Source organism: Frateuria sp. Soil773 (assembly GCF_001428405.1).
GTDB lineage: Bacteria > Pseudomonadota > Gammaproteobacteria > Xanthomonadales > Rhodanobacteraceae > LMSL01.
This window is the reverse complement of record NZ_LMSL01000006.1, coordinates 241-45,755: the sequence shown is the minus strand read 5'-3', so window position 1 is coordinate 45,755 and position 45,515 is coordinate 241. Positions and strand designations below refer to the sequence as shown.

Genomic DNA, 45,515 nt, shown 5'->3' with positions numbered 1-45,515 from the left:
GAACTGCTTGCGGCTGATGTCACTGGGATAGCTTTTTCTCATCCTCCCAGTTTCGGGCAACGCACGAAGATTTTGAACAGGCTCTTAGCTCTCCGCCAATTCGCGCACCACCACCGTCGCATACGCGCCCGCCGGCAGCTCGAACGACAGTTCCAGCGCATCGTCGTCCAGCCAGCGCCAGCGCAGTTCCTTCGGCAGCAGGCGCAGCGCGCGGCGTTCCTGGTCCATCCGCGCGGCGGCCAGCCCTTCGGCCAGGTCGGCATGGGCCGCGGCCACCTCGCGTTCGAGCGCGCCGGCATCGCCCGCGCTCGGCGGCTCGCCCTGCCCCCACAGCGGGCCGGACGGGTGGATGTCGCCGCGCCCCAGCCGTTCGGCCAGCGCCTCGCCGAACGGTTCCGGGCCGAACCACGAGCGCGAGCCGGCCAGCGACCAGATCTCGCCGTCCAGCGGGGCGTCCCACGCGCCGCGTTCGACGCGCGCCGCCAGCACGCTGTTGAAGATGTGCGAGCGCGCGGCGGACAGCAGGAACGAACGGGTGTTGCGGTCGACCCGGCGGCCGCCGAACATCGAGCGCGCCTGCGCCACGTTGCCGCCCTCGCGGCCGAAGCGCTGCTCGCCGAAATAGTTGGGCACGCCGCGGGCGGCGATCTGCCGCAGCACCTGTTCGGCCGCCGTACGGTCGCCCTGCACGTCGCGCAGCACCAGCACGAAGCGGTTGCCGCGCAGGGCGCCGCGCTTGAGCTTGCGCTTGTGCCGCGCGGCGGCCAGCACCTTCACCTCCGGGTGCGGGAACGCCGACCAGTCCGGATCGGACTTGCCGGCCAGTTGCACGGAGAAGGTCTGCCGGGTCACCGCGTGGCGGTCCTTGCTGCCGGCGTAGCCGACGCCGACCGGCGACACGTCGGCGAAGCGCGCCAGCTCGCGCGCCACCCAGTCGCTGTTCTGGCCGCGCTTCTCCACCCACAGCAGGGCGTGCTCGCCCTCGCCGTCGGCCTCGTAGCCGAGGATCTCCTCGACGACGAAATCCTCCGGCGCGGCGCGCAGCCGCGCGGTCAGCGGCGGCTCGCCGTAGGCATGGGGAAGCTCGATGGAAGACATGCGCACTCCGCCGGTCGCGCCGGCCACGGACGATAGGACGGGCTACATCAGGAACAGCGTGGCCAGCCCGAGGAAGATGAAGAAACCGCCGCTGTCGGTCATCGCGGTGATCAGCACGCTGGAACCCAGTGCCGGGTCGCGGCCGAACCGGGTCATCAGCACCGGGATGCCGACGCCGCAGAACGCCGCCAGCAGCAGGTTCAGGGTCATCGCAGCGGTCATCACCAGGCCCAGCGAGACGCTGCCGTACAGCAGCCAGGCCACGACGCCGATCACCCCGCCCCACACCAGCCCGTTGAGCAGGGCCACCGCCAGTTCCTTGCGCCACAGCCGCTTGGCGCTCTCGGCGCTGATCTGGTTCAGCGCCAATGCGCGCACGATCATGGTGATGGTCTGGTTGCCGGAGTTGCCGCCGATGCCTGCGACGATCGGCATCAGCGTCGCCAGCGCCACCAGCTTCTGGATCGAGCCCTCGAACAGGCCGATCACGCGCGAGGCGATGAAGGCGGTGACCAGGTTGATCGCCAGCCACGACCAGCGGTTGCGCAGGCTCGCCCACACCGAGGCGAAGATGTCCTCCTCCTCGCGCAGGCCGCCGCGGCTCAGGGCTTCGCTCTCGCTCTCCTCGCGGATCACGTCGACCATCGCGTCGATGGTGATGCGGCCGATCAGGTGGCCGTTGTCGTCCACCACCGGCGCGGTCACCAGGTCGTAGCGCTCGAACGCCTGCGCCACCTCGTAGGCGTCGTCGGCCGGATGGAAGGTGTTGACGTCCGGCGCCATCACCGCGCTGACCATCTTCTCCGGCGAGTTCACCAGCAGCCAGTGCAGCGGCAGCACGCCGGTGAGCAGGTTGTCCTGGTTGATCACGAACAGCTTGTCGGTCTGCGCCGGCAGTTCCTCGAACCGGCGCAGGTAGCGCAGCACGGTTTCCAGGCTGACGTCCTCGCGGATGGTGACCATCTCGAAGTCCATCAGCGCGCCGATCTGGTCGTCCTCCCAGGACAGCGCCGACTGCACCCGCTCGCGCTGCTGCGCGTCGAGGCTGGCCATCAGCTCGGGCAGCACCTCGGTGGGCAGGTCCTCGACCAGGTCGGCCAGTTCGTCCGCGTCCAGCGGCTCGACCGCGGCCATGATCTCGCCCTGGTCCATGTCCGCGATCAGCGACTCGCGCACCGCGTCGGACACTTCCAGCAGGATCTCGCCGTCGCGGTCGGCCTTCACCAGTTGCCAGATCGCCAGGCGATCGTCCGGCGGCAGCGATTCGAGGATGAAGGCGATGTCGGCCGGGTGCAGCTCGTCCAGGTGGCGCTGCAGCTCGGCCTGGTTCTGCCGGTGCACCAGGCCCTCGACCAGGTCCTGGTGCGCGCCGTGCTGGTTGTGCGCCACCTGCTCGACCAGCTTCTGCTTGCGCAGCAGCTCGACGATCGCCTCCAACTGCTCGTGGAGGCGGTGGGTCGAGCTGCGGACCTCGGCCTCGCTCATGCGCGCTCCAGCAGCACGCAGGCCTGCGCCGCGATGCCTTCCCCGCGGCCGCAGAACCCGAGCTTCTCGGTGGTGGTGGCCTTGACGCTGATGCGGCCGACCTCGCACTCCAGGTCGGCAGCGAGGCGCTCGCGGATCGCCTGCACGTGCGGGCCGACCTTGGGCGCCTCGCAGATCACGGTGAGGTCGGCATTGCCCAGCGCGTAGCCTTGCTGCGCCATCAGCATCGCCGCGTGGCGCAGGAACCGCCGGCTGTCCGCGTCGCGCCAGCGCTCGTCCGAGGGCGGGAAGTGCCGGCCGATGTCGCCCAGCGCCAGCGCGCCGAAGATCGCGTCGCACAGCGCATGGATCGCCACGTCGCCGTCCGAGTGCGCGACCACGCCGCGCCGGTGCGGCACGCGCACGCCGCCGAGCATCACGTGGTCGCCCTCGCCGAACGCGTGCACGTCGAAACCCTGGCCGATTCTCATTGCAGCACCTTCATGCACGGGTCCTTGAAAGGAGGAACTCGGCCAGCGCGAAATCCGCCGCGGTGGTCACCTTGAGGTTGTCCTCGGCGCCCTCCACCAGCAGCGGCGCGAAACCGGCCTGTTCCATCGCCATCGCCTCGTCGCTCACCACCGCTCCGCGGCGTGCCGCATCGCGCAGCGCTGCCGCCAGTTGAGCACGACGGAACATCTGCGGCGTGAAGGCGCGCCAGCGCTGCTCGCGCGGCTCGGTCCGCAGGCTGCGCCCGTGCGCGTCCGCCCGCTTGAGCGTGTCGCGCAGCGGCGCGCCGAGCAGGCCGCCGTCGCCACGCCCGGCCTGCTCGACCAGGCGGTCGATGTCGGCCGCGCGCACGCAGGGGCGTGCGGCGTCGTGCACCAGCACGAAGTCGTCGCCGGCCACCGCCGCCGGCAGCGCGTCCAGCCCGGCGAGCACCGAGTCGCAGCGTTCGGCGCCGCCGGTGGCGGTCAGCACCGGCTTGCCGCCGAGCCGGTCCAGGCCAGGCCAGTGGGCGTCGCCCGCACCCAGGATCACCAGCAGGCCGGCGATCCGCGGGTGCGCCGCCAGCCGTTCCAGCGTATGCAGGATCAGCGGCCGGCCCGCCAGCGGCAGGTACTGCTTGGGGACATCGCCGCCGACGCGCGTGCCGCGCCCGGCTGCCGGCACCACGCACCACAGGGCCGGCATGGTCAGTGCCCGCCGGTATCGGTGGCGGCCGGCGGCGCCGCGCTGCTGGCGGCGCCGGGCTTTTCCACCACCTGGTAGAACGTCTCGCCCGGCTTGATCAGCCCCAGCTCGGCGCGCGCGCGCGCTTCCACCGCCTGCTCGCCGTGCTTGAGGTCGTCCACGTCGGCCGCCAGCGCCTGGTTGCGCTGGCGCAGGCGTTCGTTGTCGTCGTTCTGCTTGCTCACCGATGCGCGCAGCGCCCGCACTTCGCCCATGCCGCCGCTGCGGCCCCACAGCTTGAGCTGCAGGCCGATCAGGACGGCGATCAGAATCAGGGCGATCCAGCGCAGCATGGCTGCTCGGCTACCTTGGTTCAGCCCGGCAGGTGGGCCAGGTTCGGGAAGGCGTCGCGGCCGGCGTAGCGCGCGGCGGCGCCCAGCGCCTCCTCGATGCGCAGCAGTTGGTTGTACTTGGCCACGCGGTCGGTGCGGCACAGCGAGCCGGTCTTGATCTGGGTGGCCGTGGTGGCGACCGCGATGTCGGCGATGGTGGTGTCCTCCGTCTCGCCCGAGCGGTGCGAGATGATCGCCGCGTACTTGGCGGCATCCGCCATGGCGATGGCTTCCAGCGTCTCGGACAACGTGCCGATCTGGTTGACCTTGATCAGGATGGCGTTGGCGATGCCCTTGTCGATGCCTTCCTTGAAGATCGCCGGATTGGTGACGAACAGGTCGTCGCCCACCACCTGGACGTTCTTGCCGATGGCGTCGGTGAGCAGCTTCCAGCCGGCCCAGTCGCCCTCGGCCATGCCGTCCTCGATGGTGACGATGGGATACTGCCGGGCCCAGCCAGCCAGCACGTCGACCCACTGCTCGGGGGTGTAGGCCTTACCCTCGCCTGCCAGGTCGTACTTGCCGTCCTTGAAGAATTCCGAGCTGGCCGCGTCGAGGCCGAGCAGGATCTCGCTGCCGACTTTGTAGCCGGCCTTGTGGATGGCTTCGAGGATGGTGTCCAGCGCCTCGACGTTGGAGCGCAGGTCCGGCGCGAAGCCGCCCTCGTCGCCCACGGCGGTGTTGAGGCCCTTGCCCTTCAGCACGCTCTTCAGCGCGTGGAAGATCTCCGCGCCGGCGCGCAGCGCCTCGGCGAAGCTGGGCACGCCCACCGGCAGCACCATGAATTCCTGCACGTCGACGTTGTTGTCGGCGTGGGCGCCGCCGTTGATGATGTTCATCATCGGCACCGGCAGCGCGCCGGGCTTGCCGGTGGTGCCGTTGATCTCGGCCAGGTACTGCCACAGCGCCTGCCTGCGCTGCGCCGCCACCGCATGGGCGGCGGCCATCGACACGCCGAGGATGGCGTTGGCGCCCAGCTTGCCCTTGTTCGGCGTGCCGTCGAGCTGGATCAGCTTCGCGTCCAGGTCGCCCTGGTTGGCCGCGTCGAAGCCCTTGAGCGCGCTGGCGATGGCGCCGTTGACGTTGCCCACCGCGTTCTTCACGCCCTTGCCCAGGTAGCGCGCCTTGTCGCCGTCGCGCAGTTCGACCGCCTCGCGCGTGCCGGTGGAAGCGCCGCTCGGCACGGCCGCGCGGCCAAAGCCGCCGCCGGCCAGGGTCACTTCGGCTTCCAGCGTGGGGTTGCCGCGCGAGTCGAGGATTTCACGGGCGTGGATGCGGGCGATCTCAGTGGTCATGGGAATCCAGTGGGATGAAGTGTCGAAGGAAAATGCAACCGCGCCGCGGCTGGGCGCGGCATCGCTACAGCGTCTGTTCGAGGAAGCCGTGCCGCTTGGTCACGGCGTCCAGCTCCACCAGGGTTTCCAGCAGCGCCTCCATCTTGCCCAGCGGCCACGCGTTGGGGCCGTCGGACAGCGCCTTGCTGGGGTCCGGATGGGTCTCGGCGAACAGGCCGGCCACGCCGGCGGCGACCGCCGCGCGCGCCAGCACCGGCACGAACTCGCGCTGGCCGCCGGAGCTGGCGCCCTGCCCGCCCGGCAACTGCACCGAGTGGGTGGCGTCGAACACCACCGGGCAGCCGGTCTCGCGCATCGCGCTCAGGCTGCGCATGTCCGAGACCAGGTTGTTGTAGCCGAAGCTGGCGCCGCGCTCGCACACCAGGATGTCGTCGTTGCCCACGGCCTTGGCCTTGGCGACCACGTGCTTCATGTCCCACGGCGCGAGGAACTGGCCTTTCTTGATGTTCACCGGCTTGCCGGCGCGCGCCACGGCCTGGATGAAATCGGTCTGCCGGCACAGGAAGGCCGGGGTCTGCAGCACGTCCACCACCGACGCGACTTCGCCGAACGGGGTGTACTCGTGCACGTCGGTGAGCACCGGCACGCCGACCTGGCGCTTCACCTCGCCCAGGATCCGCAGTCCCTCCTCCATGCCCGGGCCGCGGAAGCTGGCACCGGAGGAGCGGTTGGCCTTGTCGAAGCTGGACTTGAAGATGAAGTTCACGCCGAGCCGGGCGGTGACCTCCTTCAGCGTGCCGGCGGTGTCGATCTGCAACTGCTCGGACTCGACCACGCACGGGCCGGCGATCAGGAACAGCGGCCTGTCCAGCCCCACCTCGAAGCCGCAGAGCTTCATGCCGTCGCCTCCTTCGCCAGCGCCTCGCCCTCGCGCACCGCCTTGTACTCGCGCGCGGCGTGAACGAAGCCGATGAACAGCGGATGCCCGTCGCGCGGGGTGGAGGTGAACTCCGGGTGCGCCTGGCAGCCCAGGAACCACGGGTGCTTCTGCGCCGGCAGCTCGACGATCTCCACCAGCAGGTCGTCCATCGACTTGCCGGAGATCACCAGCCCCAGGTCCTCGAAGCTCTGGCGGTAGCGGTTGTTGAACTCGTAGCGGTGGCGGTGGCGCTCGCGCACCACGTCCTGCCCGTACAGCTCGCGCGCCAGCGTGCCGGCCTTGAGCCGGCACTCCTGCGCGCCCAGGCGCATGGTGCCGCCGAGGTCGGAGCGCTCGCTGCGCTGCTCCACCTCGCCGCTGGAGGTGGTCCACTCGGTGATCAGGGCGATCACCGGGTTGGGCGTATTGCGGTCGTTCTCGCTGGAATCGGCGTCGGCGAGACCGGCCACGTGTCGCGCGAAATCCACCACCGCCGCGTGCATGCCGTAGCAGATGCCGAAGTACGGCACGCCGTGCTCGCGCGCGTATTTCGCCGCCAGCACCTTGCCCTCGAAGCCGCGCTTGCCGAAGCCGCCCGGCACCAGCACCGCGTCGACCTTGCCCAGCACCTTGGCGGCGCCCTCGGCTTCGATCTGCTCGGAGTCGATCCAGGCCAGGTTGACCCGCGTCTGCTGCTTGATGCCGCCGTGGCGCAGCGCCTCGCCCAGCGACTTGTAGGCGTCCTTGTGCTCGACGTACTTGCCGACGATGGCGACGGTGACCTCGTCCTTCGGATGCTCCACCGCATCGACCGTGCGCTGCCAGGCGGACAGGTCCGCCGGCTTCGCGTCCAGGCCGAGCCGCTTCACCACGATGTCGTCCAGCCCTTGCTGGTGCAGCCACAGCGGCTGCTTGTAGATCACGTCCACGTCGGCGGCGCTGATCACCGCCTGCTCCGGCACGTTGGTGAACAGCGCGATCTTGCGGCGCTCGCCTTCCGGCAGCGGCTCCTCGCAGCGGCACAGCAGCACGTCGGGCTGGATGCCGATCGAACGCAGTTCCTTCACCGAATGCTGGGTGGGCTTGGTCTTGATCTCGCCGGCGGCCTTGATGAACGGCACCAGGGTCAGGTGCATGAACAGGCACTTCTCCGGGCCGTGCTCGATGCGCAACTGACGGATCGCCTCCAGGAACGGCAGCGACTCGATGTCGCCTACCGTGCCGCCGATCTCCACCAGCGCCACGTCGAAGCCGCGGGTGGCCTCGTGGATGCAGTGCTTGATCTCGTCGGTGATGTGCGGGATCACCTGCACGGTGGCGCCCAGGTAATCGCCGCGTCGCTCCTTGCGGATCACGCTCTCGTAGATCTTGCCGGTGGTGATCGAGTTCTTGCCGGTGAGGCGGGTGTGCACGAAGCGCTCGTAGTGGCCGAGGTCGAGGTCGGTCTCGGCGCCGTCGTCGGTCACGTAGACCTCGCCGTGCTGGAAGGGACTCATGGTGCCCGGATCCACGTTGATGTACGGATCGAGCTTCATCATGGTGACCGAGAGGCCACGCGCTTCCAGGATGGAAGCCAGCGACGCCGCGGCGATGCCCTTGCCAAGCGAGGACACCACACCGCCGGTGACGAAAATCAGGGGGGTCATGAGTTGCAGCCGTGCTGGAAATCGGCATTTTAGCGGCAGTTGGCCCGGGCCGCGAGACACCCCGGGCAAATTCGTCCGATCGATTCATCTGCGACGCCCGCGCACGCGGGAAAACCGCGCATGGCGCCTGCTAGCATGAACGGATGAACAGCCCCGTTTCCGCCCGCCTCGCCGCCCTGCGCCAGGCCATGCAGCAGCATGGCGTCGCCGCCTGCCTCGTCCCCACCGCCGATCCGCACCTGTCCGAGTACCTCCCGGGGCACTGGGCCGCGCGCGAGTGGCTGTCCGGCTTCACCGGCTCGGCCGGCACCCTGCTGGTCACCGCCGACCATGCCGGCGTATGGACCGATTCGCGCTATTTCTCGCAGGCCGAGCGGCAACTGGCCGGCAGCGGCGTCGCCCTGATGAAGCAGCGGGTGGCGCACGCGCCCGAGCACCTGGCCTGGCTGCAGCAGCACCTGCGCGAGGGCGACACGGTGGCGGTGGCCGGCGACAGCCTGGCGGTGGCCACGCAGCGGCAGATCGAACGCCTGCTGGGCGAAGCCGGCGCCACCCTGCGCACCGACCTGGACCTGCCGGCGACGGTGTGGGCCGAACGCCCGGCGCTGCCGAAGGCGGCGGTGTTCGAGCACGCGATCGGCCACGCCTGCACGCCGCGCGCGGAGAAGCTCGCGCGCCTGCGCACCGCGATGCGCAAGCACGGCGCCACCCACCACCTGGTCTCCAGCCTCGACGACGTCGCCTGGCTGACCAACCTGCGCGGCAGCGACGTCGAATGCAACCCGGTCTTCCTGGCCCACCTGCTGGTGCAGGGCGAGGGCCCGGCCACGCTGTTCGTCGACCGCGCCAAGCTGAGCGACGCCCTGGTCGCCGCGCTGGCGGCCGACGGCGTGCGCATCGCCGACTACGCCGCGGTCACCGACGCGCTGGGCGAACTGGGCGACGGCGACGCCCTGCTGCTGGACGCCGGCCGCGTGGTGTGCGCCGTCGCCGCGGCGATCCGGCCGGCGGTGAAGCGGATCGAGGCGGCCAACCCGAGCACCGCCTTCAAGGCGCGCAAAAGCCCGGCCGAGCTGGAGCACGTGCGCGAGGTGATGCGCCGCGACGGCGCCGCGCTGGTGCGCGCGTTCCGCCGGCTGGAGGAGCGCCTGGCCGCCGGCATGACGCAGACCGAGCTGGACGTGGACACCCTGCTGCACGAGGAACGCTCGGCCCAACCGGGCCATGTCGGCGAAAGCTTCGCCACCATCGCCGGTTACGAGGCCAACGGCGCCCTGCCGCACTACCGCGCCACGCCGGAGGCGCACAGCGCGCTGCAGCGGCGCGGGCTGCTGCTGGTCGATTCCGGCGGCCAGTACCTGGGCGGCACCACCGATGTCACCCGCGTGCTGGCGCTGGGCGAGACCACGCCGGAGCAGCGCCGCGACGCCACGCTGGTGATGAAGGGCATGATCGCGCTGTCGCGCGCGCGCTTCCCGAAGGGCGCCAGCGGCCCGCAGCTCGATGCGCTGGCGCGCGCGCCGCTGTGGGCCAGCGGCATGGACTACGGCCACGGCACCGGCCATGGCGTGGGCTACTTCCTCAATGTGCACGAGGGCCCGCAGTCGATCCGCCCGCCCGTCGCCGGCGGCGCCCTGGTGGCGCTGGAGCCGGGCATGATCACCTCGATCGAGCCGGGGCTGTACAAGCCCGCGCGCCACGGCATCCGCCACGAGAACCTGGCCGTGGTGGTCGAGGCCGACCGCACCGAGTTCGGCGAGTTCTACGCCTTCGAGACGCTGACCCTGTGCCCGTTCGACCGGCGCGCGCTGGAGCCGGGCCTGCTCAATCCCGAGGAACGCGCCTGGCTGGACGATTACCACGCCACCGTGCGGGCTGCGCTCGGCCCGTTGCTGGACGGCGCCGATCTGGCCTGGCTGGAGCGCCACTGCGCCCCGCTGGCCGGCTGACCTACCTGCTTCGACATTCCCCGCCGCTGCGCGGGCCGCATGCCGTGCAGCCGGCCGGATCGATGGCAGCCGGCGTCACGGCCGCGCCCGCCATCGATCCAGCATTCCCTGGCTTCCCTCGTCTAGATTCCAGCAGGCAATGACACAGGGGGTGGGCTATGCCTGCCGTCAACGTAAGCTCGTTGACCCATGTCCATCCGTGGGCATGTGGAAAACCGTAAGCTGCCGCGCCGTCCGCCGGACGTCCCTCGACGCCGGTGCGCATCCCGCTTTCGACGCCCATTCTGTCGGCCCGGCCGGCCGAATGGGATCGGACGATTCCTAAAATGGCCGGTTGCCGGCATCCCGGCAATGGGTTCCGTCCTCAGAGCCTGTTCAAAGTCTCCCTGTCGGGCTGGAATCCCCTCACGCTCCGCTCGTCATTCCTGCGAGGCGCTTTTCAACAGCCGAAGGGCCGGTCATCCAGCGACGTTCCCTTCCCCAAAGCCTAAAGGCACTGGATCCCAGCTTGACCGGCCCTGCGGCCGTTGAGAGCCGCTGGGATGACGCTTCGTAGGGGGATGTTTGGAGACTTTCAACAGGCTCTTACTGGTACTGGATGGTGAAGGTGGCCGTGCCGTTGGCGTCGCCCGGCGCAACGGCGCTGCCGGTCTGGTAATAGCGCGCCTTGAACGGCACCCGCAAGGTGTTCGCCCCGACCGGGCTGCTGCCCGCGCTGATGCTGCCGCCGTAGCTAACCGGCCGGCTGTCGCGCGCGTCCAGCACCTGGATGCCCACGCCCTTGGCGGCCTGCGGGCCCTGGGTGATCTGCAGCACGCCGGGGCTGTTGGACGGGTCGGCCGTGGCGTCCAGCCGCACGAAGATGTTGCCCGGGCTCTGCTGGCACTGCAGGCTGATCGTGAAGTCGCGTTCCGCCGCGGTGGTGCCGACGCCGCCGAAGCTGCTCTGCGGCACGCTGCCGAACTTGACGGCGATGTTCTTCGAGCCGGCGTCCACCAGGCACGAAGGCGAGATGATGGTGATGCCCTCGCCGCGTACCCAGGTGGTCAGCAGCGGATGCGAGGGGTCCGACGCGAGGTGGTAGCTCGAATACTGCCCGGCCACCAGGGGGCCGCTGCCGGTGACCGGCGCCGTCTTGATCAGCTCGACGACGAAGGTGCTGGCGTCGAGCGTGTAGGACGTGTTGGCCGAGGCGTTGAAGCGGTCCGGGTAGACCATGGTGGTGGCCGCGTTGGCCGTCTTGCGCGACATCCGGATGCCTACGCCCGGGACGCCGGTGGTGAACACCTTGCTGTAGCCCGGCACCGCCTGCCCCTGCACCACGTCGGCGTATACCGTGGCGCCGCCGTACCAGTCGCACGACATCGCCGTGCCGGGCTGGCTGATGCGGGTGGACCAGGTGACGATCGTGGCGCCCACCGGCAGGTCCGGCGGGATCACCACCCGCCCGAGGTCCATGTTCACGTGGGGGTCCTGCCAGTTCCGGTTCATGCTGCAGGCGGCCCACGCCGAGGGCATGCCCATCAGCAGCAGGACGGCCAGCCAGCATCGGCAGGCCCGGAACACGCGGGACGGATGGGGGTTCATGTTCTGGCTCATCGGCTGGACACCGAGGTGGGGGACGCGCCGGTGGCGGCGGCAGGGCTGCAGGCCGCCTCCAGCGTGTCGTAGAACACCGGCTTGGCGTGCTTGTCGCGCACCGGCAAGCGGTAGTCGATGCGGCATTGCTGGTCGGGCTGCGCGCCCCACTTCACCAGCAGCCGGCCGCTGTCGGCCAGGCCGCGCAGGTACAGCCGGCTGGCCTGGCCCACCACGCCCACGTCGCGCCCCTGCGCATCGAGCACTTCGGCGCCGAACGGCAGCGGCTGGCCCGCGGCGTCGAGCGCGTGGATCAGCGCGGCGCGCCCGCTGCTGGTGCTGAACATCACCTTCACCACGGCGCCGGCGTACGGCGCCACCTGCTGGCTGGTGCTCTGCAGCTCGACGTCGGTGGAGATGCCCTTCGGATCGAGCTGCACCGTGTTGAGGCTGTAGGGCGTGAGGTAGGGGATCAACGCATAGCCGCGGCCGTCGATGCGCACGCCGGAGTAGTTGGTGACCCGCGCGCCCTTCGCGTCCTTCGCCTCGACCAAGGCCATGGTCTCGCCCTGCTGCGGGCTGAAGGTGACGCCGCCGCCGTGCACCACCAGCGCGCCGTTCGCGCCCAGCGACGCCTGGCGGTAGCCGGAGCCCTGCGCGTAGGTGGCGCTCAGCGTCGAGTACGGGCTGCGGTACTGCGCGTTCAGCGCGCCGCTGCTGCCGCTGCGGGTATCGTGGCCGGCGGTGACGCCGTAGTTGAAATTGTCGTCCGCGCCGGCGCTGCCGGTGAGGCCGAGCTGGCTGGTGCTGTAGCCGCGGTTGCTGTGCGCGAACATGCCGCTCAGCGAGGGCGCATGCTCGGCGCGGCCCAGCGGCAGCGAGAAGTTGAGGTAGTACTGCGTCTCGCGCATGCCGAACACGTCGCGCGTCTGCGCCGCCGAAACGGTATAGCTGAGGCTGCCGATGTGGTTGTTGTAGCCGGCCTGGTACTGCGTGTCCGTGCCGCGGCGTCCCCAGTAGTCGCGCACCGAGCCGGTGACGTACAGCGAACCGGCGCTGCCCAGCGTCTGGCTCAGGGTCAGCTCGAAGCGGTTGCGCTGGCGCTGCACCGCCGCGGTGCCGAGGCCCCGGCGCGCCAGGTCGCGCATGAGCAGGGCGTCCTGCAGGCCCAGGTAGCCGGACGTGGAGTAGCGGTAGGCCGCCACCGAGAAATTGGTGTTCGTCTCGGTCAGCAGCTTGCTGTAGCCGATCTTCAGGCTCTGCCCGCTGGAGCTGCCCTGCCCCGGCAGTTGCGCGTGCGCATGGGTCAGGTCGACCGCGAAGGCGCCGTAGGCCGTGTTGAAGGCCCCGCCGACCAGCACGGCGCCGTAGCCCTTGCTCAGCACCGCGCCGGCATAGCCGGTCAGCACGTTGGTGAAGCCGCGCTGGTAGGTGCCCTGCAGCAGCCACGGGTGGCTGTGCAGGTAGGTCTCGCGCACCTGGCCCACGGTCGCGCTGTAGCGGCCGATGCCCGGGCGCAGCAGTTGCGCCACCGAGGAATACGGCACCGAGAAGCTGTGCTGGCGCCCGTCCGCCTCGGTCACCGTCACCGCCAGATCGCCGCCGTACCCGGTGGGGTACAGGTCGTTGATCTCGAAGCCGCCGGGCGCCACCGTGGTCTGGTAGATCAGGTAGCCGTTCTGGCGGATCTCGACGCGCGCGTTGGTGCTCGCCACGCCGCGCACCACCGGCGCGTAGCCGCGCAGCGAATCGGGCAGCATGCGGTCGTCCGACGCCAGTTGCGCGCCGCGGAAGGCCACCGTGTCGAACAGCTCGCCGCTGGTGTTGGCCTCGCCGATCGTCAACTGGCTGCGGATGTCCGCGAAATTGCGCTGGGCGTAGGTGGCGATGCTCTGCCAGCGGCGCCCCTGCCCGCTCTGCCAGGTCACCGACGAGTTGTGGCGGAACTGCCAGTCGCCCAGGTTGAGCCCGGCATTGAGGCCCAGGTAGGCCGAATCCTGCGTGCGGCTGCCCATGCGCGCCGGCGCGGTGATGCGCCTGCCGTCCGGCCCGATGATCCCGCCGTCGGCCGCGAACACGCTGCCCGCCGGGATCGGCTCGCCGCCGCGCCCGATGACGCTGCCGGCGGGAATCGCGCCGCCGGCCGGCACGGCCTTGCCGTCGGGGCCGATCACCGTGTTGTCGACGATCGCCGCCGCGTCGTTGCGCATGCGGAAGCTGTTGAAGGAATAGCCGAGCATGCCGGCCGTCACGCCGCGGTCCCAGTAGCGCGGCGCCACGTAGCCGCGAGCGGTGCGGCGCAGCACGGCCTGCGGCACGCTCAGGTCCAGCCGCAGTTCCGCGCCGTCATAGCTGCTCTGCGCCTGCGGCACCCATCGCTCGATGCGCTGGCAGTCGCCGCGCACGAGCACCGCCGGGTCCAGCTTGCCGGTATCGATGCCGTAGCGTTCCAGTTGCTGCGCGTCGAAGCACGGCCGCGCGCTGCTCTTGGCATCCTCGGCGCGGAACCGTACGTTCTCGTTGCCGACCCAGTTGCCGTTGACGTAGAGATCGACCAGGTAGTCGCCCGGCAGCACCGGGTTGCCGTGCTCGAAACGCGACAGGTCGACGTCCTGCGTGCCGCCGGCCAGGAAGGCGCTGTTGAACGAGGCGTTGGCCGGCTCGATCGTCGCCGGCGCGGCGGCGTCCACGGCGGCCAGCGCGCCGGTCGAAACGCCACCCAGCGCGAAGGCGATCAGCACCGCGAGCGGCCTGTGCGGCAGCCTGCGTCCTCCTTCTTGTCGTTTGTGCAATTTCGTCACGGCTCGTGCGTCCTTACTCGTTGTTGCGGTGGTCCCTGGCCTGGCGACGGCGGCGGCGATGCGGACCGATGCCGGGGCTCAGGGCTCAAGCTTCCCTTTCAGCGCCACGTCGCCGCCGTAGTCGTTGATCGCGGTGAAATCCACCTCGGCGCCGGCGGCCGGCGGCTGGGCCAGACCCGGCAGCGGGAACGCCGCCCTGGCGCCCGGCGCGACCATGCCGCCCTGCGCGGACACGTAGCTGCGGCCCGCCGCGACCACGCCCATGCGGCTGAAGGAAACGTGGTAGGGCGTGGGGTTGCTGCACTCCAGCGACAGGCCGTGCCCGTCCGCCGACGGCACCACGCGCCAGTGCAACTGGCCCGGCGCATCGTTGGCGCGCCCCGGCAGCCCGCCCGGGCGGAAAAACACCTTGATGCGCGAGCGGAACGCCAGTTGCAGATAGTTCTTCGCGCCCTCGCCAGTCGGCGACGGCGGCACTTCCAGCACGTTCAGCCAGAACACCGACTCCTTGTCCTGCGGCAGCGGCTGGCCGGTGTACATCAGGCGCAGGGTCTGCCCCTTGCGCGGCTCGATGCGGGTGATCGGCGGGGTCAGCACGAACGGCGCGTCGCTCTTGTCCGGGGTCACCTTCGGGTTGCCGCCGTCCAGCCATGCCTGCACCAGCGCCGGCGCGTCGCCGTTGTTGGTCAGCTTGATGGTGACCTCGCGCTCGCCGCCCGGATAGACCACGCGGGTACCGTTGATGATTACGTTGGCGAACGCGGACTGGGCCAGCAGCAGCGCGAGCGCCAGGCCCGAGGCGAGCCGGAAGGAGAGTTTCATCGGGGGAAGCCTTCGGATGGGAACGGGGAGCCGTCATCCGTCCGTGCGACCGGCGGCATGCCGCCGGTCGCACGGACGCCAGCGTCAGTTGTAGACGATGGTGTACTGCACGCGGCTGGCGACGTCGCCCTCGGTGGCCGAGCCCTGGTGGGCCACGTACTGGACGTAGTAGTTCAGCGTGGCCGCGCCGTTGGACAGCGCCACCGGCTTCGAATTGGAGCTGTCGGCGCCGCTGGTGGTAGCGCCCACCGAGATCGCGGTGGTGTCGCCGTTCAGCAGGCCCAGCTCCACGTTGGTGGCGGCGTTCGCGCCGCTGTCGACGATCAGCTGGCCGGTGGCCAGATCGACGCTGGCGCCCGGTTCGAAGTAGGTGGCGACGTTGCCGGTGGCCGGCGAGCAATTGCTCAGCGCGATGCTGAACGGGGTACGGCCCGCCCAGTCGCCCGCGTTGGTCAGCGTGCTCTTGGACACGGTCGGCAGGGTGACCGTGAAGTCCTTGCCACCGGTGCCGTTGCCGTTGATGTCGCAGGTCTGGCCGGTGATCTTGCCGTTGAAGGTGATGGTGCCGTCGGCGGCCTTGGCCGACGAGGGGGAAAGCGCGAACACGCCGAGGGAGACGGCCAGCGCGGCGGAAAGGATCGAGGTTTTCACGGAGAGTCCTTGTGTAGAGGCTGGTGGAACCAGGGGGACGCCTCTGCACCGCGCCAACACGAACCGACGCCGGGCACGTGGCAAGCCACGCGCTCGCCGGAGTTCTTCATGGCAGGAGCCCGCGGCTCCCCCTGTCTTTTCCCGACGCACAAATTGTCGAGAGCCCCAAGGTATTGTGATGGCGATCACGAAAACATCGGATTTTTCCTAAAATTCCGCCAACTTGCGCACGGAAACGCGCGCGCGCAAACGCTAGGCCGCGCCCTCGGGAGAAGGCCCGGCCCGGCATCGTCGCCAGGCGGTTTTCAGGCGAGCAGGCCGCTCGCGCGCGCGTACTCGTAGAGCTGGCTGTTGCTGGTGAAGCCGAGCTTGCGCATGGCGTCGTTCTTCTGCTGGCTGATCGTCTTGACGCTGCGGTGCACGTGCTCGGCGATCTGGGTGATCGAGAGCCCGCTCGCGAACAGGCGCACGATCTCCGCCTCGCGCGCCGACAGTTGGCCGGCGAGCGCCTCGGACGCTTCCGCGCCGGAGACGTCCGGCTCCACCAGGCCGGCGCGGTAGCGACCGCTCAGGTAGTCGCGGCCGTTCACCGTGGCCTGGATGGCGAGCAGCAGTTCGGTCATCATGCCGCCCTTGTCCACCACGCCCTTCACGCCGGCGGCGAGCATGCCGCGGATGAGCGTGGGGTTGTGCACCATCGTCAGCACGACGACGGGCAAGGAGGGAAAATCGCGGCGCAGGCGCTGGAGCAGGATCAGGCCGTCGGTGGAGCCTTGCTCGTCGGGCATCGAGAAATCGGTGATCAGCAGGCCGCAGGGCCGCTCGGCCAGCACCTTGAGCAATTCACCGCCGTTGTGCGCTTCCCCGACTATGCGGAAGGCATCGCCCTGGCTGTCCAGCAATGCCTTGATGCCCATCAGAACCACCGGATGGTCGTCGGCTATGACGATGTCCACCATGTATTTCTATCCCTGGTACGCATACAACCTAAGCCGGACGCATGTCGCAGCGCCCGTCGTGCACGTATGGTAGCGGGGGCATGCGCCGCCGGTGTGAAGACAGGTTGACGCATATGCCCATGTTTCCTGAGATGCTGCGGGCATCCGCAGGTTCCCGGTTCGCTTCGTGACTATCGAAATGCCCATCACCCCAGCCCTTGCATGGATCGACGTCGCGCTGGCGCCCACCGCCATCGCGGTGTACTGCCTGGCGGCGCTGCTGGCGGTGTCGGCGGGCCTGGCGCTGGCACTGCTGTGGCGGGTGCACGTCGAGCGCACCCGGCTCGCGCGCGGCCGGCGGCAGTTGGCCCAGCAGCAGGCGTATGCGCAGGCGCTGCTCGACAGCCTGCCCTTTCCGGTGACGGTCAAGGACCGCGACGGCGCCTACCTGATGCTGAACGCGGCCAGCCGACGCGACATCCGCATCGATGCCGACGCCATCGGCAGGACCAGCCTCGCGCTGCCGGATCACGGCCCGTTCGAGATCGAGGGCGCGCAACCGACCCGGCAACGGCTGCACCAGTCCAGCCTGGCGGTGGTCGAGGCCGGACAGGGACGGCAATGCGAGATCGCCTACACCGGCGGCGACGGCAGCCATCGCGCCGGCCTGTGGTGGGACTGCCCGGTGCGCGTGGACGACCGTGGCGTGGTCGGCTCGCTCGGCGTGCTGCTGGACGTCACCCGCTTCCAGCAGCGCGAACAGGCCGCCCGCGCCGCCGAGCAGAGCCTGCTCGAGATCGCCCACCACGTTCCGGTGCTGGTGTTCACCGTGTCGCTGGACGCGGGCGGGCGACGCCGGCTGCTGTTCCTGGCCGGCGACCTGCGCGCGCTGTTCGGCCTCGCGCCGCAGGATCTGGTCGAAGCGGGCGACGCCCTGCGCGACTGGCCCTTCGGTGACCGCATCCATCCCGAGGACAAGTCGCGCGTGCGGCGCCTGCTGATCCGCGCGCGGCGCGACGCGAGCGTCCACACGCTGGACTTCCGCGCCTACGGCGAGGAAGGGCTGCGCTGGCTGCACCTCGTCATGGCGCCGCGCGCGCTGCCCGACGGCAGCGTGCACTGGAGCGGGTACTTCATCGACACCACCGGCATCAACGCGCACAACGAGGCCCTGCGCGCGGCGCGCGACGCCGCCGAGCGCGCCTCCAAGGCCAAGGCCGACTTCCTCGCCACCATGAGCCACGAGATCCGCACGCCGATGAACGGCGTCATCGGCATGCTCGAACTGCTCCGGCACACCCGGCTCGACGCCGAGCAGCAGGAACTGCTGCACGCGGTGGAGGATTCGGCGGGCGTGCTGCTGCAGGTGCTCAACGACGTGCTGGACTTCTCCAAGCTCGAAGCGGGCGACCTGCGCCTGGACGACGCGCCCTTCGACCTGCGCACGCTGGTCGACAACGTGGTCGGCATGATGGCCACGCACATGCACAAGAAGGGGTTGCGCATCCAGGTGGCCGTCGACGCCGCGCTGGCCGGCCAACTGGTCGGCGACAGCGTGCGGATCCGGCAGATCCTGCTGAACCTGCTCAACAACGCCGGCAAGTTCACCGACTCCGGCAGCGTCTCGGTCGGCGTGCGGGTGATCGGCGACGACGGCGGCTCGCAGCGCGTGCGCCTGAGCGTGGCCGATACCGGCATCGGCATCGCCGCCGACAAGCAGGTCAACCTGTTCACCCCGTTCTCGCAGGCGGAATCGTGGACGACCCGGCGCTACGGCGGCTCCGGCCTCGGCCTGGCGATCTGCCGCCACCTGATCCAGCTCATGGACGGCAGCATCAAGCTGACCAGCGAGCCCGGCGCCGGCACCACCGTCACGGTCGAGCTGCGCCTGCCGGTGGAACGCCGCGACGTGGAACGGCCGCCGGGCCTCGCCGGGCGGCACGCGATCGTGCGGCTCGCCGCGCCGGCGGTCGCGGCGGCCCTGGCCGACCACCTGCTCGCGCTCGGCCTTACCGTGGAGCAGGTCCCGCCGGCGCAACCGCTGCGCAGCGGCCTGGCCGCCAACCTGCTGTTCGTCGACCGCGACGACGAAACGAGCCCGCCGCTGGTCGCGGCGCAAGCCATCGCCGTCGATGCCGACGCCGCCGCGCTGGGCGCGCCCCAGGTCGAAGGCGAGCGCATCCAGCTCGGCGCCAATCCGCTGAAGTGGCGGTCGGTGGCGCGCGCCTGCGAGATGGGTCTGGCGCCGCTATCGCCGCGCCCGCGCAGCTTCCACGGACCGGCCCCCGCTGCCGCCGAACCCGCCCGCGGGCAGGGGCGCGGGCGGATCCTGGTGGCGGAGGACCATCCGGTCAGCCAGACCCTGGTGCGCCGCCAGCTCGAACTGCTCGGCTGGCCCTGCGACGTGGTCGGCGACGGCCACGAAGCGTACGAGGCGCTGCGGCAGGGCCGCTACGCCATGCTGATGACCGACTGCCAGATGCCCCGGATGGACGGCTACGAACTGGCTTCGTCCTGGCGCCGCCACGAAGCGGAGACCGGCAGCTTCACGCGCCTGCCCATCGTCGCGATGACCGCCAGCGCGCTCGACGGCGAAGGCCGGCGCTGCCGCGACGCCGGCATGGACGACTACCTCGACAAGCCGGTGCAACTGCACCAACTGGCGGAGAAGATCGCCGCATGGATGCCGGAGCAGGTCCAGCCGCAGCGGCCGTCCGCCGGCGTCCCGCCCGTCGCCGCCGACCGGCTGTTCGACGACCCGGCCATGCAGGCCCTCAAGGCGGACCTGCTGCGCACGCTGCGCGAAACCGGCCACGCCGACCTGCTCAGGCTCGGCCAGGCGATCGACGACGACGACGCGCAGGCCGCCGCGCAGTGGCTGCATCGCCTGCTCGGCGCCCTGCAACTGTTCTGCGACGACGAACTGCTCGCCGAGGGCCGGCAATGGCTCGAGATCCTGCAGGCCGGCGGCGAGCCGGACGTCCTGCGGCGGCTGCCGCCCTACCTCGACGACCTGCGCCAGTTGCTCGACCGGCTGGACCAGCCGGCGGCTTCGCTGCCGGCCGGCTAGCCCGATTCTTGGCATCGCGGTGCGAGCTGCATCACAATCGCGCCCCAACCAATGGCATCGCAGCGACGGCCCCGGGACCAAGGCCGACCTGCGATCCGTTCGAAGCGCGGGGGGTGCGCACCGCCGCCGCGGCCCTGGCTGCCGCGGGACGACTTGTGAAGGAACTGCCATGCTGCCTCGGATACGGAGCAGGAAAGCCGGGCGCTGGATGGCCGCGGCACTGCTGGCGATCTCCACGGTTCCGGCCGCCCAGGCCACGGACTGGACCTACCGCGTACGCCCGCGCGACAACATCTGGGATCTCTCCAGCCGCTACCTGAAGCCTGGCATGCCCTGGCAGAAGCTGCAGGAGTACAACAAGGTCGCCGACCCCTACCACCTGCCGCCGGGCATGCGCCTGCAGATCCCGGTCGCATGGCTGCGCGTGCAGCCGGCCAAGGCCAAGGTGGTGGCGGTGATCGGCAGCGCGCATGCGCAACTGCCCGGTGAGGCGCAGCCGTTGGCGCTGCAGCCGGGCATGCAGCTCGGCTACGGCGCCCGCCTGGTCACCGGCGCGGATACCAGCCTCACCCTCGAATTCGCCGACGGCTCGCGCGTGCTGATGCTGCAGGACAGCGCCATGGAGCTCGACCGCATGAGCGCCTATGGCCGCACCGGCATGGTGGACACCCGCCTGCGCCTGCAGCACGGGCGCGTGTCCAGCACGGTCACCCCGATGACCGGCTCCGCCGCGCACTTCAGTGTGGAGACGCCGGGAACCACCTCCAGCGTGCGCGGCACGCACTTCCGCGTCGCCGCCGACGCCGGCGCGCACCGCTCGCGCACCGAGGTGCTGACCGGGCGCATCGACGTGTCCGGCGCGCGCCGCCACACCCTGGTCGAAAAGGGACGCGGCATCGCGGTCGCCGACGGCGCCCGGCCCGGCCGGGCGCAGCCGCTGCTGCCGCCGCCGGCGCTGCATTGCCCGGCGCGGCCGATCGTCCAGGTGCCGTACCAGCTCGGCTGGCCGGTGCTGGCCGGCGCCTCGCGCTACCGCGTGCAGGTGGCGGCCAGCGAACGCTTCGAGGCCCTGCTGGTGGACCGGCTGAGCGACTCCGCCCACGCCAGCCTGCCCGACCTTCCCGACGGCGAATACGCCGTGCGCGTGCACGGCATCGACGCGCAGCAGCTCGAAGGCCAGGACGCCGTCTGCACCCTGCGCATCAACGGCCATCCGCAGCCGCCGCTCGTCGTCGAGCCGCAGTCCGGCAGCAAGGTGCGCGACACGCGCCCGCGCTTCCGCTGGACCGAAAGCGAGCAGGCCGTGTCCTACGCCTGGCAACTGGCCGCCGACGCGGCGTTCACCCGGGTCCTCGCCGACAAGCCGGCCCTCACCGGCGACCACGTGCGCGCGCCGCAGTCGCTGCCCTACGGCACCTACTACTGGCGCATCGCCAGCCGCGACGGCAACGGCAAGCTGGGGCCGTACAGCGCCGCCCTGCCGTTCGAGCTGGTTCCGCAGCCGCCGAGCCCGGAAGTCGGCAAGCCCAGCAGCACCCGGCGCCAGCTGAGCCTGGGCTGGCAGGCCGGCGAGCCGGGCCAGCGCTACCACGTGCAACTGGACCGCGATCCCGCCTTCGCGCATCCGGCGGTGGACCAGACCGTGGACCAGGCCAGCCTGCAGATTCCCAAGCCCGGTTCCGGCACCTGGTACGTGCGCGTGCAGACCGTCGAACCCGACGGCTATGCCGGCCCGTGGGGGCCGGTGCAGAAAGTCCGGCTGTCCTGCCTGGGCTGCCGCATCGCCGTCGTCGGCGGCGCCGCCGCCCTGCTCTGGCTGCTGCTGTGATCCGCGCATGAGCCGCGGGGGCAGCGGCCGGCGCGATGCGACGGCGGGGCGCTGATGCCCTTCGGCGCCTTCGCCTGGCTGGTCCGCGGCACGGTCTGGATGGCCGGCGTCGGCACGCTCACCCTGCTGCTCGCCAGCGGCGCGACGTGGCGGCTGGATACCGCGCTGTACGACCAGCACCTGCGCTACTGGCCGTACGCGCCGGGCAACGACCTGGTCATCGTGGCGATCGACTCCAAGAGCCTCAACGCCGTGGGCCGCTGGCCCTGGCCGCGCTCGGTGCATGCGCGCCTGGTCGATCGCCTGGCCGCGGCCGGCGTGCGCGCCATCGGCATGGACGTGACCATGCCCGCGGCCGATACCGGGCAGCCGGAGAACGACCATCTGCTGGCGCAGGCCATGCGGCGCGAAGGCAAGGTGGTGATGCCGATGTTCGCCGAGTCCGCCGACCTGGGCGGCCCGATCGAGGAGATGCTGCCCATCCCGGCCCTCGCCGAACAGGCCGCCGCGATCGGCCACGTCGACGTCGCCAAGGACCCGGACGGCCTGGTCCGCGGCGCCTACCTGCGCGCCGGGCTGGGCCGCGCCTACTGGCCCGCGCTGGCGCTGGCGCTGTACGGGCTCGGCCAGCCGGCCGCGCAGGCGCAGCGCCCGCTGCCGGGCATGCGCGATCCGTCGCCCGATGACGCCTCGCCCTACCTGTGGAAGCGCGACAACTACGTGCTGCTGCGCTACGCCGGCACCGCCGGCAGGTTCGGCCGGGTGTCCTACAGCGACGTGCTCGACGGCAGCGCGCCCGCCGCGTTGCTGAAAGGACGCTCGGTGCTGGTCGGAGCCACCGCCGAAGGCATGGGCGACATCATCCAGACCCCCATCTCGGCGATGCCCGGCGTGGAATACCAGGCCAACATCTACGAGTCGCTGCGCCGCGGCCTGCTGGTCACGCCGCTGGGCTTCCTCGGCCAGTTCCTGCTCGGCAGCGGCATGCTGGCCCTGCCCCTGCTGCTCTACGGGCTGCCCGGGTTCCGCCGCGCATGGCGCGCCGCGCTCGCGGCCGTCGTGCTGATCCTGGCGCTGGACCTGTGCCTGCTGCGGATCGGCTACCTGTGGTGGCCGCCGGCCGGCTGCGTGCTGGTCATCGGCGCCGGGCTCGCCGGCTGGCATCTCTTCGTGCGACGCGCCGCCGCGGGTGCCGACGCCGCAGAACAGGCTTGACCCTGCCCGCAGCCCTCGCCATGCTGCATCGTTTAGATTCCGCCGATCTTCCCGCATGAGCAGTCGCTATAACGCCGCCGACATCGAAGTCCTCTCCGGCCTGGATCCGGTCAAGCGCCGCCCCGGCATGTACACCGACACCACCCGCCCGAACCATCTGGCGCAGGAGGTGATCGACAACTCGGTAGACGAGGCGCTGGCCGGCCATGCGAAGTCGATCGAGGTGATTCTGCGCGACGACGGCTCGGTGGAGGTCAGCGACGACGGCCGCGGCATGCCGGTGGACATCCATCCCGAGGAAGGCGTCCCCGGCGTCGAGCTGATCCTCACCCGGCTGCATGCGGGCGGCAAGTTCAGCGGCAAGAACTACAACTTCTCCGGCGGCCTGCACGGCGTCGGCGTGTCGGTAGTGAACGCGCTGTCGCAGCGGGTGGAAGTGACGATCCGCCGCGACGGCAGCGAATACCGCATGGCCTTCGAGCACGGCGACCGCGTCAGCGAGCTGGACGTGATCGGCTCGGTGCCGAAGAAGAAGACCGGCACCACCGTGCGCTTCTGGGCCGACCCGAAGTACTTCGACTCGCCGAAGATCTCGCTGCCCAAGCTGAAGCACCTGCTGCGGGCCAAGGCCGTGCTGTGCGCCGGCCTCAGCGTGAAGCTCACCGACGAGGCCAGCGGCGAAGTGGTCGAGTGGTACTACGAGGACGGCCTGCGCGACTACCTGCGCGGCGAGCTGGACGGCGCCGAGGCGCTGCCCAACGACCTGTTCGTGCACCACATGGCGCGCGACGTCGAGGGCCTGGAGGTGGCGCTGACCTGGCTGCCGGAAGGCGAGCTGGTGCAGGAAAGCTACGTCAACCTGATTCCCACCGCGCAGGGCGGCACCCACGTCAACGGCCTGCGCACCGGCCTGACCACCGCGATCCGCGAGTTCTGCGACATCCGCAACCTGCTGCCGCGCGGCGTGAAGCTGGCGCCGGAAGACGTATGGGAGCGCCTCGCCTTCGTGCTCAGCGCCAAACTGCAGGACCCGCAGTTCGCCGGCCAGACCAAGGAGCGGCTGTCCTCGCGCCAGGCCGCCGGCATGGTCGAGAACGTGATCCACGATGCCTTCAGCCTGTGGCTGAACCAGCACGTGGACCTCGGCGAGAAGATCGCCCAGCTCGCCATCGAGCGTGCCAGCGCGCGCCTGAAGGCGGCCAAGCAGGTGGTGCGCAAGAAGATCACCCAGGGCCCCGCCCTGCCCGGCAAGCTGGCCGACTGCACCGCCACCGACCTCACCCGCACCGAGCTGTTCCTGGTCGAGGGCGACTCGGCTGGCGGCAGCGCCAAGCAGGCGCGCGACAAGGAGTTCCAGGCGATCCTTCCGCTGCGCGGCAAGATCCTCAACACCTGGGAGGTGGAGTCCACCTCGGTGCTGGCCTCCGAGGAAGTGCACAACCTCGCCGTGGCGATCGGCTGCGACCCGGGCAAAGACGACCTCACCGGCCTGCGCTACGGCAAGGTCATCATCCTCGCCGACGCCGACTCCGACGGCCTGCACATCGCCACCCTGCTGTCGGCGCTGTTCCTGCGCCACTTCCCCGCGCTGGTGCGCGAGGGCCACGTGTTCGTGGCGATGCCGCCGCTGTTCCGCGTGGACGTGGGCAAGCAGGTGTTCTACTGCCTGGACGAGGGCGAGAAGCAGGCGATGCTCGACCGCATCGAGCGCGAGAAGATGAAGGGCGCCGTCAGCGTCACCCGCTTCAAGGGCCTGGGCGAGATGAACCCGCCGCAGTTGCGCGAATCCACCATCCACCCCGACACGCGCCGGCTGGTGCAGCTCACCGTGGACGACGGCGAAGGCACCGCGAAGCTGATGGACATGCTGCTGGCGAAGAAGCGCGCCGGCGACCGCAAGAGCTGGCTGGAGGAAAAGGGCGACCTCGCCACGCTGGAGGTATAACCATCGGCACGGTCGCCGCGGCCCGGTACACGGGTATCGTGCGGACGGCTTCCGTCGGAGCGCCTCCCCATGATGCGTGCGGCCATCGCGCGATTCGCGTTCGCCCTCGCCTGCTGCCTGGCCGGCGGGCGTGCCCTTGCCCAGGACGTCGTCAAGCTCTGGCCCGGCGTCGCACCCGGCTCGGAGCAATGGACATGGCACGAGCAGGCGTTCCCCGACCAGCAGGTCGATGGCCGCCCCATCGGCACCGTGATCGAGAACGTGGTGACGCCGACGCTCACCGCCTACCTGCCCGGACACGGCCACGCCACCGGCACCGGCGTGGTGATCGCGCCGGGCGGCGCCTGCATCTCGCTGGTGATGGACGGCGAAGGCAGGGACGTGGCGCGCCGGTTGCAGCGCGTGGGCATCGCCGCCTTCGTGCTGAAGTACCGCCTCCTGCACAAGCCAGGGCAAGGCATGCCGAAGGACCTGAGCGAGGACCGCGCCTGCCGCTGGGGCATCGCCGACGCCGTCCAGGCGCTCCGGCTGGTGCGCCGGCATGCCGCGCAATGGCACGTGGCGCCGAACCGGATCGGCCTGCTGGGCTTCTCCGCCGGCGGCATGATCGCCAGCGAAGTGCTGGTGCAGAAGGATGCCGCCCTGCGCCCGGATTTCGCGGCCCTGGTGTATGGCGCGCCGTTCGAGTCCATGCCCCCCGTTCCCGCCGGCCTGCCGCCGGTCTTCATGGCCTGGGCGAAGGACGACGACACGGCCGGCGACGCGATGACGCGCTTCCGGCAGGCCCTGGTCAAGGCCGGCAACAAGCCGCAGGTCCACGTCTACGACGCCGGCGGCCACGGTTTCGCGGCACGCCGGCCGGACACCGGCAGCGCGCACTGGCTGCAGGAGTTCGAAGGATGGCTGCGGTCGCGGAAACTGGCGGGCGCCCCCTGACCCGCGGCGGCCGCCACGACGACGCCGGCGTTTTGCTCGGCGGCGCGCCGGCGCTAAGGTAGGCCGATCTTCCACGGACCGCGCGCATGGCCCTCGCCCCTCCCTTCGACCTGCAACGCTGGATCGACGAGCACCGCCACCTGCTCAAGCCGCCGGTCGGCAACAAATGCATCGTCGACGGCGACTTCATCGTGATGATCGTGGGCGGCCCCAACGCGCGCACCGACTACCACTGGGACGAAGGTCCGGAATTCTTCTACCAGCTCGAGGGCGAGATGGTGCTGAAGGTGCAGGACGACGGCGTGGCGCGCGACCTGCCGATCCGCGCCGGCGAGATGTTCTACCTGCCGCCGCGCGTGCCGCACTCGCCGCAGCGCATGGCCGATTCGATCGGACTGGTGATCGAGCGGCGGCGCCTCGCGCACGAGAAGGACGGCCTGCTGTGGTTCTGCGAACGCTGCAACCACAAGCTGTACGAGGAGTACTTCACGCTCGACAGCATCGAGCGGGATTTCCCGCCGGTGTTCGAGCGCTTCTACCGCTCCCCCGAGGCGCGCACCTGCGCCCGCTGCGGGCACCTGAACCCGGCGCCCGCGAAGTACGCCTGACCGGCGCGCGGCGGACCGTTCCGGCCAGGCCGCCCGCCTAGCCCGGCGACCTCTGCAGCCACAGTCGCGCCATGCGCCGCAGCGACTCGTCCGCCTGCGGATCGTGCGCGAGAACCTCGATCGGCATCCAGGCCAGCGCCAGCGATTCCTCGCTGGGCGCAAACGCCTCGCTGCCGCACGAGCGCACCACGTAGCGCACGTCGTAGTGCCAGTGTTCCGGCTCGCTGCCGCGCGCCGGGATGCGGTGCGCGTCGAGGTCGAAGATCTCGCGTTCCAGCGCGAGGTCGCCAAGGCCCGACTCCTCCTCCGCCTCGCGCAACGCCACCGCGGCGAGATCGGCGTCGCCGTCGGCATGGCCGCCCAGTTGCAGCCAGCGGCCTAGCTTGCGGTGATGGGTGAGCAGCACGCGCGCGCCGTCCGCGCTTACCAGCCAGGCCGAGCCGGTGAAGTGGCCGGGCGCGTGGCTGCGTTCGAACACGGCGGCGTCGGATGAGAGGAATCCGGCAAAGCGCGCGACGGTTCCGGCACGCGCCGGATGGCGCGCCGCATGCCTCTCCAGGGCGACGGAAAGTTCGGAAAAATCGTGGGTCATGACTTGTGGCACGAGAGCGGAAGAACGCCGCTCATTATAGCTGCGGCGCGGCTTGTGCCCCTCCACCTCCTCCGCTATGGTTGGCCGTCCGCCGGCTCGTCGCGTCATGTCTCGCCGCGGTTCCGGACGAGCGCGACGTCTGTTTCCATGGGGAGCCACACATGCTGTTCAAGCGCGTCAAACCGATCGACCAGATCATCGCCACGGCGGAAAAGAAAAGCCTCACGCGACAGCTCGGCGCGTTCCAGCTCACCATGCTCGGCATCGGCGCGATCGTCGGCACCGGCATCTTCGTGCTCACCGCCGAGGCCGGGCAGAAAGCCGGCCCCGGCATGATGGTCGCCTTCGTGATCGCCGCCGCGGTCTGCGCCTTCGCCGCCCTGGCCTACGCCGAGCTTGCCTCGATGGTGCCGGTGGCGGGCTCGGCCTACACCTATACCTATGGCGTGCTGGGCGAAGGCACCGCATGGGTGGTGGGCTGGGCGCTGGTGCTGGAATACACCATCGCCGCCAGCACGGTATGCGTGGGCTGGGCCGGCTACGTCAACGGCCTGCTCACGCACCACGGGCTCGGCCTGCCGCACGCCCTGCAGGTGGGCCCGATGGACGGCGGCAGCTTCAACCTGCTGGCCTGCCTGATCGGCCTGGCCATCACCGGCCTGCTGGTGGTGGGCACCTCCAAGTCGGCCAAGGTCAACACCGTGCTGGTGCTGCTCAAGATCACCGCGCTGATCGCCTTCATCATCGTGGCGCTGCCGGCGGTGAAGGATCCCAACTTCACCCCCTTCACGCCCAACGGCTGGGGCAGCCCGATGGGCGGCGTCGGCGTGCTGGGCGCGGCGGCCTCCATCGTGTTCGCCTACATCGGCTTCGATGCGGTCTCCACCGCCGCCGAGGAAACCAAGAACCCCAACCGCAACATTCCCATCGGCCTGATCGGCTCGCTGAGCGTGTGCACCATCTTCTACCTGCTGGTGAGCTACAGCGCGATCGGCTCGGTCGGCTCGCAGCCGATGCTCGGCCCCGACGGCCTGGCGCTGGAACCGGGCACGCCGGCGTTCGCCGCCGCCTGCCAGGGTTCCGAGGCCCTGGTGTGCAGCAAGGAGGCGCTGGCCCACGTGGTGCGCCTGCTCGGCTACACCAACACCGCCGGCTTCATCGCCTTCGCCGCCAGCATCGCGCTGCCCTCGGTGATCCTCACCATGACCTACGGCCAGACGCGCATCTTCTTCACCATGGCGCGCGACGGCCTGCTGCCCGCCAAGCTGGCCAAGATCCATCCGCGCTTCCACACCCCGCACATCATCACCCTCATCACCGGCACGTTCGTGGCGCTGTTCGGCGCGCTGTTCCCGGTGGGCATCCTGGCCGACATCACCAACTCGGGCACGCTGTTCGCGTTCATGATGGTGGCGGTGGGCGTGCTGATCCTGCGCGCCAAGCAGCCGCAGCGTCCCCGCCCGTTCCGCACCCCGCTGCCCTGGCTGGTGTGCCCGCTCGCCGTGCTCGGCTGCCTGCTGCTGTTCGTCAACCTGTCCGAGAAGGCCATCGTCACCTTCTTCGCATGGGGCGTGATCGGCCTGGTGGTGTACTTCCTGTACGGCTACCGCAAGAGCCACCTGGCTCGCGGCGTCGAGTCGGACTGATCCGCGCGATCGCGCGCACTGACCGCCACATCCCCCGGCACGACACCGTCGTGCCGGTCTCATGTACGGAAGCCACATGCTCAAGCAGCTCCTCGCCCGCAAGACCGATTTCACCGATGCCGAGGATACCCACGGCCCCGCCCTGCAACGCACGCTCGGCCCCTGGGGGCTGACCGCGCTCGGCATCGGCGCGGTGATCGGCGGCGGCATCTTCGTGATCACCGGCCAGGCCGCCGCCGAGCACGCCGGCCCGGCGATCATCCTGGCCTTCGTGATCGCTGCGGTCTGCTGCAGCTTCACCGCGCTGTGCTACGCCGAGTTCGCCACGCTGATCCCGATGTCGGGCAGTTCCTATTCCTACGCGTACGCCACCCTCGGCGAGCTGGTGGCCTGGTTCATCGGCTGGAACATGGTGCTCGAATACGGCGTCTCCGCCTCCGCGGTCGCGGTCAGCTGGACCGGCTACTTCGTCAGCCTGCTCGACCATGTCGGCATCCACCTGCCCGCCGCGCTGACCAATGCGCCGCTCGCCTACCAGGGCGGCCACCTGGTCGCCACCGGCGCCCTGTTCAACCTGCCGGCCGTGGCGATCGTGCTGGCGCTCACCTGGCTGTGCTACGTCGGCATCCGGGAATCCAGCGGCGCCAACCTCGCCATGGTGATCCTCAAGGTCGGCCTGATCGTGATCGTGATCGTCGCCGGCTGGCGCTACGTGAACCCGGACTACTGGCAGCCGTTCATCCCGGCCAACGAGGCGCCGGAGAAATACGGCTGGTCCGGCATCATGCGCGCCGCCACGCTGGTGTTCTTCGCCTACATCGGCTTCGAGGCCACCTCCACCGCCGCGCAGGAGGCCAGGAACCCGCAGCGCGACCTGCCGATCGCCACGCTGGCCTCGCTCGCGATCTGCACCGTGCTGTACATCGGCATCGCCGCCGTGATCACCGGCCTGCTGCCCTTCGACCAGCTCGGCACCGCCGAGCCGGTGGTGACGGCGGTCAAGGCGCACGCCTCGCTCGGCTGGCTGCGCTGGGTAGTGGAGATCGGTGCGCTGATCGGGCTGTCCTCGGTGATCCTGGTGATGGTCATCGCGCAGCCGCGCATCTTCATGATCATGGGCCGCGACGGCCTGCTGCCGCCGGTGTTCGCCAAGATCCACCCGCGCTACCGCACGCCGCACATCAACACCGTGATCACCGGCCTGGGCATCGCGGCGCTGGCGGCGGTGTTCCCGCTCGACGTGCTCGGCGACCTGGTCTCGATGGGCACCCTGATCGCCTTCGTCGCCGTCTGCGCCGGCGTGCTGATCCTGCGCCGCACGCGCCCCGAGCTGCCGCGCACGTTCCGCGTGCCGTGGGCGCCGGTGACCTGCACGCTCGGCGTGTTCAGTTGCCTGGTCCTGCTGTACTGGGAAAACTGGTACCAGTGGCTGATGCTCGGTATCTGGACCGTGCTCGGCATGGCGATCTATTTCGGCTACGGGCGGCGGCACAGCCAGTTGCGGCGGCAGTTGGAAACGGAGTCGCGCTGATTTCCGGCAAGCATAAGTTCGCCGAAATGCCATGAACGTCGGCGATCCCGTAAAATCCGGATGGCAAGAAAACAGCCTCCCAAATCTCCAGGGAGATTGAGATTTTCATCTCAAGTCATTGTTTTAAAAGACTTTAACGAGAATTTTTCGAGAAAATCTGGACCTGCCACCGCCCAATCGCGCCGGGCGGGAGTATCATCCCCAGTCCGCGGGTTGATCACTTGGCAGTGGGCCCCGGATCGCCGCCCGGCGCGTCACGCAACAGGTCAGCTCCTCAGCATGGCGCGCCGGGCAGCACTTTCTTCGGCCACCAGGGCGCTCGCCCGGCCATCGACGAGCAAGCGCCATCGGGCGACGGACACGAAAACGAAAAGGCCGGCATGACGCCGGCCTTTTTGCGTTGCGGCAGCGTGCGCTGCGCGGTCAGGCTTTCTTCGGGGCGTGCGATACGCACCAGCCCTTCGCATTGACCGACTTGCCCGGGAACAACTGGCACGGACCGTAGCCGGTGGGGCCGCCCGTGTAGAACTGGCAGTTGGCGCAGTCGTCGCCCGCCTTGTGCTTCGCGTCGGTGGTCTTGCTGGCGTCCTCGACATAGCCCAGCGCCTTGGCGGTCGGATCCGTCTCCGTCACGTGCGGCAGGTCGGCCGCGCGCGCGAAACGCGGCAGCCCGCCCACGACCGCGGCGGCGGCGGCCGTACCCGCGGCCATCTTGAGGAAGCGGCGACGCGACTCGATATTCTTTTCTTGCGACATTGGTATACCTCCGTCTTGGATGATCCGCCGCCAGCGGCGGCGAGCCCGTGCCCGATAGTACGCCCGATCGCCCGTGCAGACCTGATTTGCAAGTGGTTCGCATTCATCGGAATGCGCGGTGCGCGGCATGTTATAGTCACCCATCGTTTGGACGTCCAAATCCCATGAACCAGACCTTCCCCGCTCCGCTCGATCCGGAGAACTTCGCGCGTTGCGCGGACGCCATCGCCGATGCCGCGCGCGAGCTCGCCGCGGCGGGCTGGACGCCGGCGACCAGCAGCAACTTCTCGATGCGCCTGGACGCCGGCCACGCCGCCATCACCGTCTCCGGCCGCGACAAGGGCAAGCTGGGCCGCGACGACATCATGGTGGTGGACATGCAGGGGCAGGCCGTCGGCACCGGGGCCCGTCCCAGCGCCGAGACCGCGCTGCACACCCAGGTCTACCGCCGCTGGCCGGACGTCGGCGTGGTGCTGCACACCCATTCGCGCACGCAAAGCGTCGCCTCGCGGCTGTTCGCCGGCGCGGGTGCCGTCCGCCTGGAAGGCTGGGAGCTGCAGAAGGCGATCACCGGCTACAGCACCCACGAGAGCGTGCTGGAGATACCGGTGTTCCCCAACACGCAGCACATGCCCGACCTGGTCGCCCGGGTGGACGCCTGGCTCGACGCCGGCAAGCCGCTGCATGCCTACCTGATCGACGGCCACGGCATCTATACCTGGGGCCGCGACATGGCCGAGACCCGCCGCCACCTGGAGGCGCTGGAATTCCTGCTCGCCTGCGAACTCGACCTGAGGAGGCTGACCGCATGAGCCGCTTGCGCATCTTCGACGACCGGCAGCCGGAACAGCCGCTGGCCGTGCACACCACGCTGGAGGAGATCGCCCGTGAGCTGGGCCGCATCGGCGTGCGCTTCGAGCAGTGGCAGGCCACCCAGCCGATCGCGCCCGGCGCCGGCCAGGACGAGGTGATCGCGGCCTATCGCCGGGACATCGACCGCCTGATGCGCGAGGAAGGCTACCAGGCCGTGGACGTGATCAGCCTCGCGCCGGACCATCCCGACCGCGCCGCGCTGCGCCAGAAGTTCTTGAGCGAGCACACCCACAGCGAGGACGAGGTGCGCTTCTTCGTCGCCGGCAGCGGCCAGTTCACCCTGCACGTCGGCGGCAAGGTCTACGACGTGCTGTGCGAGCAGGGCGACCTGATCGGCGTGCCGGACGGCACGCCCCACTGGTTCGACATGAGCGAGGCGCCCTACTTCGTGGCCATCCGCCTGTTCACCAACAAGGATGGCTGGGTGGCGAACTTCACCGGCACGGACATCGCCCAGCGCTTTCCGCGGATGACGCCGCAGGCGCCGGCGGCCGGCCGCGCCTGACGCCGCCCTGCGTACCGCGGTCGATCGGCCGCGGTGCGCACGCTACACTGGCCGACCTTCTTCGCACGGCTGCCGCCATGATCGAAATCCGCGCCATCGTCACCGACATCGAAGGCACCACCAGCTCGATCAGCTTCGTCAAGGACGTGCTGTTTCCTTATGCGCGCAAGCGCCTGCCGGGCTTCGTCGAGACCCACGTCGACCGCCCCGAGGTGCAGCACTGGCTGCACGAGGCGGCGAAGGAAGCCGGGCTGGTCGAGGCCAGCCGGCAGGAAGTGATCGAGATGCTGCTGCGCTGGATCGACGAGGACCGCAAGTCGACCGCGCTGAAGGCGCTGCAGGGCATGATCTGGAAGGAAGGCTACGAGGCCGGCGACTACCGGGCCCATGTCTATCCCGAAGTGGCGGCCCGGCTGCACCAGTGGCGCGCCGACGGCATCCACCTGTACGTGTATTCGTCCGGCTCGGTGCAGGCGCAGAAGCTGTTCTTCCGATACAGCGAGGCGGGCGACCTGACGCCTCTCTTCGCCGGCTACTTCGACACCGAGATCGGCCCCAAGCGCGAGGCCGCGTCCTACCGGCGGATCGTCGAGGCGGTCGGCGAGCGGCCGGAACACATGCTGTTCCTCTCCGACATCGTCGAGGAGCTGGATGCCGCGAGCGCCGCCGGAATGCAGACCGGCTGGCTGGTGCGGCCGCCGCAAGCGCTGCCGGCACGGCCGGCGCATACGGCCTACGCCGACTTCGACGCCATCGCTCCCTGATCCCCGCCACCCGCGCATGCGCACCGCACTGACCACCCTGCTCGCGTTCGTCGCCGGCGTGGCGCTGGCCGTTCTCCTGCTGCGCGCGCCCGTGCCGCAGCAGGGCGGGCACGGCCCTGTCGCCCCGCCTGCGCCGCCGGCCGCATCGACCGCCGCCGCACCGGCGCCCGTACCCGGGGACGACACCGCATCCGACGACTGGCCGCCGCAGGCCCCCACGCCGGAACAGGTGATCTACGCGCAGCCGCAGAAACTGCACGAGGCCCTGGCCGGCCTTGGGCCGCGCGTTCCCGGCCGCCCCAACCTCTACCTGCTCGCCTTCGCCGCCGACGGCAGCGAGGACGTGTTCCGCAACGAGGCCGAATACGCGGCCACCCTGTTCACCCACCGCTTCGGCCCCGGCGCGCACGCGCTGGTGCTGGAAAACAGCCCGGACGCGCTGTCCACCCGGCCGCTGGCCAGTTGGAGCAACCTCGAGGCGGCCCTGGACGGCCTGGCCCGCGTCATGCAGCCGGAACAGGACATCCTGCTGCTCTACGTCACCACCCACGGCAGCGAGGACCACACGCTGCTGGTCGACATGGACCCGCTGCCGCTGGACCAGATCGGTGCCCAGGACCTGGGGGCGATCCTGGCCAAGCGCCCGTTCAAGTGGAAGGTGGCGGTGATCAACGCCTGCTATTCCGGCGGCTTCGTGCCGCCGCTGCGCGGGCCGGGCACCCTGGTGCTCACCGCCGCGCGCAGCGACCGCAGCTCGTTCGGCTGCGGCAGCGATTCGGACGCCACCTACTTCGGTCGTGCCTGGCTGGTCGATGCGCTGAACCGCACGCCCGATTTCATCGAAGCGTTCAAGCTGGCCTCGCGCGAGATCGGCAACTGGGAACAGCGCGACAAGCTGACGCCGTCGGAACCCCAGATCGACGTCGGCAAGGGCATCGCCGCGCAGCTCGCGCGCTGGCGCGAAGGTCTCGCCATCGGCGCGCCCGTGCCGTTCAAGCCGCCACGCGATAGCGCACCCTGACACCTTCCGCGGCGAGCCCCGCTCGATCGCCTGGCACGACCATTCGGCGCAAGCGGGGCGGACCTGCCCGACCATCCGTTCGACTTGCTTGCCGTGCTCTCTCGACCTGAGCCGGCGCGCCGTTCAGCGTGCCTGTTCAACGCGCCCGTTCGGCATGGCGCTCGGCCAGTACCGTGGCGACCTGGGCCAAACCGAGCCCGCGCGCATGCAAGGCCACCGTGAGGTGGAACACGAGGTCGGCGGCCTCGCCGAGCAGGGCCGCGTCGTCCTGTGCCACCGCGGCAAGCGCGGTCTCCACGCCCTCCTCTCCCACCTTCTGCGCGATCCGCCGGATCCCCCCGTCGAACAGGCCGGTGGTGTAGCTGCCCGCGGGCCGCTCGGCATGGCGGCGCGCGACCAGGGCATCCAGTTCGGCCAGGAAGCCCAGCGGCGGGCGGACCGCCGCGCTTTCGCCGAAGCAGCTCGAGGTTCCTTCGTGGCAGGTGGGCCCGTGCGGCGCGGCCTGCACCAGCAGGGTATCGGCGTCGCAATCGATGCGGACGGATTTCAGCTCGAGCACGTGGCCGGAGCTTTCGCCCTTGGTCCACAGGCGTTGCCTGCTGCGGCTGTAGAAAGTGACATGGCCGCTGCGCCGGGTCTCGGCCAGCGCCTCGGCATTCATGTAGCCGAGCATCAGCACCTCGCCGCTCAGCCAGTGCTGCACGATGGCCGGCAGCAATCCGCCGCCCTTGGCCCAGTCGAGGTCGGAAAGATCGGGAGAAGCGTTCGCGCGAGTCATCGGGATACCTGCTATGGGCATGCGCCAAGGCATGCAAAGAGTTCGTTCTTCACGTCATTCAAGCGAAAGCTGGAACCTAGTGCCTTTGAAGCCCCTTCACCGTGCGAAAGGCACTGGATTCCGGCCTGCGCCGGAATGACGGCTCGGCGGACACGTACCGCTGCTATCGACATGCGCCAAGGCATACCAAGGAACCCGTTTTCACTTCGTCATTCCAGCGAAAGCTGGAATCCAGTGTCTTTGAAGCCGTGTCGCCGCGCGAAAGGCGCTGGATTCCGGCCTGCGCCGGAATGACGGCTCGGCGGACACGTACCGCTGCTATCGACATGTGCCAGGGCATACGAGGAATCCGTTTTCACGTCGTCATTCCAGCGAAAGCTGGAATCCAATGTCTTTGAAGCCGTGTCGCCGTGCGAAAGGCGCTGGATTCCGGCCTGCGCCGGAATGACGGCTCGGCGGACACGTACTGCTGCTATCGATATGCGCCCAGGCATGCAAGGAACCCGTGTTTTCCACACCGTCATTCCAGCGAAAGCTGGAATCCAGCGCCTTTGAAGCCGTACCGCCGCGCGAAAGGCGCTGGATTCCGGCCTGCGCCGGAATGACGGCATCTGGGAATGCGTACCGCCATGAGCCGTTCCGGGAAATACGCATTCTCCTGCCCTAGGAAACGCGCACCGCCACGCCCTGATCCCTCAGGTAACGCTTGAGTTCGGGTATCGCGATGGCCCCCGAGTGGAACACGCTGGCGGCCAGCGCGCCGTCCACGTCGGCATCCACGAAGGCGTCGCGGAAATGCGCCGGCGCGCCGGCGCCGCCGGAAGCGACCAGCGGCACGCGGCACAGCGCGCGCGCCACTTCGAGCTGCGCCAGGTCGTAGCCGCGGCGCACGCCGTCGCTGCCCATGCAGTTGAGCACGATCTCGCCGGCGCCGCGCTGCTGCGCCTCCACCAGCCAGTCCAGGGTGCGTCGCGCCAGCGCCTGCGTCTTCGCGGGGTCGCCGGTGTACTGGCGCACCCGCCATTCGCCATCGCCGTCGCGCAGGCTGTCGATGCCCACCACCACGCACTGCACGCCGAAGGCCGCGGCCAGTTCGTCGATCAGCGCCGGTCGCTCCAGCGCCGGCGAATTCACCGAGATCTTGTCCGCGCCCGCATGCAGCACCGCGCGCGCCTCGTCGACCGAGCGGATGCCGCCCGCCACGCAGAACGGGATGTCGATCGCACGCGCCACCCGCTCGACCCAGCCCCGGTCCACGCTGCGCCCCTCGGGGCTGGCGGTGATGTCGTAGAACACCAGCTCGTCGGCGCCCTCGTCGCGGTAGCGCAACGCCAGTTCCACGATCTCGCCCATCACCACGTGGTCGCGGAAGCGCACGCCCTTGACCACCTTGCCGTCGCGCACGTCGAGGCAGGGAATGATGCGACGGCTCAGCATGCCTTCCTCCCTTCGCCCACCATGCGCCTGGCTGCCGATTGGCAAGAGCGCGCAATCCCGCGCTTCGCATGCAGGCGCCCCGCTCTTTCATGCAGGGAGAAAGGCAAGCGCCCCCGATACGTCGCGGTCTTCATGCGGCCAGCGCCTCCGCCACGGTGAAGCGCCCTTCCAGCAGTGCGCGGCCGAGGATCACGCCGCCGGCCCCCGCCCCGCGCGCGGCGCGGATGTCGTCCAGCGAGCGGACGCCGCCGGACGCCTGCACCGCAAGCTGCGGCACGGTTCCGGCGAGATGGCGGTACAGCTCGAGGTTGAAGCCGGCCAGCATGCCGTCGCGATCGATGTCGGTGCAGAGAAGGTGGCGCGCGCCGCGCGCGGCGTACCACGGCGCCAGTTCGTCCAGCGTTCGCGCCTCCAGTTCGGTCCAGCCGGCGCTGGGCAGGGCCCAGCGGCCGTCGATGCGGCGCGTGTCGAGGGCGATCGTCAACCGTTCCGCCCCGTGCGCCGCCAGCCAGTCGGCGACGAGGTCGGGATCGCGGATCGCCACGCTGCCGAGCACGACCCGGCTCACGCCGGCGTCGAACAGGCGCTGCAGATCATCCGCGCCGCGCACGCCGCCACCGGCCTGCACCCTCAGGCCGACGCGGGCAATCGCCTCGATCGCCGCGAGATTGTCGAGGCTGCCGGAGCGCGCGCCGTCGAGGTCGACCAGGTGCAGCCACGCGGCGCCGGCATCGGCATAGCTGGCCGCCAGCACGCGCGGATCGGCGCCGTAGGTGGTCTGCCGCGCATAGTCGCCCTGCGCGAGGCGCACCACGCGGCCGCCGTGCAGGTCGATGGCGGGAATCACGTCGAAGGTCATAGCGCGAGGAAGTTCTTCAGTAGCTTCGCGCCGACGGCGGCGGAGCGCTCGGGGTGGAATTGCATGCCGTGGAAATTGCCGCGCGCGACCACGGCGGAAAACGGCCCGCCGTAATCGGCGGTCGCCAGCGTCCAGTCGCCGGTCGGCACCGCAAAGCTGTGCACGAAATACGCCTGCTCGTCCTCGCCCAGGCCGGCCAGCAGCGGATGCGGCCGTACCGTGGCCAGGCGGTTCCAGCCCATGTGCGGCACACGCAGGCCGGGAGCCTCGGTGAAACGCTGCACCGGCGCGGAAATCAGGCCGAGGCACTCGGTGTCGCCCTCCTCCGAGCGCGTGCACAGGAGCTGCATGCCCAGGCAGACGCCGAGCACCGGCTGGGTCAGCGAGCGCAGCAGGCCGACCAGGCCCATGCCGCGCAGGCGCGCCATGCCGGGGCCGGCCGCACCCACGCCGGGCAGGATCACCTTGTCGGCGGCGCGGATCGTCGCGGCGTCCGACGTCAGCGCGGCATCCACGCCCAGCCGCTGCAGCGCATAGCGCACGGAACCGATGTTGGTGCCGCCCGCATCGACCAGCACGACCGCCATCACAGCGCTCCCTTGGTGCTGGGCAGTTCGCTGCCTTCGCGGCGGATCGCCTGGCGCAAGGCGCGCGCCACCACCTTGAAGCAGGCTTCGACCATGTGGTGCGCGTTCTCGCCGCGCACCGACAAGTGCAGGTTGGCGCCCAGCGTCTCGCACAGCGAGCGGAAGAAGTGCGGCACCAGTTCGGTGGACAGCCCGCCCACCCGCTCGCGCGGAAAGCCGCCCTCGAACACGAAGTACGGGCGGCCGGAAAGATCCAGCCGCGCGTCCGCCGCGCTCTCGTCCATCGGCAGCGAGAAACCGTAGCGGCCGATGCCGCGCTTGTCGCCGAGCGCCTGCTTCAGCGCCTGGCCCAGCGCCAGCGCGCAATCCTCGACGGTGTGGTGCTCGTCGATGTGCAGGTCGCCATCGCAGTTCAGCTCCAGCGCGAAGCCGCCGTGCTTGCCGATCTGCTCCAGCATGTGGTCGAAGAAGCCCAGCCCGGTACGCACCTGCGGCTCGGCGACACGGTCCAGGTTCACGCTGACGCGGATGCGCGTTTCCTTGGTATCGCGGGACACCGTCGCCGTGCGCGGCGCATCCAGCAACTGCTGCGCCAGTTCGGTCCAGCCGAGGCCCTGCGCGCCCACCCGCAGGCCGCGTACGCCGAGGTTGGCGGCGAACGCGAGGTCGCTTTCGCGGTCGCCTACCATGACCGAGGCCGCCCTGCTCCAGCCGTCGTCGGCGAGGTAATGGCGCACCATGCCTACGCCGGGCTTGCGCGTGTCGAGGTTCTCGTGCGGAAAGCTGCGGTCGACCAGCACCTCGCGGAAACGGATGCCCTGCGAGTCGAGGATGCGCAGCAGCAGTTCGTGCGGCCCGCGGAAATGCGGCTCGGGGAAGCGGTCCGTGCCCAGGCCGTCCTGGTTGGTCACCATCACCAGTTCGTAGCCCGCCGCGACGAGGCGCTGCAGCGCGGCGATCACGCCGGGCAGCAGGTCCAGCTTCTCGTAGCTGTCGATCTGCTCGTCGGCCGGCTCCACGATCAGGCAGCCGTCGCGATCGACGAAAAGCAGCTTACGGCTCATGCCTGCCTCCCGCCGGACGCCGCGCGCAGCACCTCCAGCACCCGCGCGTTTTCCTGCGGCGTGCCGAGGGTGATCCGCAGCGCATCGTCCAGGTTCGGGTGGCGCCGCACGTCACGCACCACGATGCCGGCATCGAGCAGCCGCCGGTAGGCGGCGCCGGCATCGTCGAAGCGCACCGCAAGGAAGTTGGCCTGCGACGGCAGCACCGCCCGCACGCCCGGCAGCGCAGCCAGCCGCGAGGCCATCCGCGCGCGCTCGTCGCGGATGCGCCGGACGTGCCCCCACATGTCCGCCCGGCCCTGTGCCGACAACGCCTCCAGGGCCACCGCCACGCATGGCAGCGGCAGCGGATACGGCGGCATGATCCGGCGCAGCAGGGCGACGACTTCGGCATGCGCGAGCAGGCAGCCGATCCGCGCGCCGGCCAGCGCCCAGGCCTTCGACAGCGTGCGCAGCACGGCGACGTGGTCGTAGCGGTCGATCAGGTCCGACACGCTGCCGTCGTCGGCGAACTCCACATAGGCTTCGTCGACCACCAGCAACGCCCGGCCGGCCAGCGCCCCGGCCAGGCGTTCCACCTGCGCGCGCGGCACGCACCGGCCCGCCGGATTGTTCGGCGTGCAGACGAACACCAGTTTCACCTCCGGCGTGAGCGCCGCCAGCACGGCATCCACGTCCAGCCCGAAGTCGCCGGCCAGCGGCACTTCGATCACACCGGCGTGCTGGATGCGCGCGCATACCGCGTACATGCCGAAGGTCGGCGGCTGGATCAGGATCGCGTCCTCGCCGGCCCGGCAGAAGGCGCGCACCAAGAGGTCGATCGCCTCGTCGCTGCCGCGGCCGACCAGCAACTGCTCGCGCCGCACGCCATAGAGCGTTGCCAGCGCATCGACCAGCGCCGCCGGCTGCGGCTCGGGATAGCGGTTGCAGCCCAGCGCGTCGCCGGCCGGCGGCCACGCCGATTCGTTCGCGTTGAGCAGGACCTGCCCGCCGCTGGCTTCCATCCGCGCGGACGAATACGGCTGCATGGCGCGGATTTCCGCGCGCGCAAGTTCGAGCACGCTCATGGCCGCGCCTCCAGGGCTGCCAGGCGCAACGTCACCGCGCGGCGATGGGCTTCCAATCGTTCCGCGGCGGCGAGCGTCGCGGTGCACGGGCCGATCGCGCGCAGGCCGGCGGCGCTCAGCTCCTGCACGGTGATCTGCTTCTGGAAACTGGCCACCGACACGCCGCTGTAGCTGCGCGCATAGCCGTAGGTGGGCAGGACGTGGTTGCTGCCGCTGCAGTAGTCGCCCACCGATTCCGGCGTCCACGCGCCCAGGAAGACCGACCCGGCGCTTTCGACGCCGTCGAGCAGGGAGCGCGGCTCGGCCACCTGAAGGATCAGGTGCTCGGGCGCGTAGCGGTTGCTCACCGCGAGCGCCTGCGCCAGCGACTCGACCGCGATCAGCCGGCTCTGCGCCAGCGCCTGCCGCGCGATGGCGGCACGCGGCAGGTCGGCGCACTGCCGCTCGACCTCGCCGGCCACCGCGTCGAGCAGCGCCGCGGACGGACTGAGCAGGATCACCTGCGAATCCGGACCGTGCTCGGCCTGCGACAGCAGGTCGGCGGCGACGAACGCCGGATCGGCGGCGTCATCGGCGATCACCAGCACTTCCGACGGCCCGGCCGGCATGTCGATGGCCGCGCCCTGCGGGTCGGAGGAAACCTGCAGCTTGGCTTCGGTGACCCAGGCATTGCCCGGGCCGAACAGCTTGTCGCAACGGGGCACGCTGGCCGTGCCGTAGGCCATCGCCGCGATCGCCTGGGCGCCGCCGAGCTTGAACACCTTGTGCACGCCGGTGACGCGCGCCGCGTACAGCACGGCCTCGTCGCAACTGCCGTCGGCGCGGGCCGGCGAGCACAGCACGACCTCGCGGCAGCCGGCGACGCGGGCCGGCACGCCGAGCATCAGCGCGGTCGAAGGCAGCGGCGCGCTGCCGGCCGGCACGTACAGCCCGACCCGGTCGATCGGGCGCAGCATCCGCTCCACCCGCACGCCTTCCGCGGTGTCCACGGCCACTTCCTGCGGCGCGCCGGCGCGGTGGAACCGCTCGATCCTCGTGGCCGCCTCGCCGATCGCCGCCTTGAGCGCGGGGTCCAGCGACGCCTCGGCTTGCTCGAACTCCTCAGCCGTCACCTCGATGGCGTCGAGCGCACAGCGGTCGTAGCGCGCACTCAACTCGCGCAACGCCCCGTCGCCTCCATTGCGCACTGCCGCGACGATCCGCTCCACGCCCTCGCGCAGTTCGGCCGCGCGCGATTGCAACGGCCGCGCGAGAGCCTCGCGCCGCGCCGCGTCGTCCAGCCGGTTCCAGTCGAGCCGCTTCATGCCAGCATCTTCTCCACCGGCAGCACGAACATTTCGCGCGCGCCGGCCTTCTTGATTTCCTCGAGCTGGCGCCAGCTCACCTCGCCGGCGCACAGCGCCTGCAGCATCAACTGGTCGGGCTGCCCGGCCACCGCCAGCAAGGTGGGTTGCGGGCCGCCGGGCAACAGCCGGGTCACCGCGTCCAGCGTGTGGCGCGAGGTCTGCAAGAGCAGCAGGCGCGACTCGCGCACCTGGATCACGCCGTCCAGCCGCTTCAGCAACAGCTCGACCATGTCGCCGCGCTCGTCCGCCGGCAGCACGGCCGGCCCCGCGAGCACCGCCTCGCTCTCCAGCAGCACCTCGGCCTCGCGCAACTGGTTCGCCACCAGCGTGCCGCCGCTCTGCACCAGGTCGCAGATCGCGTCGGCCGTGCCCAGCTTCGGCGCGATCTCCACCGATCCGGCCAGGGTCACCACGCCGGCGTCGATGCCGTGCGTACGCAGCCACTCGCCGAGCAGGCCCGGGTACGAGGTGGCGATGCGCTTGCCGGCCAGTTGCCGCGCCTGCTGGTAGTCGAGCTCCTGCGGCACCGCGATGGACAGGCGGCAGCGGCCGAAGCCCAGCGGCCGCCATTCGTTGAGCGGCTCCGCGTCGCGTCCGGCGGTGAGGCTGAACTCGTCGAGCACGTTGCGGCCGACGATGCCCAGGTCGCAGACGCCCTGCGCGATCAGGCCGGGGATGTCGTCGTCCCGCACCAGCAGCAGGTCGACCGGCTCGCCCTCGCCGAAGCAGAACAGCTTGTCGCGGCTCTGCCGGAAGGTGAGCCCGCAGCGGCCGAGCAGTTCCAGCGCCGGCTCGGTCAGGCGGCCGGACTTCTGCATCGCGATGCGCAGGCGATCGCGCGTCTTCATGCCCTGGCCTTGCCGGCGGCCGACTTCGCCGCCGCGCGCCGCCGCGACGCACGCGCCGTGGCCGCCAGGTAGCCGCCGTTGCCCTGGTTCAGGTAGCGCGCCACCCGCCCGATCGTGGTGATGCTCACCGCCGTGCGCTCGTGGATCTCACGGTACGACACGCCTTCCAGCAGGTAAGGCACTACCCGCCACCGGTCCACCAGCACCTCCAGCTCCGCCGGCGTGCACAGGTCGCGCAGGAAGGCCAGCATCTCGTCCGCGTTCTTCAGCGACAGCAAAGCCTCGCACAGGCTCAGCTCCACCGACTCGGAGGAAGTCTCGGGATCCAGCGATCGACGTTTCATAATGTGCTAATGCGTTAGTACAATGGATCGTCATCGTACCGGATCGGAGCCCGGCGGTTCAAGCCCACCACGAAGCGCGGCGGCCGCCATCCCGGTCAAAGGCTGGCAATCGACCGACCATGCACTCAGGCGCAACCGGCTCGACGCACTTCGCTGCACGGTCGATCGGTTGAACGGCGGCGACGGTACGGCCTTTCTCGCCAGCAGCAGCAGGCCAGCAGCATGGCCATCGTCGCGTGACTTTCCACGCAAGGGTGTCTCTCGCAGCTGTTATACCGCGCCGGGGCGAATGCGCAGCGAGCCGATCAGTTGGTCCCACAAGGCCTTCGCCTCCGCATCGGTCTTGATGGTGGACTTGCCGTCGTCGGTCGGCTGGATGGTCATGTCCACTTCCATGAAGGGACGGGTGACGTCGTTGGGGACGCCATCGGCGCTCCAGAAGAATTTGCGTATATGGGTGCCGGGCACTTCGTCATATGGCGCGCTGATGCCGATCTGGTAGCCGTCCTGTCCGGCCGCCTTGAGATCGCCGCGGTCGATCACGCCTACATGACCCTGGACATTCGCACGCAGGATGTTGAGTTCGCCGTCCACACGGTGCCGCAGCGATGGCTCGTCCTTGTTCACCGCGTCAATGGCATGGGCATCGATCACGAATTGCGCATCAGGGTGATCGGCGAAGCGCACGACCAGAGTGAAGCTTTCCTTGACCGGCGGTTTACCGCTATCGGCAAACATCCCGCCATCGACGCAGAAGCCGGGTTTGGTGGGCGGCGTGCGATTGTTCAAGGGGGTGAAACTGGTGGCGGCGGCCCATAGGATTTGACGGTCCTTTGCATAATTATCTGCCCCAGCATCTTCAAATTTAAAAACATAGTCCATATTATTAAATATTTTGTGTACCTCTGAAATGATTCCAGAGGATGTTGGGTCAGGCATATAGCCTAAGACTACTTGTTGCAATGAGTCGTCGATATCGAACCCAAGCAGTTGTGTTTTCCCATAAAGTTTATCTGGATCAAATCCCCCGGCTTTTGCCATTGCATCATGACGGGGACTTCTTTGAATTTGATGTGTCTGTAAATCCTTTGCTCTTACTTCTAGCTGCTGCTTGACCTGCTCGAAACTATCCACCTGCTTCGGTTTTTGTGGCTCGATAAAGTGATAGCTGGCATCGATACGCGCGTTGGCACCAACCGGCAGATCGATCACGAAGCGGCCGATACACAAGCTATAGGGCTGACTAGGCATGGGTGTGGCTCCGTGGACCATTGCAGACCAACCGATGACGCTGACCCACAGGACCGGAGAAAGCATTCGCAGAAAACGTGTCATGACGATCTTTCCTGTTCATAGCACTTTGGCCCTCTGCAGCAATCTGCCGATGGCGTACAGCGTGCAATGGCGCACGTCCTCGTTGTTGTAGGCCGCCTGGTGCTCGAAACCTTGCATACGGAAACTCTGCTGGATGCTGCCGCCGCCCTGCACGAAGGGCGCTTCGCCCGAGCAGTCCGGCACTGTCTCATCGCCGGGCTGCGGATAGCCCATATCGCCGGGAGCGACGATCTCGAACCTGATCTTCGACGCATCGGCCGGGGAGTTCACAGTGACCGGATTGCTGCCATCCCCGGGTGGCGCGGCCAGCAGTTGCGCCGACGTTATCGAAGCCGTTGTGCGGCTTTTCCACAGCAGATTGCCGTAGGCGGGATGTTTCTTGGCGTCAGCACCGTAATGAACGTAGGTCCGCGGGTGATAGTAAGTGCCGAGTGCGCAGTGAAAATCGGAAACACTGGTTATGTTCTTTTGGAAAATGGTCCATGGATTAGGCAATTTTTTCGCTGGATCAATCAGCGCCGGATCCATCAGCCGCCACCAGACATCGTTTTTTAAATAAATCTCCACGTAAGGGTCTGACTGGGGCAACTCCATCGCCGGCGTCGACCCTTCCCCCAGTTGCGCCTTCAGCCACGCCTTCTTGCCGTTGGCCTCGTACTGCTGATTGGGCAGCAGCTCCATCGCGCCGGGCGCGTTGGCGAAGACCGCCGAGACCTGCGCCGCATTGCGCCCCAGCACCCAGCCGGAAATGCCGCCGTAGCCGTTGCGACAATGATGGTACGCCGCAGCCGCGCCATTGGCCGGCTGCTCGCCATGCACAATGCCAAGCACTTTGTCCGCGGCATTGCCGTAGGCTGCATGTACCGCGGCGCGGCTGGTGAGACCACCCATCGAGTGGGTGACCAGGATGACCTGTTCGCAGTGGTAGCCGCAATCGGTCTGTGCATTCCAGTAATCAATGATCTTCTGGATGTCCTCCGCCAGCACCTTGCCGGCCTCACCGTTGCTCTTGAGCCAGTTGTAGCCGTGGATATGTACCGGGCAGAAGAAATGGTCCCAGGCGTTGTTCGACGCCTCCTTGTCGAGCTTCTGGAATGGCTTCTGGGCATTCCAGGTGGTGTCTTTCTGGGTGCCATCCACATAGCGCTGCCATGGCGACGGATGCCCGGCATGGGTGGCCTGGCCGTGGTCGTTCAATTGATCGTCGAGCCAACGCGCGAACTCGCCGTAGAACGCGCGTGAGGTCGTGCCCTGGCGGCGCAGCTTGGCGGTCTTCTCGTCCGGCACGCTGGCGCTTTTGCCAAACCAGCGACCACGATCGTCCACTTCGGCCTTGTCCGGCGCGAGCTTGGTTTGCCGCGTGCTCGCCGAGCGGAAAATCCATTGGAACAGGATCGACGTGGTGGAATTAGTGTTCCACACTTTTTCCATGGTGCTGGCGTCGCGCAGGTTCGAGCCCATGATGCCGGGCACGAAGATGACCGGCACGACCGTGGTAGGCCTGATGCACATCAGGCCACGCACCTTCTGTTCGGTCGGCGTGAGCCGGGTACTCGCGCTGATCCCGCCATCGGCCGTGGATTCCTGGGGCAACGGCTGCGTGGTTTCCTCACTCATGATCTCGTCCTTGATCGATCACGCCTTGCCCAACCATTTGACAATCATGCCGTCCAGACTCAGGCCTTTTTGCAGCATGGTCCAGCCGTCGTTGTCGGTGACGCCCTTGATGACAGCGCCGTCGCCACGATGAATCTCGTACTTCTGGTTCGGCGCCGGCTTGCCGCTGCGCGTGACCATCTTCACCCGCTCGTCGAACTTCACCTCATCCCAGCTA

At 69.5% G+C, this 45,515-nt stretch carries 39 protein-coding genes and 1 pseudogene; 13 read left to right on the top strand and 27 right to left on the bottom strand.

The genetic code is table 11. The features are described 5' to 3' along the window. Positions 1-84 precede the first annotated feature (84 nt). The 8 genes from truD to ASG87_RS04125 form a co-directional block, all read right to left on the bottom strand. A complete protein-coding gene (gene truD / locus ASG87_RS04160) occupies positions 85-1,098 on the bottom strand; it encodes a tRNA pseudouridine(13) synthase TruD (protein ID WP_056001296.1) in 1,014 nt (337 codons plus the stop codon). A 42-nt stretch (positions 1,099-1,140) separates the two neighbouring features. Next, positions 1,141-2,583 (bottom strand): magnesium transporter, encoded by a 1,443-nt coding sequence (gene mgtE / locus ASG87_RS04155; RefSeq protein ID WP_056001293.1) that lies wholly within the window; start codon positions 2,581-2,583, stop codon positions 1,141-1,143. Then, positions 2,580-3,053, bottom strand: coding sequence for a 2-C-methyl-D-erythritol 2,4-cyclodiphosphate synthase (gene ispF, locus ASG87_RS04150; RefSeq protein ID WP_056001290.1), 474 nt, complete (start codon positions 3,051-3,053; stop codon positions 2,580-2,582). Before ispF ends, mgtE begins: the two co-directional genes overlap by 4 nt. Positions 3,054-3,063: 10 nt before the next feature. Continuing rightward, positions 3,064-3,762 carry a 2-C-methyl-D-erythritol 4-phosphate cytidylyltransferase gene (ispD, locus tag ASG87_RS04145; RefSeq protein WP_056001492.1) on the bottom strand — a complete coding sequence of 233 codons (699 nt, stop codon included), beginning with the start codon at positions 3,760-3,762 and terminating at the stop codon, positions 3,064-3,066. Then, positions 3,759-4,088, bottom strand: coding sequence for a cell division protein FtsB (ftsB, locus tag ASG87_RS04140; RefSeq protein WP_056001287.1), 330 nt, complete (start codon positions 4,086-4,088; stop codon positions 3,759-3,761). Before ftsB ends, ispD begins: the two co-directional genes overlap by 4 nt. 20 nt (positions 4,089-4,108) lie before the next feature. Then, entirely contained in the window at positions 4,109-5,422 is a 1,314-nt protein-coding gene (gene eno / locus ASG87_RS04135; protein ID WP_056001284.1) for a phosphopyruvate hydratase, read from the bottom strand. A gap of 64 nt (positions 5,423-5,486) precedes the next feature. Beyond that, entirely contained in the window at positions 5,487-6,320 is an 834-nt protein-coding gene (gene kdsA / locus ASG87_RS04130) for a 3-deoxy-8-phosphooctulonate synthase (RefSeq protein WP_056001281.1), read from the bottom strand. Beyond that, positions 6,317-7,987 (bottom strand): CTP synthase, encoded by a 1,671-nt coding sequence (locus tag ASG87_RS04125; protein ID WP_056001278.1) that lies wholly within the window; start codon positions 7,985-7,987, stop codon positions 6,317-6,319. Before ASG87_RS04125 ends, kdsA begins: the two co-directional genes overlap by 4 nt. A 143-nt stretch (positions 7,988-8,130) precedes the next feature. Here ASG87_RS04125 and ASG87_RS04120 point away from each other — a divergent pair, with 143 nt between their 5' ends. After that, positions 8,131-9,936 (top strand): aminopeptidase P family protein, encoded by a 1,806-nt coding sequence (locus tag ASG87_RS04120; RefSeq protein ID WP_056001275.1) that lies wholly within the window; start codon positions 8,131-8,133, stop codon positions 9,934-9,936. Between the two features lie 585 nt (positions 9,937-10,521). On the opposite strand, the gene ASG87_RS04115 is transcribed toward ASG87_RS04120, so the two are convergent. The 5 genes from ASG87_RS04115 to ASG87_RS04095 form a co-directional block, all read right to left on the bottom strand. Next, complete coding sequence (locus ASG87_RS04115) at positions 10,522-11,523, bottom strand: fimbrial protein (RefSeq protein ID WP_157510876.1); 1,002 nt, start codon at positions 11,521-11,523, stop codon at positions 10,522-10,524. A gap of 8 nt (positions 11,524-11,531) precedes the next feature. Continuing rightward, the gene (locus tag ASG87_RS04110) at positions 11,532-14,255 is read right to left on the bottom strand and encodes a fimbria/pilus outer membrane usher protein (protein WP_056001269.1); all 2,724 of its coding nucleotides are present in this window, start codon (positions 14,253-14,255) and stop codon (positions 11,532-11,534) included. Positions 14,256-14,393: 138 nt separating this feature from the next. Continuing rightward, positions 14,394-15,137, bottom strand: coding sequence for a fimbria/pilus periplasmic chaperone (locus tag ASG87_RS04105; RefSeq protein WP_056001266.1), 744 nt, complete (start codon positions 15,135-15,137; stop codon positions 14,394-14,396). Positions 15,138-15,221: 84 nt separating this feature from the next. After that, positions 15,222-15,788 carry a fimbrial protein gene (locus tag ASG87_RS04100; RefSeq protein ID WP_056001263.1) on the bottom strand — a complete coding sequence of 189 codons (567 nt, stop codon included), beginning with the start codon at positions 15,786-15,788 and terminating at the stop codon, positions 15,222-15,224. Between the two features lie 305 nt (positions 15,789-16,093). After that, positions 16,094-16,747 (bottom strand): response regulator transcription factor, encoded by a 654-nt coding sequence (locus tag ASG87_RS04095; protein WP_056001260.1) that lies wholly within the window; start codon positions 16,745-16,747, stop codon positions 16,094-16,096. Positions 16,748-16,925: 178 nt separating this feature from the next. Here ASG87_RS04095 and ASG87_RS04090 point away from each other — a divergent pair, with 178 nt between their 5' ends. The 6 genes from ASG87_RS04090 to ASG87_RS04065 all read left to right on the top strand — a co-directional run bounded on the left by ASG87_RS04090 (position 16,926) and on the right by ASG87_RS04065 (position 26,328). Beyond that, entirely contained in the window at positions 16,926-19,796 is a 2,871-nt protein-coding gene (locus ASG87_RS04090) for an ATP-binding protein (RefSeq protein ID WP_056001257.1), read from the top strand. 208 nt (positions 19,797-20,004) lie between these two features. Beyond that, positions 20,005-21,624, top strand: coding sequence for a FecR domain-containing protein (locus ASG87_RS04085; RefSeq protein WP_056001255.1), 1,620 nt, complete (start codon positions 20,005-20,007; stop codon positions 21,622-21,624). A 54-nt stretch (positions 21,625-21,678) separates the two neighbouring features. Continuing rightward, positions 21,679-22,839, top strand: a complete 1,161-nt coding sequence (locus ASG87_RS04080) for a CHASE2 domain-containing protein (protein WP_056001252.1) — start codon at positions 21,679-21,681, stop codon at positions 22,837-22,839. A gap of 55 nt (positions 22,840-22,894) precedes the next feature. Next, positions 22,895-24,784, top strand: coding sequence for a DNA topoisomerase IV subunit B (gene parE / locus ASG87_RS04075; RefSeq protein ID WP_056001249.1), 1,890 nt, complete (start codon positions 22,895-22,897; stop codon positions 24,782-24,784). Between the two features lie 69 nt (positions 24,785-24,853). Beyond that, positions 24,854-25,720, top strand: a complete 867-nt coding sequence (locus ASG87_RS04070; protein ID WP_056001246.1) for an alpha/beta hydrolase — start codon at positions 24,854-24,856, stop codon at positions 25,718-25,720. A gap of 86 nt (positions 25,721-25,806) precedes the next feature. Then, positions 25,807-26,328, top strand: coding sequence for a 3-hydroxyanthranilate 3,4-dioxygenase (locus ASG87_RS04065; RefSeq protein ID WP_056001244.1), 522 nt, complete (start codon positions 25,807-25,809; stop codon positions 26,326-26,328). 37 nt (positions 26,329-26,365) lie between these two features. Here the strand turns inward: ASG87_RS04065 and ASG87_RS04060 are convergent, their stop codons facing one another. Continuing rightward, positions 26,366-26,920, bottom strand: a complete 555-nt coding sequence (locus ASG87_RS04060; RefSeq protein ID WP_056001241.1) for an NUDIX hydrolase — start codon at positions 26,918-26,920, stop codon at positions 26,366-26,368. A gap of 161 nt (positions 26,921-27,081) precedes the next feature. On the opposite strand from ASG87_RS04060, the gene ASG87_RS04055 reads away from it, so the two are divergent. Together ASG87_RS04055 and ASG87_RS04050 are read left to right on the top strand one after the other, a co-directional pair. Next, entirely contained in the window at positions 27,082-28,566 is a 1,485-nt protein-coding gene (locus ASG87_RS04055; RefSeq protein ID WP_056001238.1) for an amino acid permease, read from the top strand. A gap of 76 nt (positions 28,567-28,642) precedes the next feature. Next, complete coding sequence (locus ASG87_RS04050; RefSeq protein ID WP_056001490.1) at positions 28,643-30,097, top strand: amino acid permease; 1,455 nt, start codon at positions 28,643-28,645, stop codon at positions 30,095-30,097. 423 nt (positions 30,098-30,520) lie between these two features. Here the strand turns inward: ASG87_RS04050 and ASG87_RS04045 are convergent, their stop codons facing one another. After that, on the bottom strand, positions 30,521-30,853 hold the full coding sequence (locus ASG87_RS04045) for a high-potential iron-sulfur protein (protein WP_056001235.1): 333 nt from the start codon (positions 30,851-30,853) through the stop codon (positions 30,521-30,523). A gap of 164 nt (positions 30,854-31,017) precedes the next feature. Between ASG87_RS04045 and ASG87_RS04040 the strand changes: the two genes are divergently transcribed. The 4 genes from ASG87_RS04040 (at position 31,018) to ASG87_RS04025 (ending at position 34,016) form a co-directional block, all read left to right on the top strand. Then, entirely contained in the window at positions 31,018-31,665 is a 648-nt protein-coding gene (locus tag ASG87_RS04040) for a methylthioribulose 1-phosphate dehydratase (protein ID WP_056001232.1), read from the top strand. Next, positions 31,662-32,231 (top strand): acireductone dioxygenase, encoded by a 570-nt coding sequence (locus tag ASG87_RS04035; RefSeq protein ID WP_056001230.1) that lies wholly within the window; start codon positions 31,662-31,664, stop codon positions 32,229-32,231. The genes ASG87_RS04040 and ASG87_RS04035 overlap by 4 nt, the downstream gene beginning before the upstream one ends. A 77-nt stretch (positions 32,232-32,308) precedes the next feature. Beyond that, complete coding sequence (gene mtnC / locus ASG87_RS04030) at positions 32,309-32,995, top strand: acireductone synthase (protein ID WP_056001228.1); 687 nt, start codon at positions 32,309-32,311, stop codon at positions 32,993-32,995. Positions 32,996-33,011: 16 nt separating this feature from the next. Then, positions 33,012-34,016, top strand: a complete 1,005-nt coding sequence (locus ASG87_RS04025) for a C13 family peptidase (RefSeq protein WP_056001226.1) — start codon at positions 33,012-33,014, stop codon at positions 34,014-34,016. A 136-nt stretch (positions 34,017-34,152) separates the two neighbouring features. On the opposite strand, the gene hisIE is transcribed toward ASG87_RS04025, so the two are convergent. From hisIE to ASG87_RS03965, 12 genes and pseudogenes are all read right to left on the bottom strand, one after another. Then, the gene (hisIE, locus tag ASG87_RS04020; protein WP_056001223.1) at positions 34,153-34,794 is read right to left on the bottom strand and encodes a bifunctional phosphoribosyl-AMP cyclohydrolase/phosphoribosyl-ATP diphosphatase HisIE; all 642 of its coding nucleotides are present in this window, start codon (positions 34,792-34,794) and stop codon (positions 34,153-34,155) included. Positions 34,795-35,457: 663 nt separating this feature from the next. Next, positions 35,458-36,231 (bottom strand): imidazole glycerol phosphate synthase subunit HisF, encoded by a 774-nt coding sequence (hisF, locus tag ASG87_RS04015; protein ID WP_056001220.1) that lies wholly within the window; start codon positions 36,229-36,231, stop codon positions 35,458-35,460. 130 nt (positions 36,232-36,361) lie between these two features. Beyond that, positions 36,362-37,090 carry a 1-(5-phosphoribosyl)-5-[(5-phosphoribosylamino)methylideneamino] imidazole-4-carboxamide isomerase gene (locus tag ASG87_RS04010; RefSeq protein WP_056001217.1) on the bottom strand — a complete coding sequence of 243 codons (729 nt, stop codon included), beginning with the start codon at positions 37,088-37,090 and terminating at the stop codon, positions 36,362-36,364. Further along, positions 37,087-37,677: an imidazole glycerol phosphate synthase subunit HisH gene (gene hisH, locus ASG87_RS04005; RefSeq protein ID WP_056001214.1), complete on the bottom strand. Its 591-nt coding sequence runs from the start codon at positions 37,675-37,677 to the stop codon at positions 37,087-37,089. Before hisH ends, ASG87_RS04010 begins: the two co-directional genes overlap by 4 nt. Further along, complete coding sequence (gene hisB / locus ASG87_RS04000; RefSeq protein WP_056001212.1) at positions 37,677-38,741, bottom strand: bifunctional histidinol-phosphatase/imidazoleglycerol-phosphate dehydratase HisB; 1,065 nt, start codon at positions 38,739-38,741, stop codon at positions 37,677-37,679. Before hisB ends, hisH begins: the two co-directional genes overlap by 1 nt. Then, complete coding sequence (gene hisC, locus ASG87_RS03995) at positions 38,738-39,808, bottom strand: histidinol-phosphate transaminase (RefSeq protein WP_056001209.1); 1,071 nt, start codon at positions 39,806-39,808, stop codon at positions 38,738-38,740. The genes hisB and hisC overlap by 4 nt, the downstream gene beginning before the upstream one ends. Then, on the bottom strand, positions 39,805-41,112 hold the full coding sequence (gene hisD, locus ASG87_RS03990; RefSeq protein WP_056001206.1) for a histidinol dehydrogenase: 1,308 nt from the start codon (positions 41,110-41,112) through the stop codon (positions 39,805-39,807). Before hisD ends, hisC begins: the two co-directional genes overlap by 4 nt. Then, entirely contained in the window at positions 41,109-42,002 is an 894-nt protein-coding gene (gene hisG, locus ASG87_RS03985; RefSeq protein WP_056001203.1) for an ATP phosphoribosyltransferase, read from the bottom strand. Before hisG ends, hisD begins: the two co-directional genes overlap by 4 nt. Beyond that, positions 41,999-42,346: a YerC/YecD family TrpR-related protein gene (locus tag ASG87_RS03980; RefSeq protein WP_056001200.1), complete on the bottom strand. Its 348-nt coding sequence runs from the start codon at positions 42,344-42,346 to the stop codon at positions 41,999-42,001. Before ASG87_RS03980 ends, hisG begins: the two co-directional genes overlap by 4 nt. Before the next feature lie 270 nt (positions 42,347-42,616). After that, positions 42,617-43,681, bottom strand: a complete 1,065-nt coding sequence (locus ASG87_RS19835) for a T6SS immunity protein Tli4 family protein (RefSeq protein WP_157510874.1) — start codon at positions 43,679-43,681, stop codon at positions 42,617-42,619. A 15-nt stretch (positions 43,682-43,696) separates the two neighbouring features. Next, the gene (locus tag ASG87_RS03970) at positions 43,697-45,298 is read right to left on the bottom strand and encodes a hypothetical protein (RefSeq protein ID WP_056001194.1); all 1,602 of its coding nucleotides are present in this window, start codon (positions 45,296-45,298) and stop codon (positions 43,697-43,699) included. An 18-nt stretch (positions 45,299-45,316) separates the two neighbouring features. Next, positions 45,317-45,515: pseudogene (locus ASG87_RS03965) on the bottom strand (hypothetical protein); the annotation flags it as partial.

Bases quoted from the DNA above. Each gene is read 5' to 3' on its own strand.
- mgtE (WP_056001293.1), bottom strand. From the start codon at position 2,583: ATGAGCGAGGCCGAGGTCCGCAGCTCGACCCACCGCCTCCACGAGCAG.
- hisIE (WP_056001223.1), bottom strand. From the start codon at position 34,794: ATGACTCGCGCGAACGCTTCTCCCGATCTTTCCGACCTCGACTGGGCC.
- ASG87_RS04025 (WP_056001226.1), top strand. From the start codon at position 33,012: ATGCGCACCGCACTGACCACCCTGCTCGCGTTCGTCGCCGGCGTGGCG.
- hisH (WP_056001214.1), bottom strand. From the start codon at position 37,677: ATGGCGGTCGTGCTGGTCGATGCGGGCGGCACCAACATCGGTTCCGTG.
- ASG87_RS03970 (WP_056001194.1), bottom strand. From the start codon at position 45,298: ATGAGTGAGGAAACCACGCAGCCGTTGCCCCAGGAATCCACGGCCGAT.
- hisD (WP_056001206.1), bottom strand. From the start codon at position 41,112: ATGAAGCGGCTCGACTGGAACCGGCTGGACGACGCGGCGCGGCGCGAG.
- hisG (WP_056001203.1), bottom strand. From the start codon at position 42,002: ATGAAGACGCGCGATCGCCTGCGCATCGCGATGCAGAAGTCCGGCCGC.
- hisC (WP_056001209.1), bottom strand. From the start codon at position 39,808: ATGAGCGTGCTCGAACTTGCGCGCGCGGAAATCCGCGCCATGCAGCCG.
- ASG87_RS04055 (WP_056001238.1), top strand. From the start codon at position 27,082: ATGCTGTTCAAGCGCGTCAAACCGATCGACCAGATCATCGCCACGGCG.
- kdsA (WP_056001281.1), bottom strand. From the start codon at position 6,320: ATGAAGCTCTGCGGCTTCGAGGTGGGGCTGGACAGGCCGCTGTTCCTG.
- eno (WP_056001284.1), bottom strand. From the start codon at position 5,422: ATGACCACTGAGATCGCCCGCATCCACGCCCGTGAAATCCTCGACTCG.
- ASG87_RS04080 (WP_056001252.1), top strand. From the start codon at position 21,679: ATGCCCTTCGGCGCCTTCGCCTGGCTGGTCCGCGGCACGGTCTGGATG.
- ftsB (WP_056001287.1), bottom strand. From the start codon at position 4,088: ATGCTGCGCTGGATCGCCCTGATTCTGATCGCCGTCCTGATCGGCCTG.
- truD (WP_056001296.1), bottom strand. From the start codon at position 1,098: ATGTCTTCCATCGAGCTTCCCCATGCCTACGGCGAGCCGCCGCTGACC.
- ASG87_RS04010 (WP_056001217.1), bottom strand. From the start codon at position 37,090: ATGACCTTCGACGTGATTCCCGCCATCGACCTGCACGGCGGCCGCGTG.
- ASG87_RS04060 (WP_056001241.1), bottom strand. From the start codon at position 26,920: ATGACCCACGATTTTTCCGAACTTTCCGTCGCCCTGGAGAGGCATGCG.
- ispF (WP_056001290.1), bottom strand. From the start codon at position 3,053: ATGAGAATCGGCCAGGGTTTCGACGTGCACGCGTTCGGCGAGGGCGAC.
- hisF (WP_056001220.1), bottom strand. From the start codon at position 36,231: ATGCTGAGCCGTCGCATCATTCCCTGCCTCGACGTGCGCGACGGCAAG.
- ASG87_RS03980 (WP_056001200.1), bottom strand. From the start codon at position 42,346: ATGAAACGTCGATCGCTGGATCCCGAGACTTCCTCCGAGTCGGTGGAG.
- ASG87_RS19835 (WP_157510874.1), bottom strand. From the start codon at position 43,681: ATGACACGTTTTCTGCGAATGCTTTCTCCGGTCCTGTGGGTCAGCGTC.
- ASG87_RS04120 (WP_056001275.1), top strand. From the start codon at position 8,131: ATGAACAGCCCCGTTTCCGCCCGCCTCGCCGCCCTGCGCCAGGCCATG.
- ASG87_RS04125 (WP_056001278.1), bottom strand. From the start codon at position 7,987: ATGACCCCCCTGATTTTCGTCACCGGCGGTGTGGTGTCCTCGCTTGGC.
- parE (WP_056001249.1), top strand. From the start codon at position 22,895: ATGAGCAGTCGCTATAACGCCGCCGACATCGAAGTCCTCTCCGGCCTG.
- ASG87_RS04090 (WP_056001257.1), top strand. From the start codon at position 16,926: ATGCCCATCACCCCAGCCCTTGCATGGATCGACGTCGCGCTGGCGCCC.
- ASG87_RS04065 (WP_056001244.1), top strand. From the start codon at position 25,807: ATGGCCCTCGCCCCTCCCTTCGACCTGCAACGCTGGATCGACGAGCAC.
- ASG87_RS04105 (WP_056001266.1), bottom strand. From the start codon at position 15,137: ATGAAACTCTCCTTCCGGCTCGCCTCGGGCCTGGCGCTCGCGCTGCTG.
- hisB (WP_056001212.1), bottom strand. From the start codon at position 38,741: ATGAGCCGTAAGCTGCTTTTCGTCGATCGCGACGGCTGCCTGATCGTG.
- ASG87_RS04045 (WP_056001235.1), bottom strand. From the start codon at position 30,853: ATGTCGCAAGAAAAGAATATCGAGTCGCGTCGCCGCTTCCTCAAGATG.
- mtnC (WP_056001228.1), top strand. From the start codon at position 32,309: ATGATCGAAATCCGCGCCATCGTCACCGACATCGAAGGCACCACCAGC.
- ASG87_RS04070 (WP_056001246.1), top strand. From the start codon at position 24,854: ATGATGCGTGCGGCCATCGCGCGATTCGCGTTCGCCCTCGCCTGCTGC.
- ASG87_RS04115 (WP_157510876.1), bottom strand. From the start codon at position 11,523: ATGAACCCCCATCCGTCCCGCGTGTTCCGGGCCTGCCGATGCTGGCTG.
- ASG87_RS04095 (WP_056001260.1), bottom strand. From the start codon at position 16,747: ATGGTGGACATCGTCATAGCCGACGACCATCCGGTGGTTCTGATGGGC.
- ASG87_RS04085 (WP_056001255.1), top strand. From the start codon at position 20,005: ATGGCCGCGGCACTGCTGGCGATCTCCACGGTTCCGGCCGCCCAGGCC.
- ASG87_RS04040 (WP_056001232.1), top strand. From the start codon at position 31,018: ATGAACCAGACCTTCCCCGCTCCGCTCGATCCGGAGAACTTCGCGCGT.
- ASG87_RS04035 (WP_056001230.1), top strand. From the start codon at position 31,662: ATGAGCCGCTTGCGCATCTTCGACGACCGGCAGCCGGAACAGCCGCTG.
- ASG87_RS04050 (WP_056001490.1), top strand. From the start codon at position 28,643: ATGCTCAAGCAGCTCCTCGCCCGCAAGACCGATTTCACCGATGCCGAG.